The 57,671-nt window shown below is 36.9% G+C and carries 47 protein-coding genes, 3 tRNA genes and 2 pseudogenes (1 of these 52 running past the window's edge); 43 read left to right on the top strand and 9 right to left on the bottom strand.

The features are described from left to right. Both bafA and ndk read left to right on the top strand, forming a co-directional pair. A protein-coding gene (gene bafA, locus ACFILZ_RS01525) for a BafA family autotransporter (RefSeq protein WP_375682328.1) crosses the window boundary here: on the top strand, positions 1-239 show its final stretch. Its footprint begins 2,338 nt before the window's first position; the window shows 239 of its 2,577 coding nt (coding positions 2,339-2,577); its start codon lies off the left edge, out of view; it ends in the stop codon at positions 237-239. Between the two features lie 267 nt (positions 240-506). Further along, a complete protein-coding gene (gene ndk, locus ACFILZ_RS01520; RefSeq protein WP_375610175.1) occupies positions 507-929 on the top strand; it encodes a nucleoside-diphosphate kinase in 423 nt (140 codons plus the stop codon). A 317-nt stretch (positions 930-1,246) separates the two neighbouring features. Here ndk and pgsA read toward each other — a convergent pair whose 3' ends face one another. The 3 genes from pgsA to ACFILZ_RS01505 form a co-directional block, all read right to left on the bottom strand. Further along, positions 1,247-1,828, bottom strand: a complete 582-nt coding sequence (pgsA, locus tag ACFILZ_RS01515; RefSeq protein ID WP_273723320.1) for a CDP-diacylglycerol--glycerol-3-phosphate 3-phosphatidyltransferase — start codon at positions 1,826-1,828, stop codon at positions 1,247-1,249. Positions 1,829-1,900: 72 nt separating this feature from the next. Then, on the bottom strand, positions 1,901-3,880 hold the full coding sequence (uvrC, locus tag ACFILZ_RS01510; protein WP_375610176.1) for an excinuclease ABC subunit UvrC: 1,980 nt from the start codon (positions 3,878-3,880) through the stop codon (positions 1,901-1,903). 391 nt (positions 3,881-4,271) lie between these two features. Further along, on the bottom strand, positions 4,272-5,135 hold the full coding sequence (locus ACFILZ_RS01505; RefSeq protein ID WP_375606270.1) for a 23S rRNA (adenine(2030)-N(6))-methyltransferase RlmJ: 864 nt from the start codon (positions 5,133-5,135) through the stop codon (positions 4,272-4,274). 1,641 nt (positions 5,136-6,776) lie between these two features. Between ACFILZ_RS01505 and tatA the strand changes: the two genes are divergently transcribed. The 9 genes from tatA to ACFILZ_RS01460 all read left to right on the top strand — a co-directional run bounded on the left by tatA (position 6,777) and on the right by ACFILZ_RS01460 (position 15,523). Next, entirely contained in the window at positions 6,777-7,079 is a 303-nt protein-coding gene (tatA, locus tag ACFILZ_RS01500; RefSeq protein ID WP_375606269.1) for a twin-arginine translocase TatA/TatE family subunit, read from the top strand. Positions 7,080-7,134: 55 nt separating this feature from the next. Continuing rightward, complete coding sequence (locus ACFILZ_RS01495) at positions 7,135-7,539, top strand: twin-arginine translocase subunit TatB (protein WP_375610177.1); 405 nt, start codon at positions 7,135-7,137, stop codon at positions 7,537-7,539. Beyond that, positions 7,536-8,318, top strand: coding sequence for a twin-arginine translocase subunit TatC (gene tatC, locus ACFILZ_RS01490; protein WP_375606267.1), 783 nt, complete (start codon positions 7,536-7,538; stop codon positions 8,316-8,318). Before ACFILZ_RS01495 ends, tatC begins: the two co-directional genes overlap by 4 nt. A 61-nt stretch (positions 8,319-8,379) precedes the next feature. Next, positions 8,380-9,657, top strand: a complete 1,278-nt coding sequence (gene serS / locus ACFILZ_RS01485; RefSeq protein ID WP_375610178.1) for a serine--tRNA ligase — start codon at positions 8,380-8,382, stop codon at positions 9,655-9,657. A 133-nt stretch (positions 9,658-9,790) separates the two neighbouring features. After that, positions 9,791-10,450, top strand: coding sequence for a protein-L-isoaspartate(D-aspartate) O-methyltransferase (locus ACFILZ_RS01480; protein WP_375606265.1), 660 nt, complete (start codon positions 9,791-9,793; stop codon positions 10,448-10,450). Positions 10,451-10,605: 155 nt separating this feature from the next. Further along, a complete protein-coding gene (locus ACFILZ_RS01475) occupies positions 10,606-11,787 on the top strand; it encodes a peptidoglycan DD-metalloendopeptidase family protein (RefSeq protein WP_375610179.1) in 1,182 nt (393 codons plus the stop codon). Between the two features lie 697 nt (positions 11,788-12,484). Next, on the top strand, positions 12,485-12,937 hold the full coding sequence (yajC, locus tag ACFILZ_RS01470; RefSeq protein WP_375610180.1) for a preprotein translocase subunit YajC: 453 nt from the start codon (positions 12,485-12,487) through the stop codon (positions 12,935-12,937). A gap of 462 nt (positions 12,938-13,399) precedes the next feature. Beyond that, positions 13,400-13,786: an Mth938-like domain-containing protein gene (locus tag ACFILZ_RS01465; RefSeq protein ID WP_375606262.1), complete on the top strand. Its 387-nt coding sequence runs from the start codon at positions 13,400-13,402 to the stop codon at positions 13,784-13,786. Between the two features lie 876 nt (positions 13,787-14,662). Beyond that, a complete protein-coding gene (locus ACFILZ_RS01460; protein ID WP_375610181.1) occupies positions 14,663-15,523 on the top strand; it encodes a phytoene/squalene synthase family protein in 861 nt (286 codons plus the stop codon). Positions 15,524-16,340: 817 nt separating this feature from the next. Here ACFILZ_RS01460 and ACFILZ_RS01455 read toward each other — a convergent pair. After that, positions 16,341-18,230, bottom strand: a complete 1,890-nt coding sequence (locus ACFILZ_RS01455) for a peptidyl-prolyl cis-trans isomerase (protein ID WP_375610182.1) — start codon at positions 18,228-18,230, stop codon at positions 16,341-16,343. A gap of 154 nt (positions 18,231-18,384) precedes the next feature. Here ACFILZ_RS01455 and tpiA point away from each other — a divergent pair, with 154 nt between their 5' ends. The 15 genes from tpiA to ACFILZ_RS01380 all read left to right on the top strand — a co-directional run bounded on the left by tpiA (position 18,385) and on the right by ACFILZ_RS01380 (position 33,389). Next, positions 18,385-19,149: a triose-phosphate isomerase gene (gene tpiA, locus ACFILZ_RS01450; RefSeq protein WP_375610183.1), complete on the top strand. Its 765-nt coding sequence runs from the start codon at positions 18,385-18,387 to the stop codon at positions 19,147-19,149. 82 nt (positions 19,150-19,231) lie between these two features. After that, positions 19,232-19,684 (top strand): preprotein translocase subunit SecG, encoded by a 453-nt coding sequence (secG, locus tag ACFILZ_RS01445; protein ID WP_375610184.1) that lies wholly within the window; start codon positions 19,232-19,234, stop codon positions 19,682-19,684. Positions 19,685-19,811: 127 nt separating this feature from the next. After that, positions 19,812-21,440, top strand: coding sequence for a CTP synthase (locus ACFILZ_RS01440; RefSeq protein WP_375610185.1), 1,629 nt, complete (start codon positions 19,812-19,814; stop codon positions 21,438-21,440). 36 nt (positions 21,441-21,476) lie between these two features. Then, positions 21,477-22,313 (top strand): 3-deoxy-8-phosphooctulonate synthase, encoded by an 837-nt coding sequence (gene kdsA, locus ACFILZ_RS01435; RefSeq protein WP_375610186.1) that lies wholly within the window; start codon positions 21,477-21,479, stop codon positions 22,311-22,313. Positions 22,314-22,382: 69 nt separating this feature from the next. Beyond that, positions 22,383-23,654, top strand: a complete 1,272-nt coding sequence (gene eno / locus ACFILZ_RS01430) for a phosphopyruvate hydratase (protein ID WP_375610187.1) — start codon at positions 22,383-22,385, stop codon at positions 23,652-23,654. 112 nt (positions 23,655-23,766) lie between these two features. Further along, positions 23,767-24,174 carry an NINE protein gene (locus tag ACFILZ_RS01425; protein WP_375610188.1) on the top strand — a complete coding sequence of 136 codons (408 nt, stop codon included), beginning with the start codon at positions 23,767-23,769 and terminating at the stop codon, positions 24,172-24,174. A 381-nt stretch (positions 24,175-24,555) separates the two neighbouring features. Continuing rightward, positions 24,556-24,966, top strand: coding sequence for a TM2 domain-containing protein (locus ACFILZ_RS01420; RefSeq protein ID WP_375610189.1), 411 nt, complete (start codon positions 24,556-24,558; stop codon positions 24,964-24,966). A gap of 377 nt (positions 24,967-25,343) precedes the next feature. After that, the gene (locus ACFILZ_RS01415; RefSeq protein ID WP_375606252.1) at positions 25,344-25,796 is read left to right on the top strand and encodes a TM2 domain-containing protein; all 453 of its coding nucleotides are present in this window, start codon (positions 25,344-25,346) and stop codon (positions 25,794-25,796) included. Between the two features lie 184 nt (positions 25,797-25,980). Then, entirely contained in the window at positions 25,981-26,292 is a 312-nt protein-coding gene (locus tag ACFILZ_RS01410) for a septum formation initiator family protein (RefSeq protein WP_012754998.1), read from the top strand. Positions 26,293-26,428: 136 nt separating this feature from the next. Then, positions 26,429-27,469 (top strand): pyruvate dehydrogenase (acetyl-transferring) E1 component subunit alpha, encoded by a 1,041-nt coding sequence (pdhA, locus tag ACFILZ_RS01405; protein WP_375606251.1) that lies wholly within the window; start codon positions 26,429-26,431, stop codon positions 27,467-27,469. 16 nt (positions 27,470-27,485) lie between these two features. After that, complete coding sequence (locus ACFILZ_RS01400; protein WP_375610190.1) at positions 27,486-28,853, top strand: pyruvate dehydrogenase complex E1 component subunit beta; 1,368 nt, start codon at positions 27,486-27,488, stop codon at positions 28,851-28,853. 14 nt (positions 28,854-28,867) lie between these two features. Next, on the top strand, positions 28,868-30,211 hold the full coding sequence (locus ACFILZ_RS01395; RefSeq protein WP_375606249.1) for a pyruvate dehydrogenase complex dihydrolipoamide acetyltransferase: 1,344 nt from the start codon (positions 28,868-28,870) through the stop codon (positions 30,209-30,211). A 223-nt stretch (positions 30,212-30,434) separates the two neighbouring features. After that, positions 30,435-31,895: a dihydrolipoyl dehydrogenase gene (lpdA, locus tag ACFILZ_RS01390; RefSeq protein WP_375610191.1), complete on the top strand. Its 1,461-nt coding sequence runs from the start codon at positions 30,435-30,437 to the stop codon at positions 31,893-31,895. Positions 31,896-31,962: 67 nt separating this feature from the next. Further along, positions 31,963-32,925 (top strand): lipoyl synthase, encoded by a 963-nt coding sequence (lipA, locus tag ACFILZ_RS01385; protein WP_375606247.1) that lies wholly within the window; start codon positions 31,963-31,965, stop codon positions 32,923-32,925. Positions 32,926-32,927: 2 nt separating this feature from the next. After that, positions 32,928-33,389, top strand: coding sequence for a type II toxin-antitoxin system RatA family toxin (locus tag ACFILZ_RS01380; RefSeq protein WP_273791149.1), 462 nt, complete (start codon positions 32,928-32,930; stop codon positions 33,387-33,389). Positions 33,390-33,988: 599 nt separating this feature from the next. Here ACFILZ_RS01380 and ACFILZ_RS01375 read toward each other — a convergent pair. Genes ACFILZ_RS01375 through rirA form a run of 3 tightly spaced genes read right to left on the bottom strand, consistent with a single transcriptional unit; the run spans position 33,989 to position 36,132 of the window. Next, positions 33,989-34,477 (bottom strand): CinA family protein, encoded by a 489-nt coding sequence (locus ACFILZ_RS01375; RefSeq protein WP_375610192.1) that lies wholly within the window; start codon positions 34,475-34,477, stop codon positions 33,989-33,991. After that, the gene (locus ACFILZ_RS01370) at positions 34,474-35,664 is read right to left on the bottom strand and encodes a bifunctional 2-C-methyl-D-erythritol 4-phosphate cytidylyltransferase/2-C-methyl-D-erythritol 2,4-cyclodiphosphate synthase (protein ID WP_375610203.1); all 1,191 of its coding nucleotides are present in this window, start codon (positions 35,662-35,664) and stop codon (positions 34,474-34,476) included. The genes ACFILZ_RS01375 and ACFILZ_RS01370 overlap by 4 nt, the downstream gene beginning before the upstream one ends. Before the next feature lie 24 nt (positions 35,665-35,688). Continuing rightward, positions 35,689-36,132 carry an iron-responsive transcriptional regulator RirA gene (gene rirA, locus ACFILZ_RS01365; RefSeq protein ID WP_375606245.1) on the bottom strand — a complete coding sequence of 148 codons (444 nt, stop codon included), beginning with the start codon at positions 36,130-36,132 and terminating at the stop codon, positions 35,689-35,691. Between the two features lie 173 nt (positions 36,133-36,305). Between rirA and ACFILZ_RS01360 the strand changes: the two genes are divergently transcribed. From ACFILZ_RS01360 to ACFILZ_RS01325, 8 genes and pseudogenes are all read left to right on the top strand, one after another. Next, entirely contained in the window at positions 36,306-38,573 is a 2,268-nt protein-coding gene (locus ACFILZ_RS01360) for an ATP-binding protein (protein WP_375610193.1), read from the top strand. Position 38,574: 1 nt separating this feature from the next. Beyond that, a complete protein-coding gene (locus ACFILZ_RS01355) occupies positions 38,575-39,933 on the top strand; it encodes a sigma-54-dependent transcriptional regulator (RefSeq protein WP_375606243.1) in 1,359 nt (452 codons plus the stop codon). 4 nt (positions 39,934-39,937) lie between these two features. Then, a complete protein-coding gene (gene trkA, locus ACFILZ_RS01350) occupies positions 39,938-41,314 on the top strand; it encodes a Trk system potassium transporter TrkA (protein ID WP_375606242.1) in 1,377 nt (458 codons plus the stop codon). 10 nt (positions 41,315-41,324) lie between these two features. Further along, positions 41,325-42,133: pseudogene (locus ACFILZ_RS01345) on the top strand (hypothetical protein). Positions 42,134-42,279: 146 nt separating this feature from the next. Further along, entirely contained in the window at positions 42,280-42,912 is a 633-nt protein-coding gene (gene clpP, locus ACFILZ_RS01340; protein WP_375606241.1) for an ATP-dependent Clp endopeptidase proteolytic subunit ClpP, read from the top strand. Positions 42,913-43,095: 183 nt separating this feature from the next. Then, the gene (gene clpX, locus ACFILZ_RS01335; protein ID WP_375606240.1) at positions 43,096-44,370 is read left to right on the top strand and encodes an ATP-dependent Clp protease ATP-binding subunit ClpX; all 1,275 of its coding nucleotides are present in this window, start codon (positions 43,096-43,098) and stop codon (positions 44,368-44,370) included. Positions 44,371-44,553: 183 nt separating this feature from the next. Next, positions 44,554-46,980 carry an endopeptidase La gene (lon, locus tag ACFILZ_RS01330; RefSeq protein WP_375606239.1) on the top strand — a complete coding sequence of 809 codons (2,427 nt, stop codon included), beginning with the start codon at positions 44,554-44,556 and terminating at the stop codon, positions 46,978-46,980. A gap of 231 nt (positions 46,981-47,211) precedes the next feature. Beyond that, positions 47,212-47,490: an HU family DNA-binding protein gene (locus ACFILZ_RS01325; RefSeq protein WP_273791158.1), complete on the top strand. Its 279-nt coding sequence runs from the start codon at positions 47,212-47,214 to the stop codon at positions 47,488-47,490. Positions 47,491-48,674: 1,184 nt separating this feature from the next. On the opposite strand, the gene trmFO is transcribed toward ACFILZ_RS01325, so the two are convergent. Beyond that, entirely contained in the window at positions 48,675-50,087 is a 1,413-nt protein-coding gene (gene trmFO / locus ACFILZ_RS01320) for a methylenetetrahydrofolate--tRNA-(uracil(54)-C(5))-methyltransferase (FADH(2)-oxidizing) TrmFO (protein ID WP_375610194.1), read from the bottom strand. Between the two features lie 133 nt (positions 50,088-50,220). On the opposite strand from trmFO, the gene ACFILZ_RS01315 reads away from it, so the two are divergent. The 6 genes from ACFILZ_RS01315 (at position 50,221) to ACFILZ_RS01290 (ending at position 56,193) form a co-directional block, all read left to right on the top strand. Then, positions 50,221-50,303, top strand: a tRNA-Leu gene (locus tag ACFILZ_RS01315). 134 nt (positions 50,304-50,437) lie between these two features. Further along, a complete protein-coding gene (gene tig, locus ACFILZ_RS01310) occupies positions 50,438-51,865 on the top strand; it encodes a trigger factor (protein ID WP_375610195.1) in 1,428 nt (475 codons plus the stop codon). A gap of 127 nt (positions 51,866-51,992) precedes the next feature. Next, on the top strand, positions 51,993-53,492 hold the full coding sequence (gene gatB / locus ACFILZ_RS01305) for an Asp-tRNA(Asn)/Glu-tRNA(Gln) amidotransferase subunit GatB (protein ID WP_375610196.1): 1,500 nt from the start codon (positions 51,993-51,995) through the stop codon (positions 53,490-53,492). 181 nt (positions 53,493-53,673) lie between these two features. After that, positions 53,674-54,072, top strand: a complete 399-nt coding sequence (locus ACFILZ_RS01300) for an NADH:ubiquinone oxidoreductase subunit NDUFA12 (protein WP_375606235.1) — start codon at positions 53,674-53,676, stop codon at positions 54,070-54,072. Between the two features lie 91 nt (positions 54,073-54,163). Beyond that, entirely contained in the window at positions 54,164-54,589 is a 426-nt protein-coding gene (locus tag ACFILZ_RS01295; RefSeq protein ID WP_375610204.1) for a DUF2155 domain-containing protein, read from the top strand. 872 nt (positions 54,590-55,461) lie between these two features. Next, positions 55,462-56,193, top strand: coding sequence for a rhomboid family intramembrane serine protease (locus ACFILZ_RS01290; protein ID WP_375606234.1), 732 nt, complete (start codon positions 55,462-55,464; stop codon positions 56,191-56,193). Here ACFILZ_RS01290 and ACFILZ_RS01285 read toward each other — a convergent pair. Further along, positions 56,190-57,020 carry a TrmH family RNA methyltransferase gene (locus ACFILZ_RS01285; protein ID WP_375610197.1) on the bottom strand — a complete coding sequence of 277 codons (831 nt, stop codon included), beginning with the start codon at positions 57,018-57,020 and terminating at the stop codon, positions 56,190-56,192. The genes ACFILZ_RS01290 and ACFILZ_RS01285 overlap by 4 nt on opposite strands. Positions 57,021-57,225: 205 nt before the next feature. Between ACFILZ_RS01285 and ACFILZ_RS01280 the strand changes: the two genes are divergently transcribed. The 3 genes and pseudogenes from ACFILZ_RS01280 to ACFILZ_RS01270 all read left to right on the top strand — a co-directional run. Continuing rightward, positions 57,226-57,309: transfer RNA gene (locus ACFILZ_RS01280), tRNA-Tyr, on the top strand. A gap of 31 nt (positions 57,310-57,340) precedes the next feature. Then, positions 57,341-57,414 (top strand) — tRNA-Gly (locus ACFILZ_RS01275). Positions 57,415-57,595: 181 nt separating this feature from the next. Further along, positions 57,596-57,671, top strand: a pseudogene (locus ACFILZ_RS01270) (elongation factor Tu); the annotation flags it as partial.

Genomic DNA, 57,671 nt, shown 5'->3' with positions numbered 1-57,671 from the left:
CATCGCTTGCGTATATTACAGCAGCATGGTTGCGTGAGAATAAAAATGATAATCAAACGTTAATTAATCAACGCCATCCATTTACCACTGACTTATCGGGCAATGCGGGTAAGTTAGGGATAGGTTTAAGCAGTTTGGTGAGTGAGAAGTTAAAGTTATATGGTGAGGCCCATTATATTAAAGGGCGTAAAACAAAACAGTCCTTTCAGGGTATTTTAGGTGTACGCTATAGTTTCTAACGACATGGTTATTTTTTGATTGATTTCAATGATAATTTTGATAGGAAGCATTTAAGATTATGAAAGAAGATTCAATATTTATTAAGAGTCGGTAGCGCATTTTTATGATGGGATGAGCAATTGCAGGATTTTTATTAGAGTTTTCTTTATAATTTATTCTATATTTTTGAGAATTTGTGTAGATTTTTGCAGAGCCACTTGGCAAAGGGTTCCTTGCTCGCTATAGGAGTGGCTAGAGAATATTATCAATGAAATAAAGGTGGTTAAATGGCTTTAGAGCGTACTTTTTCGATGATTAAACCAGACGCAACCCGTCGTAATTTGACTGGCGCAATTACTAAAATGCTTGAGGATGCGGAGCTACGTGTTATTGCGTCTAAACGTGTCTGGATGAGCAGACGTGAGGCTGAAAAATTTTATGCTGTTCATAAAGAACGTCCTTTTTTTAGTGAATTGGTTGAATTTATGTCTTCTGGTCCAACCGTTGTACAAGTTTTGGAAGGTGAAAATGCAATAGCTAAAAACCGTGAAGTAATGGGGACTACGAATCCTAGTGATGCAGAAGAAGGGACAATTCGTAAGGTTCATGCTTTATCGATTGGCGAAAATTCTGTCCATGGATCCGATAGTGCTGAAACGGCAAAAACAGAAATCGCCTTTTGGTTTCCTGAGGTAGAAATTGTTGGTTAATAAAGCGTATATAAGAAGCAAAAATCCGAAACACTATATTTCGGTTTTTTGCTTATGAGGTTATAGATTTTTTTGAAAGCATATGGAGCCATTAATCATTTTTTTAGCTTTTAATATTGCAGCTGCTTTTACGAAAATATAAAGCCTATTTACTCTTTTCTGAAGAGTTTTTATCTACACGCTACCCTTACTTGTAATGTGCAAAAAAGTGTTTTATTGATTTATCATTAATAGATTTAAAATAAATCAATCTTATGCTATTCTCATCTCTTATTTAAGTACAAAAAGATAAATCATTTTATAAAATTCCATACTATTCATAGGATAACGTGTTTTAAACCTGCACGAAAATAATCCCACCCTGTCCACAATGTAAGGAGGGCAGAAATCCACAGCATAGTAATACCAAACTCTACTGTGTAAGGGAAAATTTTATTACCGGCTGGTCCAGCTAAAAGAAATACAATAGCGATCATCTGTACAAAAGTTTTCCATTTTGCAAGACGAGAGACAGGAACACTAACTTTTAACTCAGCCAAATATTCACGTAATCCTGACACAAGAATTTCTCTGCAAAGAATGATAATAGCTGCCCATAGAGTCCATCCAGCGATGGTACTGTCTGCGGCAAGCAAGAGCAAACAAGCAGAGACGAGAAGTTTATCGGCAATTGGATCTAACATGCGACCAATATTGGATGTTTGTTCCCAAATACGAGCAAGGTAACCGTCAAGAAAGTCAGTAATGGATGCAACGATAAAAATGGAAACAGCAATCCAGCGGGTGATATCACTTGATTGTAGCCGCCCTTCTAAAAAAAAGCATGCAACAACCATTGGGACTGCAACAATTCGTGCATAAGTTAAAATATTTGGAAAAGAAAAAGTATGATTTTTCATGGAGCCATTTTTAATTCTTGTGAAAGAGAATATATTTCCTAAACGTAACAAGGCGAAGGTTATGAAACAAGCTTATTTTTCATGAAAATGGTTATGAATTTTTTGTGCAATTGTCATAGAGATTCCCGTAACTTTTTTTAAATCTTCAAATGAGGCACTAGCAACAGCTTTGGCACTTCCAAAATGATGAAGCAACGCACGCTTTCTTGTCGGACCGATATTTTCGATTTCATCAAGTGGGTTTTTGAATGTTGCTTTTTTTCGTTTTATCCTATGAGTTCCAATCGCAAAACGGTGTGCTTCATCACGCAGACGTTGCAAAAAATAGAGGATAGGATCACGTGGAGGAAGTGTAAAGGGCGGAATACCTTTTATAAAAAATCGTTCACGTCCCGCATGACGGTCAACACCTTTGGCGATTCCAACAACTGTGAAGAGATCATTTAATTGTAATTCAGCAAGTATTGCATGTACGCTGTTGATTTGTCCTTCACCACCATCGATTAAGATAAGGTCAGGCCAAATGGGAAAAAGATCATCATCTTTTATGTTATGACTTCTATTTGGCAGATCATGCTCTTTGATAAGGCGTGAAAATCTTCGTTTAATCACTTCTTTCATCATACCAAAATCATCGCCAGGCGTGATATCTGTTGAGCGAATGTTAAATTTTCGATATTGATTTTTAATAAATCCCATTTGACCAGCAACAATCATAGCCCCTACAGCATTTGTTCCCATGATATGAGAATTGTCATAGACTTCTATCCGGCGTGGAGGAAAAGGTAGTTGGAATGTTTTAGCAAGACCTTGAAGCAATTTTGTATGGGTGGCTGTTTCAGAAAGCTTATGTTCAAGTGCTTCATGAGCATTGAGATAGGCACGATTAACAAGAGTTTTCCGTTCACCTTGTTTGGGTAAAGAGAGGGATACTTTGTGGTTTGCTTTGAGACTAAATGCTTCTGTAAGAAGTGCCTTTTCTTCAATTTCTTCAGATAAAAGGATGCTTTTGGGAAGTGGTTTATCATCGTAAAATTGGGCAAGAAAACTCGCTAAAATTTCAGTGCGGGAAAAAGAGGGATCTGCTTTAGGAAAATAAGCACGGTTTCCCCAATTTTGCCCCATGCGAAAAAAGAACACTTGAATACAGGTCATTCCTTCTTTTTGCGCAATTGCAAATACATCCGCTTCTTTTATCGTTTGAGGATTAATACCTTGATGGCTTTGTATGTGAGAAAGGGCTGATAGGCGGTCACGATAGGAAGCTGCTTGTTCAAAATCAAGATTTTCTGCGGCTTTATGCATAGCTTGAACCATATCGCTTTTAATAGATTGATCTTTTCCCGAAAGGAACGCTTTTGCTCCTTTCACCAGTTCTTTATAATCACTGTCACTAATTTCATGAGTACAAGGTGCAGAACATCGCTTAATTTGATAAAGCAAACAGGGGCGTGTACGGTTTTCAAAAACTGAATCAGTACAAGTTCGTAATAAAAAGGCGCGTTGTAAAACATGAACTGTTTGTGTCACTGCACCAGCAGAAGCAAAAGGACCAAAATAGTGAGCTTTTCGTATTCGAGCACCACGATGTTTGTAAAGTGCAGGCACTCGATGGTCATCTGTAATCATAATATAAGGAAAACTTTTATCATCACGCAGGAGTACATTAAAATGTGGATGCAATCTTTTGATGAGATTGGCTTCTAAAAGGAGTGCTTCTGTTTCTGTATGGGTGACGATAAATTCCATATGATATGTTGCACGAATCATGCGGGTAATACGATTATTGTGTCCTTGTTCACGTGTATAGTTTGAAACACGTTTTTTGAGATTACGGGCTTTGCCAACATAGAGAATATCACCATTTTCACCAATCATCCGGTAAACCCCTGGCTTATGCGGAAGGTGTCTAACAAACTCTTGTATGAACTTGATACCTTGGAACTGATTTTTCTCATTGCTTTGATTGGCATTATGCCATGTAACATTAGAGAGAAAAGAAAGTTTTTCCCGTTCATTTTGCGGACAATTTGTATTATTTTTCAGGACCATTCCGTTTATTACGAATATGTTGTTTGTTTAATATATGAAATATTCTTTTTTATTAAATAATGATTATTTATGTCTTTATAATTTTTTTTATAAATATATCTTATAGCATAAGAGTATGATTTTAGAGAGCCGATCTTTCATAAAAAAATATGAGAGTTGTTATTCTAAGACAGCTTTATGAATTTGGCCAATTTATCCATTAAAATGATTGAAATAAGAAATCCATGATGATTAAGAGGATAGGCTTTCTAAAAAAATAATTCACGCTGATCGTTATTAGCTTATCATTATAATATGTTGATATTATCCAAAGAATCAAAGAACTTTATCATTTAATGCATTTGTATTTTACAACATGATATTTGATTTAGGAAAGATATCAGAAAAAGATCTAAAATAATAGATGTTCTTTTTGAAGCCACTTATGCGTTATTTTGGCATTTTCATCTTGTCCAAGACGGTTGATAAGAAAGGGGCTGAGTTTTTTCATTTCTTCTTCCAAAAGGTAGGGAGGGTTAATAATAATCATACCGCTTCCATTCATTGTAGGTGATGTTGATTTTTTTCGGATACGCATTTCAAGCTGGAGAATTTTAGGAATTCCTGTTTGATAAAGCGCGTGAAGAAAACTTTCAATTTCTTTGTCATATTTAACAGGATACCATAAAGCGTAGATTCCTCCAGAAAAGCGACGATAGGCTTTCGTTAATCCCTCAATAAGGCGGGAAAACTCTCCAGCTTTTTCAAAGGGAGGGTCAACAAGGATAAATCCACGTTTTTCTTTTGGTGGTACATGAGCATTTAAGGAAAGCCAACCATCTAAATGCAGAACTTTTGTCTGATAATCTCCTGCAAAGTTTTTTGCTAAAATATGATAATCTTCATTGTGCAATTCTATTGCGGTGAGGCGATCTTGTTTCCGTAATAATTGACGAATAAGAACAGGAGATCCAGGATAAAATATAATTTCTTTTTCCCCTTTATTGAGGGCATCAATGATGTCACACCATGGACAAAGGAGTGTTCTTAAATCTTCTGGGATAGGAGTTGAAAAAAGTCGTTGGACACCTTCGCGCCACTCTCCTGTTTTATGTGCTTCTAAAGAAGAAAGGTCATAAATACCGATTCCAGCATGTGTATCTATAACGCGAAAAGCTTTTTCTTTGCGTTTGAGATATTCTACAATGCGAGTGACAATAATGTGTTTAAAAACATCAGCAAAATTGCCAGCATGATAAATATGCCGATAATTCATGGAGTAAACTCTATCATATGTGTAACTGTACCGGATTATTAGCATAGAATAATAGAATTGATATCCATAAAAATACTCTTGTAGAAATCAAACAATGCCTTCACTTCCAAATTATAAACTACAGAAAAAATATTAATGTCATGGGAGCATTTATTCACAGGGCTATTTTTATATTATGAGCTTAATCGTTAAAATTTTAAATTTTTTATATGAGAGATAGACAAGAAGAGATCAAACATCTCAATAGAGATATTTATGTTGTAAGAGAATTTTTTTATGATCGCGGTCTCTTCCAGGAATACTATAAAAAACCTCAATTAACGAGAATATTAGTGAAGTTTGTTGAAAAATTGAAGAGTACCTTTCAAATTCATTCATAAATTTTCTTGTTTAAAGATTAAAGAATTTCAAATACTTGATAAAAACATTGTTACATTTATAAGTTTTTTAGCAAGCGTAAAATTATGGATAGAGCAATAAAGTGCTGGTGTTATAGTGATAGGTTTTTATAAAAGTATGAATGAATCTCATTGCTTTAAGCGGAGCCAAAGCTTTACATTATACACGCTAAATGGCTAGGTTATTGTGTATGATGCTAAAATAAAACTTTTGAAAATTGATATGTGCTCTGCAAGCTATCTCAATCAAAATGAGGAATTTTAAACTAAAGCAAATAGGTTTATCTATCTCTAACACTGTATTATCGAGCGGCTTTATAAGGTAATCTTATAAAAAAGGCTAGGATAAGAAATTCTTTTTACATGGATTATGCTTCGATGCCATGCTTTTGATTGGATGTAATTTTCTATTAATGCCCATTCTGGTTTCAATACTGAGATAGGTTAAACACATGATATTATGAGAACGCATGCCCAGAATCCAGAGACTTGTAATAGTTAGAGCATGCCGTGGCTTAGAGAGCTGGTTATATGGAGGTATTTTACTGAATAAAGGCACAAGCTGGTACCTTTTTTATTTTTTAGCAGTATTGCCATACCTTTTGGCACTTGCGTTGGTTCATAAAGTACATTTTTACTCTTTCCGCTAATAGTTTTTATTTACACAACAGATATTTAATTGAATACGATGATGGCTCATATTCGTATTGTGTATGGAATAATGGATAATAAAATTCCCCCCCCAACGCAAAGAATAAATGTTGTGCGTAAGATGATCATTTTTGAAGAGACTGATGATGTGTTAAGAAAGTTTTTTAGAGATTTTTCTTTCTGATTTTTTTAATTGAATACGTAAAATGTTTTACAGCATTATGATTTTTATCAGTAACGGATAATTTGGCGGAAATATTTGTAATGATACGTACAACATTGTTTAAAAGGAAAGACGTTGGCTATAGTCTTTACAGGAAGATGAGTAACCTAAGAGATCAGATGAAGTTATTTTAGAAAAGTTTTTAAGTGTTTTGAATTTTGTATGAAGCGGTTTATCATTGTTGAATGGTTTGTGTTATAGTACGCTAAAAAGCGATAAGAGGATAAAAAGCTCTTTTTGCAATAAAAGCGTGTAATTGCTTTTAAGTTAAGAAGAAAATATATAAGTAAGATATTATATTTGATACATTCTTCAGAGGAAGCATGAATAAATGAAATCAAATTTAAAAGCATAAAGTTAGAGAGAATAATGGGTAATATTTTTTCACCAACGCATTTAATTATAATTTTATTGATTATCTTTGTGCTTTTCGGTCGCGGTAAAATTTCTGAATTAATGGGCGATGTTGCTAAAGGAATTAAAGCCTTCAAAAAAAATATGAAGGAAGAAGATGATAGCATTGAGGATAAAGTTGAAATGGCTCCTACTTCCCAAATGATTGATGTAGAATCTCAACAATCTCAGCCGTTATCGGTAAAACATGCAACAGTGCGCAGAAAGGTTTCTTCTGCTTCTAAAAAACGCAAAACATCTGTTGCTAAAAAACAGTAACAAAAACGCAATCATCATTGTGCAATATTTTTTGATGAGAAAGTCGAATTAAGAGATGTTTGGGATTGACGGACCAGAGTTTATCGTAATCTTACTTGTTCTCATCATTGTCGTTGGACCAAAAGACTTACCTAAAATATTAAAGACAGTAGCAAAGATAAGAGCGTATGTGTATTCAACAGCAAATGAACTTCGTCATCAGTTTGATAATTTAATAAAACAAATCGAGCGCGATGATTTGCAAAAAGTATGTTCGGATATTAGCGATTCAAGTAAGAAGTTGGCAGAAACTTTTGATCCCACTCAAAATATATTAGAGGATATCCACGATAATTGGGATGTTAAGGAAACACACTATAAATCAAAAAAAGATAAAGAAATTTTGGAATGCGATCAAAACGTAACCAATAAAGATACGACAGTATCTATCGCTTCTAAAGATAAAGAAGATATGTCATGAATGTTAAGAAAGATGAAGTTGATGCCCATATGGCACCACTTTTAGAACATTTAATTGAACTTCGTCAGCGAATTATTGCTGCCTTGGTTGCATTTATGATCGCTTTTATGATGTGTTTTCTTGTTAAAGATTATATCTTAAATTTTTTACTATGGCCATATCAGTGGGCAATGAAAATAGCAGGGGGTAATCCTGAGGGAATTCGTTTGCAATCAACGCAAGTATGGGAAACTTTTTTAACGAAGATGAAGCTTTCTGCTTTTGGGGGAATTATTTTATCTTTTCCCTATACGGCTTTTCAGTTTTATAGTTTTATTGCACCAGGGCTTTATAAAAATGAGCGGATGGCTTTTTTACCATTTCTCATTGGGGGGCCTATTTTATTTTGTATTGGGGGAGCGTTTGTTTATGGTCTATTCGCGCCAATAATACTATGGTTTAGCCTTTCTCAACAATTTCTTCCAGATGTTCATTTAAAAATAGAGTTTATAGTGCGTATTTCTGATTATTTGGGCTTTATGACATCATTTATCCTAATTTTTGGTTTGATTTTTCAATTACCTCTTGTCATCAGTCTTTTAACAAAAATTGGATTTTTAACATCTCATGATTTGGCGTCTAAACGAAAATGGGCTATTTTGCTCTCTTTTATCATTGCGGCAATCATAACGCCGTCGGATTTTTTTACGATGTTTGCAGTGGCTTTACCAACGATAGCACTTTACGAGATTTCAATTTTAATTGCTTACAGTATAGAAAAGAGAAGAAAATCCGCTTAAGAAAAGTGTATAATCTTATGCGATAAGGAATGAATAAAAACAATATAAATGAGGAATTTTTATGCTTGATATTAAGTGGATTCGTGACAATCCTGAGAAATTAGATAAAGCACTCGTAAGTAGAGGTCTTGAGCCACAAGCTAAAAGGTTAATACAACTTGATCTTGCACGTCGGTCGCATATTGCTAAGGTGCAATTGGCGCAGGAACGTCGCAATGCTGTTTCAAAGGAAATAGGACAGGCTTTGGCTGTATCTGATCAGCAAATGGCTGAACGTCTTAGAGCTGAAGTTGAAGAGATTAAAGCTTTTCTTTCCTCTGCAACAGTGGAAGAAAAGCAACTGACGGAGAGTCTTGAGAAACTTCTTTCAGCACTTCCAAATATTCCATTAGATGATGTTCCAGAAGGTAAAGATGAAAGTGATAATGTCGTCATTCGACATTTTGGTACACCTCCAACATTTAATTTTACACCAAAGGAACATTTTGATCTTGGTCAAGATCTCAAACAAATGAACTTTGAGCGAGCTAGTCGTTTGTCTGGAACACGTTTTACAGTGCTTTCAGGGGCGTTAGCACGGCTAGAACGAGCATTAGGACAATTTATGCTTGATGTGCATGTGAATGAGCATGGTTATACAGAAGTCTCAGTACCTCTTCTTGTTCGTGATGAGATTGTTTACGGAGCAGCACAATTGCCGAAGTTTGCAGAGGATCTTTTTCAGACAACAGATGGTCGATGGCTTATTTCTACTGCAGAAGTACCATTAACTAATTTGGTTAACGATGAAATTCTTGAAATATCAGATTTACCACTGCGATTTTCTTCTTTATCTCCTTGTTTTCGTTCAGAGGCTGGAGCAGCCGGTCGTGATACGCGCGGTATGTTGCGTCAGCATCAATTTTGGAAAGTTGAAATGGTCTCGATTACCAGTGAAGAGCAGTCTTTAATTGAATTGGAACGTATGACTGAATGTGCAGAAGATATATTAAAACGGCTTGATTTGCCTTTTCGCACAGTGGTTCTTTCTACGGGTGATATGGGGTTTGCAGCGCGTAAAACCTATGACATCGAGGTTTGGCTTCCTGGTCAAGAATGTTATCGTGAAATTTCTAGCTGTTCAGTTTGTGGAGATTTTCAAGGTCGTCGTATGAATGCGCGCTATCGTAAAGACGGCGATAAAAAATTGCATTTTGTTCATAGCCTTAATGGTTCTGGTACGGCTGTTGGACGTTGTCTTATTGCCGTACTTGAAAATTATCAACAGGCTGATGGATCAATTATTATTCCAGATGTTTTACAACCTTATATGGGAGGCATGCGCTGTATTACTGCTTAATTTTACGAAAGGAGAGACAATATGCGTTTATTGCCAAGAGGTGATGATACACAGGCGCAAGTTTTTGCCATTTTAAAAGAAGCAGTTTGTCAGTATGATAAAAGTGCACCTTCATTGGAGATTGAATGATACTATGGGGCAAAAGGGTATTTTACAATTTCGTGAGGAGTTAGCCGCTCTTGTACTGAAAATGCGTAGCAAAGGCATTGATGACGTGCGATTTTTTTCTGCATTAGAGAAAATTCCGCGTCAACAGTTTGTTGCTGCTCCTTGGTTCAATAGTGCTTATGATAATAAAGTTATTCCCCTTGAGTGTGGTGAATATATGGAACGTTTGGAAGAACAACTCTTAATTCTTTCGGCATTATCGTTGAAAAAAAGGCATCGTGTCTTAGAAATTGGTACAGGATCTGGTTTTTGTACTGCTCTTATAGCATGTCTGAGTGACCGTGTGACAACGATTGATCGTTATAAAACGCTTGTTGATTTAGCACGACAAAAATTTCAAACTTTAGGAATTGAAAATATTGTTATACGGCAAATTGATGGAAGTCATAGTGTGACAGGCTTAGGATCATTTGATCGCATTCTTATTTGGCCATCACGTTTTGATGAACCCAAGGAATTTTTAGAACTTTTAGCTGAAAATGGAATTCTCATTCAGGCGATAGGACCTGACGAAGGGGTACAAACGGTGACGCGCTATACAAAAATCGGTAGTCGATTTGAGTGTTTAGAACTGTTCCAAGTGCGTTACCAACCTTTTATTAAAGGCATTGCAGAGATACTTTAATTTTTAAAAGCTAAGAAATTTCTGCAAATTGCCTACGTTAAATTCATTTTGATCTTATATAAAGATATTTATGAATAAAACATCTCATTTTAACTCTTCGGTAATTTAAAAAAGCTTTAATGGAGTAAGTTGATTATTGATGAGTGAGCAAAACGATGTGTCTAAAAGCTTTGGATAATATTTTCCAGCATAATTTTCAGAGAATAACTTTGTTAGCGGTGGTAACTATTGTTGCTGGTTGTAGTTCTGGTACACAGCGTTTTTCCAATACGTTCTCTCATCGTACGGTATCATCTCAATCAAATATATCAAGTACTATGTATACAGATCCGCGAATGCTATCATACGGTAGTGGTATGATACAAAGCACTGAATTGCCACCTGTGGAATCAAGCGATGATTCGTGGGGAGATGATAATTCCCCCTATAATTTTCCACATCAAGGTAGGATAACTTCTTCTGATGGTCGCGTTATGGGCGCCCCTCCACGTAATCTTGGAACACTTTCTCGTTCAGAAATGGATAAATCTTCTATTTTTCGGCGGAATTCTTATATTGTTCAGAGTGGAGATACACTGCTCAGTATTGCACGACAAGTAGGGGTTAGTGTTGAGGCATTAAAATTAGCAAATGGTATAAACGGCAATTCCATTTATATCGGTCAGGTCCTTGTTGTTCCAAGCAGGCGTACATTAGCAGCTTCAAATGCACACAATAATAACGATTGGGCAGTGTCAACAACAGAATCTGCATCCCAATCTCAAGTGATGTCCTCTATAAAAAACAAGAAGTCCTCTCCTATATATAAAGCTCCTGTAACAACGCCACTCTCTGCAAAGATGAACAAATCAAGTTCTGAGAAAAAAATTTCTAAACAGATGATGCAATTGAAACATGAGACTGGTTTGTCAAGTACTGTTACGAATACAGATAATATGATGACTCCGCAAGCCACAGGAATTTCTAAGATGCGTTGGCCAGTACGAGGGCGTTTATTAAGCCAGTTCGGTCAAAAAAAGGGAACAGTAATGAATCGAGGAATAGATATTGCAGTGCCTGAAGGGTCTTCGGTAAAGGCGGCAGAAAATGGTGTGGTTATTTATGCGGGAGATGGACTAAAAGAGCTTGGTAATGTTGTGATGATTCGACATGAAAATGATATTATCACTATTTATGGATGTAATAGTAAGCTTGTTGTTAACAAAGGACAAAGGATAAGGCGCGGTGATGAGATTGCTAAATCTGGTGTTTCAGGAAATGTTAAAACGCCACGTGTCTATTTTGAGATGCGTAAGAATTCATTACCTGTTGATCCCCTTAAATATTTAGAAAACTAATTTATTGATGACTTTTACATTTGAATAGTCTTACAGTTTATAGAAAATTCATGAAAAATAATTGATTTTCTTAAATCAATAACATTGCAGCAAAAAATCATTGGTTTCAGGAAAGTAGTTCGTTGGGGTCGTTAGGTATTACCATCTTTGTATTTATGAAAGTGTAAGACAATAATATCATACTATTTGTCAGCTTTGAGTGTTCCAATTTCTCTTGCATTTGAGAGAAGCATGAAAAAAATATTTCACGCCTTTCTTAAAAAGTTTTTATCTACAGGCTCATTTCATATGTGTGACTCATATGTGTGACGTCAAGAAAATCGTTTTGATTAATTCAGAAGATTTGAAATGAGAGCATTTTATTGTATTTAGATCTGTCGTTCGATATCAAAAACGATAAATTATCTATATAAATTAAAGTTTGTTCATTAGAAAAATTATCTTGTATAATTTATTGAGTTAGTGAAAAGATTTATATTGTAGGATATACAATAGGGGAAAGTGAATCTATTTTTTAAGATTTTTCTCATTGTATTTTGGTATTCTGCCTCTTAAGGATTTATTGTATTTTTGTAAAGCTGTGATTAGATTATGTAGTTATTGCTTTTTATGATAAATTCTTTAGGAATTTTTTCTGTATCGGAATTTCATTTTAATAGAGTGGGAAATACCTGAGGTTTAACTATAGGAGATAAAAATGTTTATTACGAACGCTTATGCTCAAGTTGCAGGCGATGTTTCCGGTGGAATTTCATTTGCTAACGCTGTCCCATTCATTTTAATTTTTGCAATTATGTATTTTTTTATGATTCGTCCACAGCGTGCCCAAATGAAAAAACGCCAAGAAATGCTTAATGCAGTACGTCGTGGTGATACAGTTATAACGGGTGGTGGTATTATCGGCAAGGTTACGAAGGTTCACGACGAGAGTGATGAATTAGAGGTTGAAATTGGTGAGAGTATGAATATTCGTGTTATTCGCTCAACATTAGCTGATGTGCGCATTAAAGGTGAGCCGATTGCAGAAAAAAAATCAAAACTTAATGCTAAAGCAAAAAGACCACAAAAGTCTAAATCTAAAACGGCAACGAAGGAAGATATGAGTATCTCTAAAGAGAAAAAAGCTATATCAAAGGAAAATGCATCTTAAGGTGTAATGGCAGTTTATTACATTTTTTAAGCATTTTTATAAAAAGCTTGGCAAGATCAAGACAATTTCATTGAAAAATGGGCTTTTATAGTGGCTACAGAAAATGGAGTTTTTGTTTTCTTTAGATTATTAAAATAGTTGTTTTATTTATAGAATATTACGCAATTTTTTTCTGTTTTTTAAACAAGATCATTGTTTTTATAAAAAGAGATTTGTGAGTAAATAAGCTGAGGAAACTTTTTAAAAAATAGATTTATTTAAGCAGGTATAGCATTTTACTGCGGTTTATTCCCAAATTTTCATATATTTGTTGTATGATAAGATTAGGGTATTATATAACAATTTTCACTTCAATACTAGGCTATGTTTAACATATCAATGTTTATATCAGCCTTACTTTAATTTTTATGGTGAGAAGTAGCAAAGACAATTGGATTATTCAAAAATAAAAGGTGCATATTCATGTTCGATGCAATTCAAATTCGTGAAGCACATTTTCCAAGTCGCGCACCTATTGATGCTTATGGAAATGGTGGGTTTCGTTTTGCTGATATGTCTCATAGAGGTTCTATTATTTGTGTACCATCAGGCATTTATGGCATTGAGATGGCAGGGCCTGTTCCCACTCAAGGGGATATATCTCGTATTTTAGAAGAAGCTTCTGAAATCGAAGTTTTATTAATAGGTACTGGAATTGAATTATTACGATTACCTGAAGAGTTACGGGTGCTTTTATGGGAAAAACGTATTTCATCAGATACAATGAGTACGGGAGCGGCGGTCCGTACATTTAATGTTTTATTGGCTGAAGATCGCGCTGTTGCGGCGTTATTATTTGCGGTAGAATAGAGTATTGTTTAATAAAAAAAAGGCTCTGGTCTAGCATGAAAGACTTGTGTAATTATTTCCTGCGCTGTAAAATACTGTCGTTTAAGGCGATGATATAAGGGTATAGAATGTACATAACTTAACACATTAAGTGTTTTTAAATACAGCAGCAAGTATTCAGGACAAAGTTTGCTCGTAGTTCCTAATGAATCACATGAGTGATCAGCTCTTGGCACTTGAGACAGTTCATAAGAGGCATTTTAATTCTTTCTTATACAGTTTTTACCTACAAGCCAGTTCCGCTTGTGACGTGCAAGGGAATAGTTTTTATTGATGTAACATGAAATTGGTTTGAAATGAAAGCATATCTACGATATTTGGGATTCTAATTTAACATACAAAACACAAAATTGTCATTATAAATCAATGCATTTATAGTAACAGAAACGCACCGAGAGCAATTGGATTTTTTACAAATTGGTGTTGGTAAGAACCTTTGTCTTTTAGAGTGGGGAGGAGGTCAATGATTTGATGAAGTTTTTGTGATCAGTGCATTTTTTATAAAATAACATTGTCATCTATCCACTGAAAAAGTGTTTTGCGTTGTTTGTTGTTCAAGTTTTACTATGCATGTTACGATTGGTTTTTAGCTTTTTTACTGCAAATGAAAACTTGAAGTCCGATAAGATAAGTTTTATCAGAAAAATTATTTATTTAATTTTTTCTTTCTAAAACGAAAAGGGACTAGAAAAGAAATTTTAATTCATAATACAGTTAAGAGACGCATTTAAAAATCTTATTTTCTGAACTGTATTTGCCTATCTTTCATTTTTTAATATGAATAAAAAGAGGGTATTAATTTAATTGCTAAAAAAGGGACGTTAATAGGTTCATAGAATGATAGGCTCTCTTCCTTATTGTCTTGATATTTTACGTACCATAGATCGTGATCGCTATATATCGGTTTTATTTGCGCCTAAAAAAAAGCGCCAAGCATTGGCTGCTCTTTATGTATTTAATGCTGAAGTTTCTCGTATCCGCGAAAGTGTACATGATCCACTTATAGGAGAAATACGGTTACGTTGGTGGTATGACGCTATTGCTCATGGTGAAATGCAAACGAGTGGAAACAATCCGATTTTGAATGATTTATTAAAAGCAATGACTCTTTTTAATTTACCTAAGACAGCTTTTTTACGTTATTGTGATGCGCAAATTTTAGATCTTTATCACAATCCAATAGAAACACTTCATGATCTAGAGCATTATTGTAGTGAGACAGCAGGCATAATTTTACAGCTTTCTTGTCAGATATTAGATCCTGAAACTGCACAAGAGTTTACAGATATCTATGAACACGGAGGGATTTCTCAAGGATTAAGCGGTGTATTGCGTCTTTTATCATTCATGCAATCACGATATCAATATTATTTACCCACTGATATATTAAAAGCTGTAGGAGTGAATAGGGAAGATTTGGAATCTCATCGTCTCAGTGATCAACAAAAGAATTGTATTGTTGAAGCTATGGTAGCATTATCGCGCGATCATTATAACCGATTTTACGAGTATTCTTGTACTTTACCGAGAGTTCTTAAGCCAGCTTTTCTTCCATTGGTCATTGTACCGGCTTCTCTTCAAAAAGCTATACAGCTGGGGGCAGCAATTTTTCAAGAGAGCGCAACTTTGCCATTGATGTATCGCTATTGGTTGATAACAAGGGCAGCAATAAGCGGCAATTTTCCAAAGATATTGTAAAAGAATATTACTATGTTGGAATGCGTGACATGTAGACTGATTTTCTCATATGAAGATAAAGGAGCTATTGTGATTCCAAACCATTTTTTTGTTATAAAAAATGTTGATGTTTTGGTTGTTATGAACACAAAAGAATAAGAAATTTTGTGATCTTGAAAATACGGTATATTTCTTAATCAGTAGTATGTTTTATTCAGTGTATTGGATAGGTGAGATGCAGAGAAAGAAAAACATGAAATAAAATTTCTATTTTATGAGACAAGTTATCTTAGCAGTCTATAAGTCTATAAAAAACTCTTATTTTTGAGAAATTATAACATCATAATTGATGACTGTTATGATTTATGAATATATTGATTTATAATGATAATTCGTTTTTTCTCATATTGAATGAGAGTCTTGAATAGAACAAGATTTCTCCATTTTTATAATGAATTTTAAAAATAGTTTTTTTATCTATTATAAGTTGGGTGTGTAAATGAAATCATTTAAGGAAGAAGCAATACGCTCCCTATGAATGAATATTAAGAGTAGCAATATGAGCTATGAATGAATGACGATAGGGATGACATTTATAGCTTAATGGGCGACAACCTTTGGATGGATAATGTTTTTTAATGCATTGCAAAAACGATTCTACATTCCATTGACTATTTTCTCGCAAATCCATACATGCACTGTTTTGCGAGAAAATGAATCATTATAAAAACGCTGATACTAAGATATGCAGACAAGAAACCTGTCTTACCTCTTAAACTATAAACGAAGAGCGATAGACACTTTATCAAATAAGCCCTTTAAATTATGCACACTCTTTTTACTGGAGAGCGTTAAAGATCTGATTATAATTTGTGCTATTAATTTCCAAAGGATGTTCTTTATTGGCAACTTGGAGCATTTCTAGCTTAAGATCTTCTCTTATCATCATATCTATATTGGCGCGGACCTCAGTTGAAAGAGTATGAGACGTGATATCTTTAGGCATTGTTACAGTCTTTATTTGATAAATGATACGGTTTGTTGCAACCGGTCCTTTTATGACACCATAATGACCTTTGGGACCAGAAAACAAGGCTTTAACACCTTCAACACCAAGGACTTCAGATGAATCTTGACGCCGGAGGGCTGGTGTTGTTTGTTTTGTAACACCAAGGGTATGAGCAAGAGCAACAAGACTTTTTCCTTCCGTGAGCTGTTTGAGAGCATTTTTGGCTTTTTCATCAAGAAGACGTTGGATTTCCTCATTTTTCCATTGAGAAAGAACATCTAGCTTAGCTTCTTCAAGTGTCTTATCGCGGGCAGGAATAATTTTATCGACCTTATACCAGAGATACCCACCATTTTGAAAAGAGAGAGGATCAAGATCGATACCTTCGTTTGATTGATAGATGGCATTCAGTAAAATATCTTTTTGAGGTAAATCCGTGAGTATTGCACCTTCAAGCGTTTTCCCCGTTTTATCAATGGTAATTGTGCGCAAAGATAACTTGTATTGGTCAGCTAACTCTTTGAGAGAAGCACCCTCAAAACGAGCATTTTCAATGGCTACATAATTATTACGAATATCATCCGTAGCACGATTTTTGGCAAGTATTTGGCGAATATTTTCTTCTACACTTTCAAAAGGAAGAGAGCTTGAGGGTTCAATATGTGTGATGCGAATGATAACAGGTCCCTGTAAGTCATTGATTACAGCACTGACTTGCCCTTGTTGGAGTTCAAAAATTTCGGATGCTAGATGGCTAGGAAGTTCATTTTCTGCGAGAGGCCCTTTTTGTATGTCATTAAGAGTCTTTTTTTCAGCTTTTACCAGTTCATCAAAACTCAATCCATCGGCTATTTTTTTTGCTGCATTATCGGCTTCTTCGCGTGAGGGGAATCGCAGTTCTTCGAATGTACGCTTTTCAGGGGTTACAAAACGTGAAGCATTTTGGGTATAATAAGCTTTTGCCTCATCTGTTGGGATATCTTTAGGTTTTACGAAATCATTAAGTTCCATAGATAATAAAGAGACAGTGCGGTATTCTGGAGTACGAAATTCATTTTGATGTGTTTCAAACCATTTTTGCAGTGTTTCGTCATCAGGATCAGCTGTTATTTCCTTTTCTTTTAGATCAATCATGAGATAATCTGCGATACGCATTTCTCCTTGATAAAGAGCAAGTGCTTTATAGAAGAGATCTGGTGCTTTCATATCAGAGAATAAAGCTGAAATAATTTGGTTACGCTTTTCTTTTCTGGTGTAATAATTAAGAAAAGCACTTTCACTGATATGTAAATGCTGAAGATAGTTATAAAATAAATTTTTATCAAAAGTGCCATTTATTTGGAACATATTATCAGTTCCAATCATACGCGCTATTGTATCTTTTGAAAGACTTATTTTCATTTTACGGGCTTGTTCATCAAGCAGTGTATTTTGTTGTAATTGATTAAACACAAAAGCGGGAATTTGGTATTGCTGCATTTCATTTGGCGTAAACATTCGTCCAAGATGAGCGGCATGTGCTAAACGTGCGCTTTGATCGGCAAGAGCGAGACGATAATCATCGACAGTTACTGTGGATTTTCCAGAAGTAATAAGGCCTCTTTCATTTTTGGTGTGTAACTGTGGTATCCCCCATAAAAGAATGAAGCATAAGAGTAAAATAGCAAGGAAAATTCTGGCAATCCAAGAATTTGCAGCATTTCTTACGATGTCAAGCATTGTTTAATTCCACTTTTAACATGAGTTATTATCAAAGCAGTAACGGAATTTGCAACAAAGACACGAAAGATGCAAGCTTTAAAGACTTGCTTTCACTTTATAATTTGGTACTTACAGATAAATAATATATTATAATAGCTCTTGAGGTGAAAATATGTCTCCAAATATTCGGCCTTTTCTTGCTGGAAATTGGAAAATGAATGGAACGAGTGAATCGCTTGGAGAGTTGCGTGCTATTGCTACAGGCGTTAGCTCTGATCTAGGTCATTTGTTTGAAGCTTTAATTTGTGTTCCAGCAACGCTTTTATCGCGTGCTTCTGATACGCTGGATGGTGAAAATCTCCTTTTAGGAGGACAAAATTGTCACTTTGATGACTATGGCCCTTATACTGGAGATATTTCAGCTTTTATGCTTAAAGAAGCGGGAGCAAGTCATGTTATTATCGGGCATTCAGAACGTCGTACAGTGTATCAGGAAAATGATGCTATTGTCTGCGCCAAAGTGCAAGCAGCGTGGCGAGCAGGGCTTGTGGCTCTTGTATGTATTGGTGAAACATTGGAAGAACGCAATAATAATAAAGTGCTGGATGTTCTCGCACAGCAGCTTGAGGGATCTTTACCAGATGATGCAACAGCAGAGAATATCATTATCGCTTATGAACCTGTTTGGGCGATAGGCACCGGCAATACAGCAACTGTAGAAGATATTGCAAAAGTGCATCATTTCATTCGTGATGAGATGTGCTCTCGTTTTGGGGAGGAAGGGAATAATATGCGCCTTCTTTATGGTGGATCAGTAAAACCCTCCAATGCATTTGAGCTTTTAAGCATTGCTCATGTTAATGGTGCTTTGATAGGTGGAGCAAGTTTAAAAGCGACTGATTTTTTAACTATTTGCGATGTTTATCGTAAATTATAGCGGAGAAATTTGAGTTACCCCTTGGATTGTGTGTTATTTATGTGTAAATAACCACGAAAGAGTTATTTGAAGAGCAGGGTTTATGCAAACAGTACTTATTGTTATTCATTTTTTGATTGTGATTACTTTGGTTGGTATTATATTAATTCAACCTTCAGAAGGTGGTGGGCTCGGTGTGAGTAATAGCTCAGGGTTGATGAAAACTCGTGGATCTCGAAACCCTTTAACACGTTTGACTGCTATTTTAGCCTGTTGTTTTTTTGTTGTGTCTATTGGACTTACCGTGGTGAGTAATATATCAAATTCTAGTTCTGATATTTTAAAGCGTATACCGGTTAATTCCGAGCAGAATTCTACCGATAAAGGCTCAGGATCAGTCCCATCATCAGATGGTGAGTCTTCCCCTTCTATTCTTGAGCAGCTAGGAGGTTCTTCGAATTCTCCGCAGGAACAGAAACAGTCCACAAATCCTGAAGCAGAAAGCCCAGTTCCACCGGTTCTTGAAAATACAGTTCCGGATAACAGTACAAAATAGTTTTTTAAGAAAATATAGACTTTTTAAAAAGGTGATTTTTTCACCTTTTTTATTTTAGAAGAAAAATTGTTTCTTTTTGCATTTTTTGCTGGAAAAATCATTATAAATTGCTTATCACCATAAGCCCATGGCACGTTATGTTTTTATTACTGGTGGTGTGGTTTCTTCCCTTGGAAAAGGCATCGCAGCAGCGGCGTTAGCAGCGTTATTACAGGCTCGTGGCTATCGCGTACGTCTTCGCAAACTTGATCCTTATTTAAATGTTGATCCAGGTACGATGTCACCTTATCAACATGGTGAAGTATTTGTGACCGATGATGGTGCAGAAACGGATCTTGATCTTGGTCATTATGAGCGTTTTACTGGGCGTTCTGCAAATAGCCAAGATAATATTACAACAGGGCGTATTTATCGCAATATCATTGAACGAGAGCGGCGTGGTGATTATTTGGGGGCAACAGTCCAAGTTATTCCTCATGTTACAGATGAAATTAAGCGATTCATTACGATGGGAAATGAAGAATTTGATTTTGTTTTGTGTGAGATAGGTGGAACGGTTGGTGATATTGAAGCAATGCCTTTTCTAGAAGCGATTCGTCAGCTTCGCAATGAGCTACCGAGACAAAATGTCGTTTATGTCCATCTCACATTAATGCCTTATATTCCTTCGGCAGGTGAATTAAAAACGAAACCAACACAACATTCTGTCAAAGAATTGCAAGCAGTTGGTATTTCTCCTGATATTTTGCTTGTACGTGCAGATCGATCTATTCCAGAAACAGAACGATGCAAATTATCACTTTTTTGCAATGTTCGCTCCAATGCAGTCATTCAGGCATTAGATATGCCAACAATTTATGATGTTCCTATGGCATACCATAAGGAGGGTTTGGACTCTGAAGTTCTTTGCGCTTTTGGAATCGATTCGGCTCCTTCCCCCAAGATGGATCGTTGGGAAGATATTACGCATCGCATTCACCATCCTGAAGGAGAAGTTACGATTGCTGTTGTAGGAAAATATACGGGCTTAAAGGATGCTTATAAATCCCTTATCGAAGCGATTGCGCATGGTGGTTTAGCGAATAAAGTGAAGGTTAATATTGAGTGGATTGATTCGGAACTTTTTGAAAAAGAAGATTCTGTTTCAGCTTTACAAAAAGCCCATGGAATTTTGGTTCCAGGTGCTTTTGGGGCACGAGGGTCTGAAGGGAAGATTCGAGCAATTCAATTTGCACGAGAGCGTAAAGTTCCATTTTTAGGAATTTGTTTTGGAATGCAATTAGCTTGTATAGAAGCTGCACGCAATATTGCACAGATTGAGAATGCTTCATCAAGTGAATTTTGCGAAACAGACAATCCAATTGTAGGTTTAATGACAGAATGGCTTAAAGGAGACGTTCTTGAAAAACGTACAAGAAATGGTGCTCTCGGCGGTTCAATGCGCCTTGGTGCTTTTGCTGCTGAATTAAAGGAAGAGAGTCATATTGCTCAAATTTATGGGATGACCAAGATTGTCGAGCGACATCGTCATCGTTATGAGGTCAATATTGATTATAAGGATAAGTTAGAACAGTGTGGTTTGATTTTTTCTGGGATGTCTCCTGATGGTATTTTACCAGAAACGATAGAATATGTAGATCATCCATGGTTTATTGGTGTTCAATATCATCCAGAATTAAAATCTCGTCCTTTTGATCCACATCCGCTTTTTTCTTCTTTTATTGAAGCCGCTGTAGAACAAAGTCGATTAGTTTAATGCATAAATTTGGTTACTTTGCTTTTGAGGGATAAAATGACTAAACCAAATGCCCGTGTGAAAGTTGGAAATATGATTTTTTCAAATGAAATGCCTCTTTCATTAATTGCAGGGCCGTGTCAGATGGAAAGTCGAGATCATGCTTTTGAAATGGCTGGTCGTATTAAAACAATTACCGATCAGCTTGGTATCAGGTTTGTTTATAAATCAAGTTACGATAAAGCCAACAGAACCTCTTTGAGTGCGGCACGCGGCATTGGTCTTGAAAAAGCAATGGCTATTTTTTCTGATTTAAAAAAAGAGTTTGATTGTCCCATATTAACTGATGTGCATACAGAAGAGCAATGTACAATTGTTTCTTCTACAGTTGATATTTTACAAATACCGGCTTTTTTATGTCGTCAAACAGATCTTTTGGTAGCAGCCGCTAAAACAGAATGTGTTATTAACATTAAAAAAGGTCAGTTTTTAGCGCCGTGGGACATGGAGAATGTTTTAAAAAAGGTTGTTTACAGTGGTAATCCGAATGTTATGCTTTGTGAGCGAGGCACGTCATTTGGTTATAACCGACTTGTTTCTGATATGCGTTCGTTGCCTATTTTACGTTCATTTGGAGCTCCTGTTATTTTTGATGCAACACATTCTGTTCAAGAGCCGGGTGGTCATGGTTCTTCATCTGGTGGACAGCGTCAATTTGTTGAAATTTTAGCGCGTGCGGCTGTTTCTGTTGGGGTCGCAGGTATTTTTTTAGAAACGCATCAAGATCCAGATAATGCGCCTTCTGATGGACCCAATATGATTAAAGTTGATGATTTACAAAGATTGCTTGAGACTTTAATGGAATTTGATTATCTGTCAAAGAAACTGAATTGAGAAGAAAAAGTATTTCATTAATAGGTTGTTAGAAATGAATCGCGACTTTTATCGGATAAGGAAATACATATGACTATAATTGTCGATATCATTGGACGTGAAGTTCTTGATAGCCGTGGTAATCCAACGGTAGAAGTTGATGTTCATTTGGAAAATGGTGCGTTTGGTCGTGCTATGGTTCCTTCGGGAGCTTCAACAGGAGCACACGAGGCTATAGAACTTCGTGATGGTGGTTTGCGCTATCAAGGAAAAGGTGTTGAAAAAGCAGTTGCTGCAGTCAATGGCGAAATTCTTGAAGAACTTGGTGGTCGGGATGCAACAAATCAAATCGCTATTGATCAAGCCATGATTGCTTTGGATGGAACGCCAAACAAAGCCCGTCTTGGTGCCAATGCACTTCTTGGTGTTTCATTAGCTGTTGCAAAAGCAGCTGCGGCTTCATTAAATTTACCTTTGTATCGTTATATTGGGGGTACACAAGCGCATATTCTTCCAACACCTATGATGAACATTATTAATGGTGGCGTTCATGCTGATAACTTGATTGATTTTCAAGAGTTTATGATTATTCCTATAGGAGCGCCTACTGTTCGAGAAGCAATTCGTTATGGTGCTGAAATTTTTCATGCGTTGAAAAAGCGTTTAAAGGGTGCAGGTTATAATACCAATGTTGGTGATGAAGGTGGTTTTGCACCTCAATTTAAAAGCGCTGATCAAGCAATTGATTTTATTATGGAATCTATCATGATATGTGGTTATAAACCAGGTGAACAAATTGCCATTGGTTTAGACTGTGCTTCAACCGAATTTTATAAAAATGGCTCGTATTTTTATAAAGGTGAGGGAAAATGCCGTGACACCCAAGAGCAGGTAGAGTATTTAGCGCAGCTTGTGAAAAATTATCCTATTATTACAATTGAAGATGGAATGGCAGAGGATGATTGGGAAGGTTGGAAGCTACTCACGGATACAATTGGAGAAAGATGTCAGCTTGTTGGTGATGATTTGTTTGTAACGAATTCAGCACGTTTGCGTGATGGTATCAAAATGGGGGTAGGCAATTCTATTCTCATAAAAGTTAATCAAATTGGTACATTGAGTGAAACACTTGATGCTGTAGAAGTAGCACATAAAGCAGGTTATCGTGCCATTATATCTCATCGTTCAGGCGAGACAGAGGATTCTTTCATTGCAGATCTTTCGGTTGCAACGAATTGTGGACAAATTAAAACAGGTTCTCTTGCACGTTCGGATAGATTAGCAAAATACAATCAACTTATTCGTATTGAAGAAATGCTAGGAGCTCAAGCGCATTATGCTGGTGATTTATATCGTGTATAGTTGTGAGCAAAAAATATGAAAGTATAAGATCATTTAGATTATGAAATTGAGATTTCTTATCAAAGGCATATGCATAGTAATTTTATAGGTATTTAAATTTATAGGGATTAAGATGAGAGGTGTGATTATTACTCAAGATCAAGGAATGTATCTCGTTTCTGGTGATGACGGTAAGCGTTATCAGTTTGCGACTTGGGATTGGTTGGGAAAGAAACCACCAAGGATTGGTGATACTGTTGATTTTGTCTATGAAGGCGGTGTGGTCAGTTCTGTTTTTCCGTTGTTGAGATCAAGTACAGAGAACTCAAAGATAATGTTCGCACTTCTTTGTTGGGTTGCAGGTATCTTTGGTGTTCATCGCTTTATGGTTGGGAGAGTTAGGACAGGTGCTTTAATGCTGATTCTATCTTTATCATTTTTTGGATTGATAATTACCGGAATTTGGGCAGTTGTTGATTTTATAGTCATTCTTGGTGGAAGATTTACGGATAAAGATGGGAATCAAATTACAGATTTTTAAAAATCTTATAATAAAAAGGAGGTAATCTAGCCCGCTTTTTATTTTTATCAATATATTAAGTTCATAATAGCTCTGCGTTATTGTATTACATGTATTTAATGTAAAATATTAAAAGGCTATGCACAGTTGAACGAAAATATTGAAAAAACTGTGCTATTTTTATAGGTAAAACAAAAGCGCAAATCAATTACAGCGTAATTTGGGTTGCTGTTTATAGAAGCGGGAAATATTAGATTATTGGGGGCCTAACTATTTCAATTATACATTTATCATGTTTTTTATGCGTTTTATTTATACCGTGAGGTTAATCTGCATATTATCGAATTAGAAATAATCTCTTTATGAATAACACATGAGGAGCAGCTTTATAGGTGGGCAAGGATGAAGGGTAAAATTATTGGTCAAGATCAAGGAGATTATTTCGTTTCAGGAGCTGACGGTAAGCGCTATCAATTTACGAGTTGGGATTGGTTAGGAAAAAAAACACCAAAGGTAGGGGATACCGTTGATTTTGTATATGAAGATAATGTTGTTAAATCTGTTCTCCCTCTTTTGAGTAAATCGCAGTCAGAAAAATCAAGATTGGCGATAGCACTTGTTTGTTGGTTTTTTGGTTTATTGGGAATTCATCGCTTTATGGCTGGTAAAGTTGGGACAGGCATTGTAATGCTTCTTATAACGATAACAGGTGTAGGATTGCTCGTTACTATACCGTGGTCATTCATTGATTTTATAGTTATTTTATCCGGATATTTTAGGGATGAAAATGGGGATAAAATTATAAATTGGTAGAAATTTTAGAATAATATAAAATGTAAAGAGCTAGAAACTTTCTTTACTTTTAATGTTGTCAATATATTAATTTAATAATGTAAATTATTTTAGGCTATGTCTTTAAATGTGAAATATTAAAGAAAATTATGAATATTTAAATAAAACTATTGAAAAAGACTATACTATTTCATATGAAAAAAGCAAAAGTGCAAATCGAACAGCGTACTTACCACTTATAATTGCGGGAATTTTAAGTTGTTGGGGGATTTTAAGCTTTTTAAATTGTCATATATCACGGTGAATACAGACTGTATTCATGCTGTGAGGTTTATTCAACATATTATCATATTAGAAGAAAAGCTTCTTTATGAATAACAATTTTATAGGTGGTGAAGATGAAAGGTAAGATTATTGGTCATGATCAAGGAGATTATTTCATTTCAGGGGCTGATGGTAAGCGCTATCAGTTTGCGAATTGGGATTGGTCAGGAAAAACGCCGCCGAAAATTGGTGACGTCGTTGATTTTGTGTGTGAAGGGGATACCATTAAATCTATTTTCCCTATCTTGACTGAAGGTCAGTCACAGCAATCAAAAGTGACGTTAGCGGTCGTTTGTTTTTTTCTAGGTGGACTAGGAATTCATCGTTTTATGGTTGGTAAAGTTGGAACTGGCATTGCAATACTTCTTATAAATATAATAAGTGTAATAAGTATAATAAGTGTAATATTTATGCCGGTAGGGCTTATAGGAATTTTTTTGATAATTACACCTTGGGTATTGATTGATTTTATAGTCATTTTAACAGGAAGTTTTAAGGACAAAGATGGGTGTAAAATCACAACTTAGAGGATATCCAATATTTATAATATAAAAAGTGGGTTATTCAGCTTACTTTAATTGTTTTGAGGGGGGGTAAATTGGTGATAAAAAATTGTTTACGTTTCTAGATTGAGTAATGAGGTGTTAATCAAAATCGTGCATAGTTGAGCTGAGTATTGAGGAATTTGTGCTGTAAAGACTGTGCTATTTTATGTGGACAAAGCAGAAACGTCGATCAATCAAAGTACGCTTTGTACTACCTCTTATGACGGTGGGAGTCTTAAGCTATTTCAGTTATCACATTTATCATGGTGAGTATGGATTGTATTCACGCAGTGAAGTTAATCAGCATATTAGTGAATTAGAAAAGGAGCTTCATAAAATAGAAGCTGAGCGGATATTCATGGAAAAGCGTATTTCTCTTTTACGCAACGGGCATATAGAAAAAGATATGTTGGATGAGTATGTCCGAAAGAATTTGAACTTCTCTAAGCCAAATGAACTGACAATCTTAATACCTTGAAATTGATACTAAAGGTAAATGAAAAATCGCTTAATTTAGACAACAATCAGCAATGATATTGTTTAAGCCGGTTGATAAGGCTTGTAACTTTTGTTCGTAAAGGTTATTCCTAGATAATCATAAAAGGGAGTTTAATATGGCAGAACGACTTAAAAAAAATTCTGCGTCGGTAGCGCACACTGTATTATCAAGCACTACAAAGAAAGCACCAATAGCCTCTTTTACAAAAGAGGAAGAAATTGTTGCCTATCGTGAAATGCTTTTAATTCGCCGTTTTGAAGAAAAAGCAGGACAACTTTACGGTATGGGGCTTATTGGGGGGTTTTGTCATCTTTATATTGGACAGGAAGCCGTTGTTGTTGGAACATTGAAAGCGGCAAAAGAAGGTGATCAGGTTATTACGTCTTACCGTGATCATGGACATATGTTAGCGGTTGGGATGAGTCCGCGTGGTGTTATGGCAGAATTAACGGGGCGCCAAGGGGGCTTTTCCAAAGGGAAAGGTGGCTCGATGCATATGTTCTCTAAAGAAAAAAACTTTTATGGGGGACATGGTATTGTTGGGGCACAGGTTCCCATTGGTTCAGGCTTGGCATTTTCGAATCAATATCTTGATAAAGATAATGTGACATTGGTTTATTTTGGTGATGGTGCTGCAAATCAGGGGCAGGTTTACGAGAGTTTTAATATGGCTTCACTTTGGAAGCTGCCTGTTGTTTATATTATTGAAAATAATCAGTATGCTATGGGAACGTCCGTTTCACGTGCATCTGCAGAAACTGATTTTTCCCGTCGTGGTCTTTCTTTTGAAATTCCAGGTATTGTTGTTGACGGTATGGATGTTCGATCCGTAAAAGGAGCTGCTGATGAAGCAATTTCTTGGGCACGCTCAGGTAAAGGGCCGATCATTCTTGATATGCAAACCTATCGCTATCGTGGTCATTCCATGTCTGATCCAGCGAAATATCGTTCAAAGGAAGAAGTCCAAAAAATAAAAGAGGAACACGATCCGATTGATCAAGTAAAAAGTCGGATTCTTAAAAAAAATTGGGCGAGCGAGGACGATTTAAAATCTATTGAGAAAGAGGTCCGTGCAATTGTTGCTGATGCGGTAGATTTTGCACAAAGTGATCAAGAGCCAGATGCTTCTGAGCTCTATACTGATATTTTAGTTTGATGCGAGGGAAGCAAGTATGTCTATTGATATTTTGATGCCGGCGCTTTCACCAACTATGGAAGAAGGTAAACTGTCTAAATGGCTCAAGAAAGAAGGTGATAAGGTTAGCTCTGGCGATGTTATTGCTGAAATTGAAACGGATAAGGCTACAATGGAAGTAGAGTCCGTTGATGAAGGTACTCTTGGTAAAATTTTTGTGCCTGAAGGTTCAGAAGGCGTAAGGGTTAACACTGTTATCGCAATTTTGTTAGAAGAAGGTGAGCGTGCTGAGGATATTTCGCAACCTACTGATACAGCACAAAAACCTAAGGAATCTTCTCTTTCTCTGCCTTTATCAGTTCCGCAGGCTGCTCCTACTTTTGATACATCTCTTAATTTTGATATTCCAGCGGGAACACAAATGGTTACAATGACAGTTCGTGAAGCGCTTAATCAGGCTTTGGCTGAAGAAATGCGGCGTGATGAAACAGTTTTTCTTATGGGGGAAGAAGTTGCGCAATATCAAGGTGCCTATAAGGTTAGTCAAGGTTTGTTAGAAGAATTCGGAGAACGCCGAGTTATTGATACCCCAATTACAGAGCACGGCTTTGCTGGGCTGGCTGTCGGGGCTGCTTTTGGTGGGTTACGTCCTATTGTCGAGTTTATGACCTTTAATTTTGCGATGCAGGCGATGGACCAAATTATTAACTCAGCAGCCAAAACACGTTATATGTCTGGTGGACAAATGACCGCTCCTATGGTTTTCCGAGGTCCCAATGGCGCGGCTGCCCGTGTTGGTGCTCAACATTCTCAATGTTATGCTGCATGGTATAGTCATGTACCCGGTCTGAAAGTTGTCATGCCTTATAGTGCTGCAGATGCAAAAGGTTTGCTGAAATCTGCTATTCGTGATGATAATCCTGTTATTTTCCTTGAAAATGAGATTTTGTATGGGCATCAATTTGATGTTCCTCAACTGGATGATTTTCTTTTGCCTATTGGTAAGGCACGTATTCATAAGTCTGGACAAGATGTGACGATTGTTGCATGTGGAATTGGGATGCATTATGCTGTTCAAGCGTTACCAGAAATTGAAAAACTTGGTATTGATGTTGAATTGATTGATTTACGAACCATTCGCCCGATGGATCTTCCAACAATTCTTTCGTCAGTTAAAAAAACAGGTCGTTTGGTAACAATTGAAGAGGGATTTCCTCAGTCATCTGTGGGAACTGAAATAGCAACCCGTGTTATGCAGCAGGCTTTTGACTATCTTGATGCGCCAATTGCTACGATTTCTGGTAAAGATGTTCCGATGCCTTATGCCGCTAATCTTGAGAAGTTGGCTTTGCCTAATACTGCTGAAATTATTGAGGCCGTTAAGGCTGTGACATACAGAGCATAACGGAGGAAAGCATAATGCCCATTAAAATTACAATGCCAGCGCTTTCCCCTACGATGGAAGAGGGAAATTTAACAAAATGGAATATTAAGGAGGGAGATAAGGTTTCCTCTGGTGATGTTATTGCTGAGATTGAGACGGATAAAGCGACGATGGAAGTCGAAGCTGTTGATGAAGGTAGGGTTGCTAAAATTGTTGTTCCTGCTGGAACACAAGGCGTTAAAGTAAATGCTTTAATTGTTGTTTTAGCAGAAGAAGGTGAAGATTTAGCTGAAGCTGCAAAAGTTACAGAAGAAATCTCTTCTTCTACAAGACAAAAACTAGAGGGTATCAAACAGACAGATTCTCTGAAACAGACGGACTCAAAGGGAATAAAAATGTCTCATGAATCATCAACTGGGCAATTAATACAGCAAGATAAAAAGGGAGCTCGTCTTTTTGCTTCTCCCTTAGCGCGGCGATTAGCATCTCAGGCAGGTCTTGATTTATCCCTTATTTCTGGGAGTGGGCCGCATGGGCGTATTATTAAGCGTGATGTAGAAAAAGTTATGAGCGGTGATATTTCTAAGATTTCTTATTCGTCACAGACAGGAGAGCCAGTAGCCGCAGGTGCTTCTGAGAAACAGATATTGAAACTCTTCAAAGAGGATGAATATGTCTTCACACCCCATAATAATATGCGTAAAACAATCGCGACACGTTTGGTGGAATCAAAACAGAAAGTCCCACATTTTTATGTAACGGTAGATTGTGAACTTGATGCGCTATTAGCGCTGCGTACACAATTGAATGTTGCTGCACCAATGGTTAAGATGCAGGAAGAAGCTAAGCCTACTTATAAGATTTCTGTTAATGATATGGTGATCAAAGCTGTTGCACTTTCTTTGAAAGCGGTTCCTGATGCGAATGTCTCTTGGCTTGAAGGTGGAATGCTTCATCATAAACATTGTGATGTTGGGGTTGCTGTTTCTATTCCCAATGGATTAATTACGCCGATTATTCGCCATGCAGAGGAAAAGCCGTTATCGCTTATTTCCAAAGAGATGAAGGATTTTGCAAAGCGTGCGCGTGAGGGCAAGTTAAAAATGGAAGAATATCAGGGTGGAACAACAGCTGTATCCAATATGGGGATGTATGGTGTGAAAAGTTTTTCTGCTATTCTTAATCCACCGCATGCGACAATTTTTGCGATTGGTGCAGGGGAGCAACGTGCTGTTGTTAAAAATGGTGCTTTAGCCATTGCGACAGTTATGTCAGTTACAATTTCTGCGGATCATCGTGCTGTCGATGGTGCTTTAGCAGCAGAGCTCGCGCGGACTTTTAAGAAGATGATTGAAAATCCATTAGCAATGTTGGTTTGAACTGTTTAACAGTTCTTCACGTAAATTGTGAGAGAGTGTATTTAAGAGAATAAAAACAAATTTAAAGAGTTTGAAGAGCAGAGGTATTGCTGTTTCTAGTTTGGGTAAAGCATTTATAGAAAGCTTAGAGTATAAAGACATAAGATAATTCTGTTATGTTCATTTTCATTTTTAAGTTCAAAAAATGCATATCCATTTTATATATATCCATGGAGGAATTACTGTGGCAAATCTTTATGATGTAATTGTGATTGGATCAGGTCCAGGCGGATATGTAACCGCAATTCGTGCAGCGCAATGTGGCTTTAAGACTGCGATTGTTGAACGTGAACATTTGGGAGGGATTTGTTTAAATTGGGGATGTATTCCAACAAAGGCTCTTTTACGTTCAGCGGAAATGAAACATTTTGCTGAACATGCAAAAGATTATGGACTAAAAATTAATGGTTCAATTGAGGCAAACATCAAAAATGTTGTGGCACGTTCACGCGGTGTTTCAGCACGTTTAAATGCTGGTGTTGCTTTTTTAATGAAAAAAAATAAAATTGATATTATCTGGGGTGAAGCAAAGCTTACTAAAGAAGCAAAGGGAAGCCAGCTTGCGGAAATTATGGTTTCTTCATCCTCCAAACCGGTTATGCAACCACAAAATCCAGTCCCTAAAGGGACCTTGGGAGAGGGAACTTACCAAGCAAAGCATATCATTATTGCAACGGGTGCACGTCCTCGTGTCCTTCCTGGTATTGAGCCAGATGGAAATCTCATTTGGACTTATTTTGAAGCTATGATACCGCCAGAAATGCCAAAATCGCTTTTGGTCATAGGGTCTGGGGCTATAGGCATTGAATTTGCCTCTTTTTATCATGATATGGGAGCGACAGTCACTGTTGTTGAAATAATGCCCCACATCATGCCTGCTGAAGATATTGAAATTTCAACATTTGCTTGTAAACAATTAGAGAAAAAAGGTTTACGTGTTCTTCGTCAAGCAAAAGTAACAAGGGTTGAAAAATCTTCCGATTCTGTAACTGTACATATTGATATTCAAGGTAAAAATGAGACAATGACTGTTGATCGGTTGATTTCTGCTGTTGGGGTGCAGGGTAATATTGAGAATCTTGGATTAGAAGCTTTGGGAATAAAAACCGATCGTGGGTGTATTGTAACTGATGAATGGAGTTGGACAGGAGTTTCGGGTATTTATGCTATCGGTGATGTGGCAGGTCCTCCTATGTTAGCCCATAAAGCAGAAGAAGAAGGCGTAATATGTATTGAACATCTTGCTGGTTTAAAGAATGTTCATCCGCTTGATAAGAAAAAAATTCCAGGATGCACCTATTGCACACCGCAAGTTGCTTCTGTAGGGCTTTCAGAAGCGACAGCAAAAGAAGCAGGGTATGATATACGTATTGGTCGTTATTCTTTTTCCGCGAATGGCAAAGCGATTGCTCTGGGTGAAGATCAAGGGTTAGTAAAAACAATTTTTGATAAAAAAACAGGACAGCTTCTTGGGGCCCATATGGTAGGAGCTGAGGTAACAGAATTAATACAGGGGTTTGTCATTGCCATGAATCTTGAAACAACAGAGGAAGAATTAATGCATACTGTTTTTCCACATCCGACTTTATCGGAAATGATGAAAGAAAGTGTATTGGATGCTTATGATCAAGTTTTAAACGCTTGATGATTAGATTGTATGAAAGATTTTAAATTTTTCATTGCTCCTTCGTATTTATAAGGCAAAGGCTTAAATGGTTACGGTTGTTGATAGAGTTACGAATAGACGTTTGCGCCATCCTGAAAAGGCGCATCGTCCGGATACAAGCGTTCAAAAAAAGCCGGATTGGATTCGTGTAAAAGCGCCAACATCACCAATTTATAAGGAAACACATGGTATTGTACGTACGCATAAGTTAGTGACTGTATGTGAAGAAGCTGGTTGCCCTAATATTGGCGAATGTTGGAGCCAGAGGCATGCTAGCTTTATGATTTTAGGTGAAATATGTACGCGTGCTTGTGCTTTTTGTAACGTTGCAACAGGTATTCCACTTGCCGTTGATCATAATGAGCCAGAACGTGTTGCTGATGCTGTTGCACGGATGGAATTAAAACATGTTGTCATTACATCTGTTGATCGTGATGATCTTGCTGATGGTGGTGCTGAGCATTTTGCAAAAGTTATTTATGCGATTCGTCAAAAAACTCCTAAAACAACAATTGAAGTTCTTACACCTGATTTTCGTCATAAGGATGGCGCTTTAGAAGTTGTTGTTGCTGCTAAGCCTGATGTTTTTAATCATAACTTAGAAACAGTTCCTTCTAAATATTTGAAAGTCCGTCCAGGGGCACGTTATTTTCATTCAATTCGTTTATTACAACGTGTTAAAGAACTTGATCCAACAATTTTTACAAAATCGGGAATTATGGTTGGCCTTGGGGAGGAGCGAAATGAAGTTTTGCAATTGATGGATGATTTGCGCGCTGCTGATGTTGACTTTATGACAATTGGACAATATTTGCAGCCTACACGAAAACATCATCCAGTTGTTCGTTTTGTGCCTCCTGAAGAATTTGAGTCTTTTGCCAAGATTGGTAAAGTAAAAGGATTTTTACATATGGCCTCCAATCCTCTAACGCGTTCATCTCATCATGCAGGAGATGATTTTGCCATTTTGCAAAAAGCGCGTGATGAAAAATTTTCCTTACAGAGATAATTATGCCGATTTTTACAATACATCGGCAGATCACCCATAGTGCCAGTGAAATGTTTGATCTGGTTTCAGATATTGAGCGTTATCCTGAATTTTTACCAATGTGTGAGTCTTTAATAATACGTTCTCGAAAAGAATATGGAAAAAAAATATTGCTTCTTGCGGATATGACCGTTGGTTATAAGATTATTCGTGAAACTTTTACGACTCAAGTATTTCTTCAGCCGGAAAAAAGTCTTATAGAAGTTAAATATATTGATGGTCCATTCAAATATCTTGAAAATCGTTGGGCTTTTCATGATATTGAAAATACCAATGCATGTAATGTAGAGTTTTTTATTGATTATGAATTTAAAAGTAAAACGCTTGGATTAGTGATGGGCTCAATGTTTGATATTGCGTTTCGTAAATTTACCGAGGCTTTTGAGAAGCGTGCGCATCAGATTTATGGCTCTACGGTAACATAGTCTATTCTGTTATTTTTTAACAATACGTATTGCTTAAACAGCGTGAAGGTGAAAACGGGTTTCCATCTTTACTATTTGTTTTTAATTCAGCTTTCAAAAGCATATTGAAGGAATATCATTTTAAATGATGAAGATGATGCACAGCTTCATGCTTTTGTTTTTCTCTTTTTTAATGGATGCACACTCGTTAAACGAAACGCCCAAATAGAACATGCTTGCGTCATACCCATTTCATAATAGTGCTCATAATAAATAGTATAGATTCTCGTAAAAGTATATAAAATCTACATCTGTACACTTATGAAGAAGTCCTCCTGCATCATTTATTTGCTATCTCTCAAGATGTTGCGCGCCAGCTCTTAGCACTTGAGAGAAGTACAAGTGTCTCTTTCTTTAATTATTTTATTTATATAGTTTTTTCTCTTGTGGCGTGTAAGTGAATAAATTTGATTAATTCAACCTACACAGGACTAAAGTGAGATAACTTTACGCTATTGAGATCTTTCATTTTCAAGTTGTGATACAATAAAATTTTTTCAAGATATTGACGATTATAGACTCGATGGCGAATAAAGAATTTTGAAATTAATATGGGGAATTCAGTGAAGCAATTCCAGAATCATTTTAAAAGCATTTTCAACAGTTGCATGGCGGATAGCATTGCGATTAAGATGAGAAAAGTGCATTTCTTTGTGCAGGGGGGAGTGGTTTTTATAAGCTACTGCGCAATGCACAAGTCCTACAGGTTTATCAAAACTTGCACCTCCTGGACCAGCAATTCCTGTTACAGAAACTGCAATGTCAGCTTGTGAATGTTTTAATCCGCCTTCAGCCATTGCAAGAGCAACTTCTTTTGAAACGGCACCATAGGTTCTTATAAGTTCAGCACAAACGCCAACAAGGCGTGTTTTGGATTCATTTGAATAAACAACAAATCCACAATCGAGAACATCTGACGATCCTGCAATATTTGTGAGGCTTGCAGCAATGAGTCCTCCTGTACAAGACTCTACAGTTGTTAACAGCAAACCTTTTTGGCGAAAGGTATTAAGGACTTCATGTGCGTGTTTTTCACAAAGATATGTCATTGGGGAATTTCTCCTGAATAAAGGACGCTCGCTGTTGCAAGAGCAGCAATTCCCTCACCACGACCAATAAATCCAAGTCGTTCATTTGTTGTTGCTTTGATAGAGATTCGATCAGGTGTTATTGCAAGTATTGTCATAAGATTTTCTGTCATGGCATGACGATAGGGACCAATTTTAGGATTTTCAGCGATAATTGTGATATCAACATTGGCAATACGACCACCTGCTTGTTTTATAATATCAAGAGCATGACGGAGAAAAATTTCTGATGATACATTTTTCCATTGAGGATCAGAGGGAGGAAAATGTGTACCGATATCTCCAGCACCTTGAGTTGCAAGAAGGGCATCTGTTAATGCATGAAGAGCAACATCCGCATCGGAGTGTCCATTTAATTTTTTATGAAAAGGAATTTTTATACCACATAATATAAGAAAATCACCATCCTCAAAAGAGTGAACATCATAACCATTGCCGGTACGAATATCAGGAAATATTTGCATTTTCTTTTGGAGATATAAATGTGCAGTATTAAAATCTTCATGCCATGTAATTTTTATGTTGTTAGGATCCCCAGGAATGGTACGCATAGGAATTCCAAACCATTCGGCAATTGCAGAATCGTCAGTGAATTCTTGTTTGCAAGCTTGTTTTGCTTGTTTATGAGCCGCTAAGATATGTTCAAAGGGAAAACACTGTGGAGTTTGTGCTCTATAAAGATGGGTACGGGGAATTGTTTCTAAAACATGCTGATTATTTATACGTTTAAGGGTATCAGAGATGGGCAGAACAGGAAGAACACCTTCTTGAGGTGTGATAGTGTTGTGAATGTTATTAAGAAGCTTGTTTTCTATAAAAGGGCGTGCACCATCATGAATATGCACATATTGGGGGGCAAATTTTTTGAGTGCCTGAAGTCCATATAAGGTAGAGATTTGACGTGTATTGCCTCCTTCAACGATAATAAGGCGCTCTTTAAAATCGTCAATAGCTTGTTCACAGATTTGACGATCTTCTGGATGAATAACAAGAATAATTGTTGTGATAGCTGGATGCTGCAAAAAACAACGCAAGGTATGATAAATAATTGGCTTTTGTCCTAGAAGCCGATATTGTTTTGGAATTTTATGGGGAGATCCTGCTCTTTCACCGCGTCCAGCGGCTAATATTATTGCTGCAATAGAAATACTTAATCTCCTTGTATTATAATCTTAGTTTGCTTTTTTGTCATTAATTTTAAAATGATTTTGAAAGGGTGATCGTTGTAGATCAGCCAAGGATATCACTGATAATACCTCAAAAAAAGCATTTAATGCTTTTTGAAGTGCGGTATTTAAACCACAAAAATCAAACAAGGGGCAAGTTGGTTCTGCAGTATCGAAACATTCTGCGAGGGAAAAGTTGTCTTCTGTTACTTTCACAACATCCGCGACTGAAATCTCTGCTGCGGGTTTAGCCAATCTAACTCCACCATTGCGTCCACGCACTGTTTGGATAAAACCTGCTTGAACAAGCAGCTGAAGGATTTTAAATAAAAAAAGCTCTGAAACGGCATATGCTTTAGCAATTTCTGGAACACGACTGAGAGTTCCCTGATTATCTGCACAATACATGAGCATTCGAAGAGCATAATTTGTTTGTTTTGTTAATCGCATCTCATTTCCTTCGTAAAGTATTGTCGAACACAGTCTATTTTAAAGATATTTTGCAAAATGTAGAAGTTTTTTCTCGTTGACTATATTTGCCCTATTGTAAATGTAGTATTAGTATTGTCAATTTTTGCTACAAAAGGTTATATGATAATAATGAGATAAGGGTATGTAAGCTCATGACGAATATAACATCTGTGACGAATCTTCAAGACATAGATAAAAATACTTATAACGATGAGTTGTATCGTTTAAGTAAGGTATATATTTTTTTAGGGATTACAATTATTGTATTGGCTTTACTTACGGCCTCTGTTTCGTTCATTATTCTTATTGGCTTAACTCCTGTTGTTCCCAGTAGAACAGTAACCCTTATTCTTATAGGAATTAATAGTTTTTGGGTTTTAGGGCTTATTGTCATCGTTTTTTATGAGATGATTCCGATCATTCGTGCTTGGCGTTCAAGGCGAGCAGGCTCACGTCTTCATGTCCGCCTTATTTCATTGTTTGCACTTGTTGCAACAATGCCAGCTGTTGCTGTAGCTCTTGTGTCAGGGCCAGCACTGAATTTGGGACTTGATCGATGGTTTGATACAACAACGCGGCAAATTGTGGGCTCTTCTATTGATTTAGCAAATGCTTATGCAGATGAAATGCTTCAAAATTTAAAAAATTTATCCTACGCGATGGCATTTGCACTTGATAACAAAAAACTCTTAGAACGTAATCCAGCTGAATATAGGATGCAATTGACGCGTCATGCTCTAGGACGCAATTTGCGTGGTGCATTTTTGTTAAGTTCTAGCGGAGCTATTTTTGTATCGAGTGCTCTTGGTGATGAAGATAAACTGCCAATTCCTCCTTCTCATCTTATTGAACGTGCAACCAATGCGAGACCTTTTTCTTTTCAACCAGGCGTTCATGATTATTTTGGTATTATTTTAAAGTTTACCAATATTCCAAACACATTTTTATATTTGGTGCGTGACGTTGATAAAGGTGTTTTATCTGCTTTGCGTTTGACAGAAGTTAATACAGATCGTTATCGTGATTTAAATGAAAATCGCCTGCTGACACAGATTGCATTTGGTATGCTTTATTTGTGTCTTTTTTTTAGTTTATTCTTATCAGCCATTTGGGCTGCTATTGCTGTTGCTGATCGCTTAGTACGTCCTATTCGTCTTCTCATTAGTGCTGCCGATGATGTTGCTTCTGGAAATATGGAAATTTTCGTGCCAGTACGAGCAAAAGACGGCGATATTGGGCAATTATCCAAAACTTTTAATTACATGGTCAGTGAATTGAAAAGTCGGCGTAATGAATTGATTGCAGTGCGTGATCAAATTGATGAAAGACGGCGTTTTTCTGAAGCTGTATTATCAGGTGTAACAGCGGGAGTAGCAGGGATAGATGATAATGGTGATATCACCATTATCAATCGGTCTATTGAAGCGATGTTTGATATTCGCTCTGAGCACGTTGTTGGAAAAAGTCTTTTATCTTTAAGTGCTGAAATTTGGCAGGTTTTTCAGTTTGTGCGTTCATTGGATCGGAAAAACCATCGTGAGCAGGTCACTTTAAACGTTGCAGGAAAAGAGCGTGTCTGTAATGTTCAAGTTACGATGGAGGAGGATGATGGACAGGGGCAATCTTGGGTTCTAACAATTGATGATATTACAGACCTTGTTGCAGCGCAACGTACAGCGGCGTGGGCGGATATTGCGCGACGTATTGCACACGAAATTAAAAATCCTCTTACACCTATTCAGTTATCCGCTGAACGTATTCGTAAACGTTATAACAAAGCTATTACACAAGATAGAGAGGTCTTTGAGCGGTGTATTGACACAATTATTCGGCAGGTTGGAGATATTGGGCGTATGGTTGATGAGTTTTCCTCTTTTGCACGTATGCCCAAACCCAAAATGCATATTTTAGATATACGAGAATTGTTGCGCGAAGCATGTTTCTTGATAGAAGTGACGCGACATGATATTCATTTTGAGCAAGATTTAGGAACTCTACCACTTATGGGTGCATTTGATAACCGTCTCATTGTACAGGCTTTTTGCAATGTGATCAAAAACGCGAGCGAATCCATAGATTCAGTTATGCGAGAGGAAAATATTCACGGTCATATTCTTGTCCGTTCTTATCATCAAGAAGAATGGGTGGTTGTGGATGTTGTTGATAACGGAAAAGGACTTCCTAAAGAGCAAAGACAAAAGTTATTAGAACCTTATATAACAACACGGGAGAAAGGAACAGGACTCGGGCTGGCCATTGTGCGCAAAGTTATTGAAGATCACGGTGGTTCCATGGAGCTTCATGATGCACCGGAGAGTTTTTATGAAGGTCGTGGTGCGATGATCCGTTTGATGTTTCCGACGGTTGGGGGTAAGCAGGGTAGTATTATACAAGCTATAAATCATAAGATAGGGGAATAGTATGGTATCAGATATCTTGATTGTTGATGATGAAGCGGATATTCGTGAACTTGTTGCTGGTATTTTGGATGATGAAGGCTATGAAACGCGTGTTGCTTGTAACTCTGATGAAGCATTAGCTCAAATTAGTGAACGTATTCCAAAGCTCATTTTTTTAGATATTTGGTTACAGGGGAGTCGCCTCGATGGTTTAGCACTGCTTGATGAAATTAAAACACACTATCCAGCTCTTCCGGTCGTTATGATCTCTGGTCATGGTAATATTGAGACGGCTGTTTCCGCTATAAAGCGAGGGGCCTATGATTTCATTGAAAAACCTTTTAAAGCTGATAGACTTGTATTGGTTGCAGAGAGAACACTTGAAAATTCAAATTTAAAACGTGAGCTTTTAGAATTGCGAAAACGTTCGAACGAGACATTAGAGTTGCTCGGAAAATCGACAGTTATAAAAAATTTGCGTCAAATCATAGAAAAAGTAGCACCAACCAATAGTCGCATCATGATAACAGGTCCTTCAGGGGCAGGAAAAGAGACTGTTGCACGAACTATTCATGCGCTCTCCACGCGTTCGAATGGGCCATTTGTTACAATAAATGCTGCAACGATTACTCCGGAAAGAATGGAAATAGAGCTGTTTGGCAGCGAAATGGAGGGAAGAGAGCGTAAAATCGGTGCCTTAGAGGAAGCCCATGGCGGAATACTTTATCTTGATGAAATTGCTGATATGCCACGTGAGACTCAAGGTAAGATTCTTAGGGTGTTAACGGGGCAAACATTTGAGAGAGTTGGCGGTACAAAACGTGTTAAAGTAGATGTTCGTATCATTTCTTCGACAGCGCAAAATCTTGAAAACCTCATTTCTGACGGGCGCTTTAGAGAAGATCTTTTCCACCGTCTTTCCGTTGTTCCCATTACTGTTCCGCCCCTTTCTGCTCGTCGTGAAGATATTCCAGAACTTGTCCATCATTTTGTAAAAACAATATCACAGCAGGTTGGGATTAAGCCACGTGAAATCAGTGATGATGTGATTGCTATTTTGCAAACGCATGCTTGGCCGGGTAATGTAAGACAATTACGTAATAATATTGAGCGTCTTCTTATTCTTGTGCGGGATGGGGATGGTCCTATAACAGCGGATTTTCTTCCCAGTGAAGTGAATGATTCTTTGCCACGTCTTCAAATGGATTCGGATGAGAGTATAATGGATTTACCGTTGCGTGAAGCACGAGAATTGTTTGAAAAGAGATATTTAGTGGCGCAGATTGGACGTTTGGGTGGAAATATATCGCGTACTGCTGAATTTATAGGCATGGAGCGTTCAGCTTTGCACCGTAAACTTAAAGCGCTTGGAGTTTCTTAAAGCGATGCGTATTATTATTTGTGGAGCAGGACAGGTTGGTTATGGGATAGCAGAGCGTCTTGCTGCTGAAAATCACGATGTTACTGTTATTGATATTGAAACAAGATTAATTGAAAAGATTCGCGATACATTGGATGTGAGAGGTTTTGTTGGTCACGGTTCACGGCCTGAAGTTCTTTTGGCTGCAGATGCAGACAAAGCTGATATGTTGATTGCTGTCACTTTGTTTGATGAAGTTAATATGGTAGCTTGCCAAGTAGCACATTCATTATTTAATGTGCCCACAAAAATTGCTCGTATTCGCTCACAATCTTATTTAGAACCACGTTATAAGACGCTTTTTTCTAGAGAAAATATTCCTATTGATGTGGTTATTTCGCCAGAAGTTGAAGTTGGGGAAATGGTTTTGCGTCGTATTGCTTTACCTGGTGCAATAGATGTTCTTTATTTTTGTAATGATGATATTGTTGCGTTAGCCTTGGAATGCATGGAAGATTGTCCCGTTATTAATACACCTTTGCGTCAATTAACAGAGCTTTTTCCAGATCTTCAAACAACGGTTACCGCTATTAAACGTGGCTCGGAATTATTGATTGCACATTCAGAAACGCAATTACGTGTCGGTGATATAACCTATCTTGTTGTTGCTCGTGAACAGATGCGTCGTGCTGTTGGGCTTTTTGGTCATAAAGAACAAGATGCCCACCGCATGATTATTGCAGGGGGTGGTCACATTGGCCTTTATGTTGCACAGGCTATTGAAAAGCGTTTCCATAAATTAAAATTGAAGATTATAGAAGCGCATAGAGAAAGAGCCCTCACAATTGCTGATCAGCTTGAAAAAACAACAGTTTTATACGGTAATGTGTTAGATCCAGTGATTCTTCAAGATGCGGGAATTGATCAGTCCGATTTAATGATTACATTAACCAATCAAGATCAGGTTAATCTCTTAAGCGCTATTATTGCTAAAAGATTGGGCTGCAAAGCCAATATGGTATTGATTAATAATGTTGCCTATCAAGAATTTAGTCGTGCTGTTGGTGTGGATGCATATCTTAATCCCCATAGCGTTACAATATCGAGAATTTTGCAACAAATGCGCCGTGGGCGTATTCGTTCTGTTCATTCAGTTTTTAATGGCCGAGCAGAAATTATTGAAGCTGAAGTGATGCAAACATCTTCATTGGTTGGTAAGTCATTATCAGAGCTCAATTTATCAGATGGTTTGAGAATTGGTGCAATTTATCGCAATAAGACAATAATACAGCTTTCGGCAGATACGCGTATTTTATCTGGTGATAGAATAGTGATTTTTGCTCTTGCTGAGTTCGTTCGTGATGTTGAACAACTCTTTCGCGTAAGTTTAGAATATTTTTGATATATTATCTATGGATATTTGTACTTTTTGGTATAGTGGACAATTAAGATTGGTGGATAGGCTTTGTTTGTCCTCAATGGTTAAAACTGGACAGCGCGTTAAGCTTTTTAGTTATGATAAAAAATAGATAATCTGCCTGCTGGTGTTGAGCTGCATGAAGCCGAATCAATTTTACCACGCTCAGCAATTTATCGCCTTGACCCCGATTTTTCTGATGATAAACTATGGTGTACAATTGTTCAGTTCTCGGATTTTTTTCGTGTTATGCTGATGAAATATCAACAAGGTGTCTGGTTAGATACAGATGTTTACCTTGTTAAACAATTTCAGCCAGATACGGAGAAGGTTTGGTTGGCAAGAGAAAATAATATAAGAGTGGGCGTTTCTGCACTTTATTTTCCGCCCGATAACCCTATTACAAAAGTATTTGAGGATTATTGGGCAGGCGCAGAAATTATTCCTCATTGGCTTGGGTTTAAGCGTCGTGTTTGGAGACCGTTCTGGTTAAAGAGGAAAAAAATGCCGATTTTACCAGGAAATCTTGGCATTACGATATTTGGTAATGATGGTATTTCACGATTAGCAAAACGATATGGTTTTTTTCATGAAGCAAAGGAAAAGGAAACTTTTTATTATTGGACTGGGCGAAAGTCTGAATATATCTTTGAACCAGCTTTTGGCGTAAAACCGCTCACCGATTCACGCTTGATAGGATTTCATATTCACAGAAAGACAAAGACGACGCAAAAACCTCAGGAAGGAAGTTTTTACCATTGGGTGGTATCTCGCATTCCTGATATTCATGATTTTTTTAGGTAGAGTTATTATTGCTATTTTAATAATTGGGATTTTAATCTATCCTAAACAGCTTTTGATTGTAGCTTGCACAAGAGAGTAATGTTAACAAATGGATAAAAACATTGAATGTGTAAAGAGCGATTGTTATATGAACGGAAAGTAAAAATATGAGTGATCTAATGAAAACGACATTAAGCCTTGTTCCTATGGTTATTGAACAAACCAATCGTGGTGAACGGGCGTATGATATTTTTTCCCGTCTTTTAAAGGAGCGGATTATTTTTATTAATGGTCCTGTTGAAGATGGTATGGCAATGCTTGTTTGTGCACAATTGCTTTTCTTGGAAGCGGAAAATCCTAAAAAAGAAATTAGTCTTTATATTAATTCTCCAGGTGGTGTTGTGACATCTGGTATGGCTATTTATGATACTATGCAGTTTATTCGTCCTCCTGTTTCTACGCTGTGCATGGGGCAGGCGGCATCTATGGGGTCTTTATTGTTAACAGCTGGAGCAAAGGGGCATCGTTTTACATTGCCAAATGCGCGTATTATGGTGCATCAGCCATCTGGTGGTTTTCAAGGCCAGGCTTCAGATATTGAGCGACATGCACAAGATATTATAAAGATGAAACGGCGCTTAAATGAAATTTATGTTCAACATACAGGTCAAGATTATGAGGTCATTGAAAAAACTCTCGATCGCGATCATTTTATGACAGCAGAAGAAGCTAAAGCGTTTGGCTTAGTTGATGATGTTATACAATATCGTGCAGAAACTGAAAAAGAAGAAAAAGATTAAGAATTTTTATAGAAAAAATAGCTACTTTAAAATAAAGAGTTTTATAAAAATATCGCAAAGTTTAGAGAAACACCTAAAAATATTGAGACATGCATGGTTTTCTATATGTCTTTTAGTTTTCATGATGAAAAGCTTCCTTTGAAAAGGCGAAGTGTTCATATATCGTGGTGAAAGGAAAGAAAAATGAGCAAAATTAGCAATAGCGGGAACGAATCAAAAAATACTCTCTATTGCTCGTTCTGCGGCAAGAGTCAGCATGAGGTGCGTAAGCTCATTGCGGGGCCTACTGTATTTATCTGTGATGAATGTGTAGAGCTTTGCATGGATATTATTCGGGAAGAAAATAAGTCTTCTGGGGTTAAGGTGCGTGATGGTGTTCCTACGCCACAGGAAATTATAACAGTTCTTGATGATTATGTTATTGGTCAGCAGCATGCAAAGCGTGTTCTTTCTGTTGCTGTTCATAATCATTATAAACGGTTGGCGCATCAGTCTAAAAGCAATGATATTGAGTTAACTAAATCAAATATTCTTCTTGTTGGTCCAACGGGTTGTGGTAAAACTTATCTTGCACAAACATTAGCACGTATTATTGATGTGCCTTTTACGATGGCGGATGCGACCACTTTGACTGAAGCGGGTTATGTGGGAGAAGATGTTGAAAATATTATTTTGAAGCTTCTTCAAGCAGCAGATTATAATGTTGAACGTGCGCAGCGTGGTATTGTTTATATTGATGAGGTTGATAAGATTTCTCGTAAAGCAGATAATCCTTCTATTACAAGAGATGTTTCGGGAGAAGGAGTTCAGCAAGCGTTATTAAAGATTATGGAAGGAACGATTGCTTCTGTTCCTCCACAAGGTGGACGTAAACATCCGCAACAAGAGTTTCTTCAGGTTGATACCACAAACATCTTATTCATTTGTGGGGGAGCTTTTGCAGGTTTAGAACGGATTATTTCAGGGCGTGGTGAAAAAACTTCTATTGGTTTTTCTGCGACTGTTAAGGCTCCGGATGAGCGTTGTGTCGGTGAAATTTTTCGTGATTTGGAGCCTGAAGATCTTATAAAATTTGGTTTAATACCAGAGTTTATTGGGCGGCTTCCTATAGTCGCCACCTTAGAGGATTTAGATGTTAACGCCCTCATGCAAATTTTATCCCAACCTAAAAATGCGTTAGTAAAGCAATATCAGCGTCTTTTTGAAATGGAGAATGTTGAGTTAGCATTTCATGAAGATGCTTTACGTGTTATTGCAAAGAAAGCAATTGAACGTAAAACTGGTGCTCGTGGTTTACGTTCTATTATGGAGAAGATCCTTCTTGAGACGATGTTTGAGCTACCGGCTCTTGAAGGCGTTCAAAAAGTGGTTATTTCGAGTGATGTCGTTGATGGGAAAGCGCGTCCTCTTTATATTTACTCAGAACGTGCAGAAGATAAAGAAAATGTATCAGCATGACATTGTGCGATGCGCAATATAAAAGGTGGTAATGAACGGTATTTGATAGGTATTTCTAATAATATCATTATAATGCTTGATTTATGTATGAGTAATTACCACTTCATGTACAGTGAAGAGCTGAGATTTTCTACAGGTGGGCTAATTGTTGTAGATAGCTCATAGGCTCCAGAAAGGAGAGTTATGCAATATATTGATGAAAAGACAGATGAAGTAAGAGATGGGGTTTATGCTGTTTTACCTCTTCGTGATATTGTTGTCTTCCCCCATATGATTGTTCCACTTTTTGTGGGTCGCGAAAAATCAATTCGTGCTCTTGAAGAAACGATGGCGGTTGATAAGCAAATACTCTTGGTGACACAAAAAAATGCTTCTGATGACGATCCAAAATCAGAGGATATTTATCATATTGGTACATTTGCTAATATTCTTCAACTTTTAAAGCTTCCTGATGGTACTGTAAAGGTTTTGGTTGAAGGAACTGCACGTGCAAAAATTAGTCAATTTGCTTTAAGTGAAGGTTATCATCAGGCTTTTGCGACTGTTACAGAAGAACCTAGAGAGAGTGATGTTGAGATTGAAGCTCTTTCAAGGTCAGTGATTGCTTATTTTGAAAACTATGTAAAGCTTAATAAAAAAATCTCTCCTGAAGTTGTGAATGCGATTGGCCAGCTTGATAATCCTTCTAAGCTTGCCGATACGATTGCTTCTCATTTGATGATTAAACTTGCAGAAAAACAGGAGATATTAGAGCTCTTACCTGTGCGGGCCCGTCTTGAACGTGTTTTGTCCTTCATGGAAGGAGAAATTTCTGTTTTGCAGGTTGAAAAACGTATTCGTTCGCATGTTAAACGGCAAATGGAAAAAAACCAACGAGAATATTATCTCAATGAGCAGATGAAGGCTATTCAAAAAGAGTTAGGAGCAGGTGATGATAGCCGAGATGAACTCTCTGAATTAGAAGAACGTATCAAGAATACAAAACTATCCAAGGAAGCACAGGAAAAAGCTGGAGCAGAATTGAGAAAATTACGGAATATGTCTCCTATGTCTGCAGAAGCGACAGTTGTACGTAATTATCTTGATTGGTTATTAGCAATGCCTTGGGGTAAAAAATCTAAGATTAAAAACAATTTAGATTTTGCTGAAAAGGTCATGAATAATGAACATTTCGGTCTTGAAAAAGTTAAAGAGCGAATTATTGAGTATTTGGCTGTACAAAGTCGCGCATCAAAGATAAAAGGTCCCATTATTTGTTTGTTAGGTCCTCCTGGTGTGGGGAAAACATCATTAGCGCGCTCTATTGCAAAGGCAACGGGACGTGAGTATGTTCGTATCTCATTGGGAGGTGTCCGAGATGAAGCAGAAATTCGTGGACATCGCCGAACATATATTGGATCGATGCCTGGAAAAATTATCCAGTCTATGAAAAAAGCAAAAAAATCTAATCCACTTTTCTTGCTTGATGAAATTGATAAGATGGGCCAAGATTTTCGTGGCGATCCTTCATCCGCTTTATTAGAAGTTCTTGATCCTGAACAAAATGGTACATTCATTGATCATTATTTGGAAGTTGAATATGATCTTTCTGATGTCATGTTTATCACGACGGCAAATACGCTTAATATTCCAGGTCCATTAATGGATCGAATGGAAATTATTCGTATTGCGGGTTATACTGAATGTGAGAAAATGGAAATTGTTAAACAGCATCTTTTACCAAAGGCACTAAAAGATCACTGTTTGTCTAAAAAAGAGCTCAGCATTTCTGATGGAGCGCTCAGGTCGATTATTCAGTTTTACACACGTGAAGCAGGAGTTCGTAACCTTGAGCGTGAACTCATGAAAGTTGCCCGTAAATCTGTTACAAAAATTCTCAAAACAAATCAAAAATCTGTAAAAGTTACAGAAAATAATATCAATGATTTTTTGGGTGTTAAACGTTACCACTATAATCAGATTGAAGGAGAAAATCAAATTGGTGTTGTGACAGGCCTTGCGTGGACAGAAGTTGGTGGAGAGTTATTGACCATTGAAGGGGTCATGATGCCTGGAAAAGGCAAGATGACTGTAACTGGAAATTTACGTGACATTATGAAAGAGTCCATTTCAGCAGCAGCATCTTATGTACGTTCTCGTGCTGTTGATTTTGGTATTGAACCTCCACTTTTTGAAAAACGCGATATCCATGTTCATGTTCCAGAGGGGGCGACACCCAAAGATGGCCCATCTGCTGGGATTGCAATGGTGACAGCAATTGTTTCTGTACTTACAGGGATAGCGGTGCATAAAGATATTGCAATGACTGGTGAAATTACTTTACGTGGACGTGTTTTACCAATTGGTGGATTAAAAGAAAAACTCTTAGCAGCTCTTCGAGGAGGGATAAAAAAAGTCCTTATTCCTGAAGAAAACGCAAAAGATTTGGTTGACATTCCTGATGATGTCAAAAATAACATGGAAATTATTCCGGTAAGTCATGTGAGTGAAGTTTTGAAGCACGCTTTGGTTCATTTTCCTGATACTATTGAATGGAAGGAGCCTTCTGCAGTGGCTGTCCCCATCAGATCAGAGGGCAGCGATAGTGAAGGAATACAGATTGCACACTGATTCACTTATCTCATTTATAACGGCATTTTTTAGGTGGTAGAAGGTGTTTTTGAGGTTATTATTCTGTTTTTTGTTGGAAAAAGTGAAAAATTCCGTGAATAACTATGATTATTGCTAAAAAAACAATGTTTTGGATAAAAATAAGACTTCTGTTTGCTGTACTTTTCAATAAACTGAGCAATAACATGATTAAGTCATGTTGTCAGGTAATATAGGGAAAGGAAATATTTTATGAATAAAAGTGAATTGGTTAGCTCCGTTGCTGAAAAGGCAGGTGTTTCGAAAGCGCAAGCTGGTGCTGTTGTGGATGCTTTTATGGCTTCTGTAACAGAAGCTTTAGCTTCAGGGGGAGATGTTCGTCTTCCAGGTTTTGGCACTTTTGAAGTTTCTCATCGTGCGGCAACAAAGGGGCGTAATCCTTCAACGGGTGCTGAAATCGATATTCCAGCACGTTCTGTACCCAAGTTTTCTGCAGGAAAAAGCCTTAAAGAAGCAGTTAATAAAAAATAATTTAGGCTACATTAAAAAAACCCGATTTATTTATAAGCGGGTTTTTTTTAACACATGTGTTATGCTCGTTTTTCATATAAAAATTCTGAATCTTTGCGGTATTTTTCTTATTTATATATTTTGGTATTTTTAAATGATTTTAAATATTGCGTAAAATACCGTAGATTTGGAGTGGGTTGTTTTTAGCCATTTTTAATGGAATAGAGTACTGTATCGTTTATAAAATGTGATGGGAGCTTTTATTATACCTTAAAGTGCTTGATCTTTATTTAAAAATAAAGACCTGTAAATAGTGTAAGACGAAAAGCTCTATGAAGTGTATAAAAGCTATTATATAGCACCATTTTTACGCTTAATAAAAGAGTAAGGGGGGTGTTGTCATGCTATTTTCAGTTCCTATACTGTTGTGACGAGCTTTCAGTATTTGAGATGGATTCACAAGGAGTAGTTTTATTCATTTTTTCATAGTTCTTTATTTACACACTAGCTTCGCTTGCGAAGCACCAAGCGGATGATTTTCATTGTTTTACTATAAGATGAGTTTGAAATAAAAGAATTTTACGATATTCAGGTTTTTCATGCAATATAGAAAGATACAAATTATTATTATAAATCAATTCATTGTAAATTAATAAAGTAGCATCATCATTCTTTTTCTTTTTTAATATTGTGATTTTTCTTGGTGCTTGAAATGAAAGAGAGATTGGGCTCTGTCTTAAAATATTTTTTCTTCCTGTCTTTATTTTACTTGTGATATGCAGGCGAGCGTTTTTTTTCATCATACAAGAGTTAAAATGAGAGAATATCACAAATTTTGAGGGAGGAAGTTACAAAACAGAAAAATGACTCTTATAAAATAATATACATTACATAATATAAAAACTATTAGTAAAGATAATACAGTATTAATTGTGTATTTTTCATCTATTTATTTTTTTGATTATTCATAATATATTTATATGATTATTTTGTTTTTAGTCATTAAATCATATTAAATTGTTGATAGCAGTAAAGTTTTTTTATAGCAAAAAGTTATTTTACAGCACCTGCAAAATTGAATAAATGATGAAACGTAGGGTAGTATTTATTGATTGGGGGAGGTAGTCTTTAAAAGGCTTTAGAATGATTTTTTCACGAGAGTCATAAAGATCTATTCAGTAGGTGAGAGGCGAATCGTATGTTTTTTATAAACAGGAGCTCTTTGATTCTTTATCTGCTAACCATTGAGTACAATCATTGAGAGCTCTCGCTGTTATGGCTTGTTTTTTTACTAATTTTTTTTCTTTACTTGGCAAGCGTTTTTCTGAATGTTTAATAGAAGTAACAGGGGGAAAGAGTCCGAAATTGATATTCATTGGCTGAAAGGATTGTCTTTCTGTTTCTTCTATTACAATATGCCCCCCCGTAATATGATGCAATAGGGCTCCGAATGCTGTAGTTTGTGGGGGTAGGCAAGGACAGTTATGATGATATTCGGCAGCAGCAAAACGTCCAGCAAGAAGCCCTATTGCCGCTGATTCTACATAACCTTCACATCCGGTAATTTGCCCTGCAAAGCGTAGTCGTTTTTTTTGTTTTAAACGAAGGGTTTGATCAAGAATGATTGGCGAGTTGAGGTAGGTATTGCGGTGAAGACCACCAAGACGCGCAAACTCTGCTTTTTCAAGACCGGGAATCGTTCTAAAAATGCGAATTTGTTCACCATATTTCAGTTTTGTTTGAAAGCCGACCATATTATAAAGCGTTCCAAGTTTATTATCTTGGCGTAATTGAACAACAGCATAAGGTTTAACTGTAGGGTTATGGGCATTGGTTAAGCCCATAGGTTTCATAGGTCCATGTCTTAAAGTTTCAAGTCCGCGTTCAGCCATAATTTCAATGGGTAGGCACCCATCAAAATAGGGTGTTTTTTCAAAGTCACGAAACTCTGTTTTGTCGGCATTTTTTAACGCTTGAACGAATGTTTCATACTGTTCTTTATTTAAGGGACAATTAAGGTAATCTTTTCCTGTTCCTTCAGGACCAATTTTATCATAGCGAGATTGATACCAACAAATATTCATATCAATACTATCGGTATGGATAATAGGTGCAATAGCATCAAAAAAAGAGAGCGATTCTGTTCCGGTTATTGCTTGTAATTCTTGAGCAAGTGCAGATGAGGTAAGGGGACCTGTTGCGATGATAACATGTTTCCAAGCTTTAGGAATTTTTTGAACTTCTTCACGTTTGATTGTTATAAGAGGGTTGTTTTCTAGTGCTGTTGTGACGGTTTTTGAAAATCCATCACGGTCAACGGCAAGAGCACTCCCTGCAGGGACTTTATTGGTATCAGCAGCTTTCATAATTAATGATTTCGCTAATCGCATTTCAGCATGGAGAAGTCCTACGGCATTTGTTGATGAATCATCGCAACGAAATGAATTTGAACAAACTAGTTCTGCTAAATGATCGGTTTTATGGGCATCTGATTTTTTTAGGGGTCGCATTTCATGCAAAATAACAGAAATTCCTGACTGAGCGATTTGCCAGCTTGCTTCACACCCTGCAAGGCCGCCACCTATGATATGGATTGGAGTATCAAATGTTTTTAACATAATCGACTTTTAGCGTAAGCAACCGTGTATGAAAAGCGTAGATTTTGTTTTTTTTAATATATTTGTTTGCTTTTTTTCTGTAATTAATGGTATAGAGACGCCGCTTGTATAAGGTTATTAGCTTGTCAGTTTGGCGGATGTGGCGAAATTGGTAGACGCACCAGATTTAGGTTCTGGCGGGAGACCGTGGGGGTTCGAGTCCCTCCATCCGCACCAAAGCAATCCCTTAAGTGCTACGGATTTCTACGTGTCTGGAATTCCGCTTCATGGTAATGTAACACTCGAAGTGTTAGAATGTAATGATTATTAGAGTGGGCATATCCCTCTCCTTAGAAAAATGAAGGTGTTTAATGCAGGTTACCGAGACGCTTAATGAAGGACTGAAGCGCGAAATTAAGATCGTGGTTCCAGCGAAAGATTTAGAAGAAAAGTTGAATGAACGGTTGGATGATACCAAGGGAAAAATCAAGCTTAATGGTTTTCGTCCGGGTAAAGTGCCTAGTGGGCATTTGCGAAAAATGTATGGTAAATCCTTTATGGCGGAGATTCTCAATGAGATACTCAGTGAGGCGCCTCGTTCTATTTTAGCGGACCGTAATGAACGTGCAGCGATGCAGCCAAAAATTGACATAGATGAAGATGAAAAAATTCTAGATGGCAAGGCTGATTTTACTTTTAGTTTAAAGTATGAAGTTTTACCAAAAATTGACATTAAAGATTTTAAACATATTGAAGTTATCCGTGAAATTGCAACTATCCCTGAACAGGAGATTGATGATCAAGTCAAACGCGTCCTTTCTTCTACACGTAATTATTCACTAAAAGAGGGGGCTTCTGAAGAAGGTGATCGTATTACCATAGATTATCAAGGTAAGCTTGAAGGCGTTCCATTTGAAGGTGGGACAGATAGTGATTCACAACTGATTCTTGGGTCAAAACAATTTATTCCTGGCTTTGAAGAGCAATTGGTCGGTGTGAAGGCTGGGGATGCAAAAACGATTTCTGTTAAATTTCCTGATAATTACAGTGCGGCACATTTGGCGGGAAGAGAAGCAGAGTTTGATATTACTGTTAAAGCTGTTTTTAAACCAGATGAATTAAAAGTTGATGATGAAGCAGCGCAAAAAGTTGGTTTAGAATCTCTAGATCGTTTACGTGAGGTCATTCGTGAACAGATTGAAAGCCAATATGGTTCAATGACACGTCAAAAAATTAAGCGTCAAATTCTTGATGCTTTAGATGCTGATTATAATTTTGAGATTCCTGAAGAGCTTTTAGAAATTGAGTTTAGCAATATATGGGCTCAGGTTAATGATGATTTGAAAAAGGCTGGGCGCAGTTTTGAAGATGAAGGTATTACAGAAGAAAAGGCAAGGGAGGAATATCGTGTCCTTGCACAGCGTCGTGTTCGACTTGGTTTAGTGCTTTCTGAAATTGGAGTAAAGGTTGGTGTTAAAGTTAGTGAGGATGAGCTAAAGGCAGCTGTTTTTGATCAGGTTCGCCAGTATCCTGGACAAGAGAAAGAAATTATGGATTTTTTCCGTAAGACGCCAGAAGCTGTTGAAAATCTGCGTGCTCCAATTTTTGAAGAAAAGGTCATTGATCATTTATTGGCACAGATAAAAGTCACGGATAAAGAAGTGACGGTTGAAGAGTTGATGAAAGAATATGACGAATCAGATGTTATTGAAAAAAAGCCAGCAAAGAAAAAATCTGCAGTGAAGGAAAAGTCCGCAGAGAAAGCATCAGTTAAGAAAAAGGCTCCTAAAAAAGCTTAATATTTATGCAAACAACACAAGCCCGATAAAATCGGGCTTGTGTTGTAAGATTTATATCCTAGGATTGCACTGAGAATGGTTTTAGATAAGCCATGAGTGAATTTTAAATATTGGTAATGGATTGGCAATGAGCATCATTGATACGCGTATTCCTGATTCTAAGCGTTTTATTTCTGGAGTTACAGGTGATTGGGAAGTCATAATTGGCATGGAGGTTCATGCGCAAATCATATCAAATTCGAAACTTTTTTCAGGAGCATCCACCAAATTTGGAGCAGAGCCAAACAATCATGTATCCCTTATTGATGCAGCTATGCCAGGTATGTTGCCTGTTCTTAATCAAGAGTGTGTTCGTCAAGCGATTCGAACGGGGTTAGGATTAAAGGCGCGTATTAATTTAAAATCTGTTTTTGATCGCAAAAATTATTTTTATCCAGATTTACCGCAGGGATATCAGATTTCTCAGTTTCACTTTCCCATTGTAGGAGAGGGGAAGATTATCATATCTGTTGGTCCAGATTCGAATGGCCAATTTGAGGATATAGAAGTGGGAATTGAGAGGTTGCATCTTGAACAGGATGCTGGAAAATCGATGCACGACCAACATCCAACGATGTCTTTTGTGGATCTTAATCGTTCTGGTGTTGCTCTTATGGAAATTGTTTCCAAGCCTGATATGCGCTCATCAGATGAAGCCAAAGCCTATATGACAAAATTGCGTACAATTGTTCGTTATTTGGGCACCTGCGATGGTAATATGGATGAAGGTTCTATGCGTGCGGATGTCAATGTATCCGTTCGTCGTCCTGGTGAAAAGTTTGGAACGCGTTGTGAAATCAAGAATGTTAATTCTATTCGCTTTATTGGCCAAGCAATTGAGTATGAAGCGCGTCGTCAGATCGCAATTTTAGAAGATGGAGGCGTCATAGATCAAGAGACTCGGCTTTTTGATGCCGCTAAAGGTGAAACGCGCTCTATGCGCTCAAAGGAAGAAGCACATGACTATCGTTATTTTCCTGATCCTGATCTTTTACCATTAGAATTTGATCAAGCATTTGTGGATGCTTTGGCAGCAGACTTACCAGAGTTGCCTGACGCTATAAAAGCACGTTTTGTTAAGGAAATGGGATTGACAGTGTATGATGCTTCCATTCTTGTGACAGAAAAGGCTATTGCTGATTATTTTGAAGAAGTAGCGCGTGGGCGTGATGGAAAAATAGTTGCCAATTGGGTGATTAACGACCTTTTAGGGGCTTTAAATAAAGATAATCGTGAGATTGAAGAGTCACCAGTATCGCCAAATCAATTGGGAAACATTATTGATCTTATAAAAGAAGGAGTTATTTCTGGAAAAATTGCCAAAGATCTTTTTGAGATTATTTGGAATGAGGGGGGAGATGCACGCCAAATTGTAGAAGAGCGAAATATGAAGCAGGTAACGGATACAATGGCTATTGAAAGAGCTGTTGATGAGATCGTTGCCAATAATTCTGATAAAGTTGCGCAAGCAAAGCACAAACCTGCTTTAGCTAGTTGGTTTGTTGGACAGGTAATGAAAGCAACAGGTGGTAAGGCAAATCCCCAAGCTGTTAATGAATTGGTTAAGATGAAACTTGGCATAGATTAAATTTTATGGGGTGGAGAAGAAGCCATACATATGATATCTTCTTGAAATTAAAGGATAGCACGTTAACCTATCAATTGGAATTGTAGTTGAATTTACTAGTAACTTTTTCGATAATTTCAATCGTTAATAATTTTATTCAAACGATTAATTTCATGAGTGCACTAAATGAATGGAATAGCAGATGGCTCGTTTTTTAAAGCAAATATTCACATGGTGGAATGGCAATACCATTGGTACGCGTTTTTTCACATGGCGCAAAGGTAAGCGGATAGGGGAAGATCAGTTTGGAAATATATATTATGAAGGAGGACTTCATAAGGATGGTTATCCGCATCGTTGGGTTATCTATAAAGACTATTCTGAGGCCTCTACTATTCCACCAGGTTGGCACGGCTGGATTCATCATCGCTGTGAGTGTCCACCAACACAAGAGGATTATCATCCTTATGAATGGGAAAAGCCTCATGTTGCAAATATGACAGGAACAAGTGAGGGCTATCGACCAAAGGGGGCTATCACTTTCAATGGAGAGCATTCTTGTGTGCATGAAGATTATGATGCTTGGTCACCTAAAAAATAACATGTTTTTTAATGTACGTGTGTATTTTTGTCTTATTTGACTCTATGTTATGAAAAGAATTATTTTTTAAGGTGCGATTGATTTTGATATGATGAGATTTTTTTTATTGTTAGGGGTGAGGCATTTTATATATATTTTTTTTATGGGAATTTTAGTGTTTTTATCCTTAAATAATGGAGTGCGGGCTGAGCGTATTAGCAATGGAATTGCTGTTTTTGCAGGTCTTGACAAAATCACGGGACGGACCACACGTTTTGAAGTTACTCTTGGTAAAATTTATCAGTACGGCGCATTACAGGTAACACCACGTGCATGTTATACGAGTTCTAAAGATGAACCCACGCGTACAACTGGTTTTGTTGAAGTCAATGAAGTAACATTAGATAAAAAAATACGGCGTATTTTTACAGGATGGATGTTTGCAGATAGTCCTGGTTTGAACGCTGTTGAGCATCCTATTTATGATGTGTGGTTAAAGGATTGCAAGCAGAGTTCTCAAGATCGTTCTCTTCAATAATTAGTGTGTTATCTATTTATAATACATTGATTTATAATAGTCCTTTATCATTTTACAACTTAATAGCAAATTCCTATGATTACCTCATTTAATTTTTTATATTAAATAATCCAAACTATTTTCTTGCGCGTTACAAGTGGCGGATGTGTCAATAAGACTGTCTGAGAAAGGAATAAAAAATTCCGTCATGAACTGTTTAAATTCAAAGATGCATCATTAGAATCAACATATTTTTTCAGTGTTTCATAAGAGATAGTTCTTGAATTATATCTGTTAAAGGTTGAAATGAAAGGCTTGTTTATATTTGTTAAAGAGATGAACTGACGCTTTTGCATGTATGAGGGAAACAGACTATCAAGTAAGTAATTCATCATGAAACACCAATTATTATATCTAGAGAACGCTGTATTGGTATTTTTTCTCATAGAGATGTCGTTTTTCGTTCAAAGCGTAGAAGCAATGCAGGCCATATTAATGGAAAAATTGAGATTTAAGATTCTGTAAAGTTTATCAATCGAGGTATAGCTTGTTTAAGAAATGCAATAATCAATATATTTCTAGTAAGAAAAGAATGTTTATATATTTTTATTATACACCACCTCATAAGTGAGTTTGTCTATTCGTAAGTTCTTGTATATTGCATGGTAATTTCACATTTAAGTAAGCAGGATACCACTAAGTTTGTAAATCATATTCTTGATATCCATACTTTTTAAAATCTTTTGTATAAAATACACGTGTTTTCATGTAGAGCTATTGAAAATTTAAAAAGGGGCTTCGGAGGCGTTGAGAAGATTCTGCATCACTGGGAATGGTATATTTATTTTGTATAAAGAATAACCCATTTTCTAAAAAATACGAGATTTTATACAATGAAAGTTTCTAGTCACCAACATAATGATGTTTCCCGATTGCCGAAACAACCTAAAGAACCCTTATTGAATGTTCCATTTATTATAGTTGTTTTGATAGCATTTTGTTTTTGTCTTTATTGCATTTCTCAGTATTTTTTTTCTCATCATGTTTATGTTGAAAGCCTTGAGTTTTTTTCATTTATACCAGCATTGTTTAAGAGGCATCCTGTAGCATTTTGTTATACCATGGTAAGTTATTCATTTATGCATAGTAGTTTTAAACATGTTGCTCTTAATATGGTTTGGCTTTTGGTTTTCGGCTCTCCTTTAGCAAGGCATTTTGGTGTTTTACGTTTTTTAATTTTTTGGGTGTTAACGGCAGTTATTTCTGTTTTGACTTATTTTACATTTCATCAAGAAAGTACCATATCACTTATTGGGGCGTCAGGTGCCGTATCTGGAATGATGGGTGCTATTGCACGTTACGGTTTTCCTAGTGGTAATCTAGCTGTCAATGCGCAGAACGAAAAACTTTTGGGACCTTTATTGTCTGTCAAAAAAGCTCTGTGTTCTAAGGGGGTTCTTGTTTATATGAGTGTATGGCTGACGACTGATTTTATCATAGGTATTTCTTCTATTTTGTTTGAAGAAAATGGCATCTCAATAGCATGGGAAGCTCATATTGGCGGATTTCTTGCGGGTTTTTTGTTGGTTGGTTTTTTTGATGTTTCACAAAAAATTAAAAACTAGAATCTAAGATATTGATGTGCCACATAAAGAGCTATTGTTGCTGCATTTGAAACATTTAATGATTTAATATGTCCAGGCATATCAAGGCGTGTTAAAGCGCAAACGGTTTCGCGTGTTTTTTTACGCAAGCCTTTACCTTCTGCTCCTAAAACAAGAGCAATTTTATTTCCTTTTAATGCTATTTCTAGAGGTTGTTCACCTTCTGAATCGAGACCAAAGCTTGTGAAACCTGTTTGATGAAGTTCTTGAAGAGCTTCAGCAAGGTTTCGTACGGTAATATAATGAATCATTTCCAGAGCTCCAGATGCTGCTTTCGCAAGAACACCGCTTTCGTGGGGAGAGTGACGGCAAGTTGTAATAAGTGCTTTAGCTTTCAATGCGACTGCAGAGCGCATAATAGCGCCAACATTATGTGGATCGGTAATTTGATCCATGACAATGACCAGATCAGTATTGGTTAGTTCCGACAGTTTGCATGGTTTGAGGGGGAGAGTTTCCAACACAACACCTTGATGAACAGCCTCACTTCCAACAAGCGAATCAAGATATTTGGGCGTGCATAATGTAACAGAGAAAGGATAATCTGATTCGGATATATTTAATCGTTTTAAGGCATTTTGTGTAACGTAAAGACATTTTAAAATTCTTTTTGGGTTTTCTAAAGCAGCCTGAACAGAATGAATGCCATAAAGATGGATGATCTCTTGCTGTAAAGAAGCAGCTTTCTTCTTTGGGTGTGTAAAAGATCGAGAAAGAGAGCCTTTTGTATCGCGATATCGGCGACGCAAACGAGCATAATGAGAATTTTGTGATGTTTTTTCTTTCATAGCTTCTTTATAACGTGTTAATAAGAAAAATAGAGAGAAAAAATCTATGATTTAAAATTATGAGCAGGAAATTTGTACAGAATTGTATTTATTCTGTTGACAGATACGATAGTAATCGTCATAACCACTTCGCAATCAGATTGAATTGAATGGGTATTCAAGATGGTTGTCGTGATGTCTCATTGCGCGACTTTATCGGTGTAATGGAGGGGTGCCCGAGTGGTTAAAGGGGGCGGACTGTAAATCCGTTGCGTATGCTACGTTGGTTCGAATCCAACCCCCTCCACCATTCATCGAAGGAGAGTTAGTACGTGGGTCATGCGGGTATAGCTCAATGGTAGAGCAGCAGCCTTCCAAGCTGAATATGCGGGTTCGATTCCCGCTACCCGCTCCAAATGGTTGTTGATGATTGGGCAAATAGGTATGATGGAGGATATTCCATTTATAGATTTGGTGGGGTTTTCCGTCTAAGAGTTGTGGTGATTGGGCTGTTTACAGTCTGGTCAGACTTAAGTTTTGCAGAACTGTCCCTAGGTGCTAATAAAAATAGGGAATAAAACAAGAGATTAATAGCAATGGCGAAGAGCAAGTTTGAACGAACAAAACCGCATGTTAATATTGGTACGATTGGTCACGTTGATCATGGGAAGA

Source organism: Bartonella sp. AP40SXNS (assembly GCF_042195825.1).
GTDB lineage: Bacteria > Pseudomonadota > Alphaproteobacteria > Rhizobiales > Rhizobiaceae > Bartonella.
The sequence above is the reverse complement of the archived record's forward strand: the minus strand, read 5'-3'. Positions and strand labels throughout refer to the sequence as shown.

Excerpts from the sequence above, each read along its gene's own strand:
- ACFILZ_RS01295 (WP_375610204.1), top strand. The coding sequence starts at position 54,164 with ATGAGATTTTTTTTATTGTTAGGGGTGAGGCATTTTATATATATTTTT.
- ACFILZ_RS01475 (WP_375610179.1), top strand. The coding sequence starts at position 10,606 with ATGTGTCTAAAAGCTTTGGATAATATTTTCCAGCATAATTTTCAGAGA.
- tatC (WP_375606267.1), top strand. The coding sequence starts at position 7,536 with ATGAATGTTAAGAAAGATGAAGTTGATGCCCATATGGCACCACTTTTA.
- pgsA (WP_273723320.1), bottom strand. The coding sequence starts at position 1,828 with ATGAAAAATCATACTTTTTCTTTTCCAAATATTTTAACTTATGCACGA.
- ACFILZ_RS01495 (WP_375610177.1), top strand. The coding sequence starts at position 7,135 with ATGTTTGGGATTGACGGACCAGAGTTTATCGTAATCTTACTTGTTCTC.
- ACFILZ_RS01375 (WP_375610192.1), bottom strand. The coding sequence starts at position 34,477 with ATGACATATCTTTGTGAAAAACACGCACATGAAGTCCTTAATACCTTT.
- trmFO (WP_375610194.1), bottom strand. The coding sequence starts at position 50,087 with ATGTTAAAAACATTTGATACTCCAATCCATATCATAGGTGGCGGCCTT.
- gatB (WP_375610196.1), top strand. The coding sequence starts at position 51,993 with ATGAGCATCATTGATACGCGTATTCCTGATTCTAAGCGTTTTATTTCT.
- eno (WP_375610187.1), top strand. The coding sequence starts at position 22,383 with ATGACTATAATTGTCGATATCATTGGACGTGAAGTTCTTGATAGCCGT.
- ACFILZ_RS01285 (WP_375610197.1), bottom strand. The coding sequence starts at position 57,020 with ATGAAAGAAAAAACATCACAAAATTCTCATTATGCTCGTTTGCGTCGC.
- rirA (WP_375606245.1), bottom strand. The coding sequence starts at position 36,132 with ATGCGATTAACAAAACAAACAAATTATGCTCTTCGAATGCTCATGTAT.
- ACFILZ_RS01400 (WP_375610190.1), top strand. The coding sequence starts at position 27,486 with ATGTCTATTGATATTTTGATGCCGGCGCTTTCACCAACTATGGAAGAA.
- ACFILZ_RS01380 (WP_273791149.1), top strand. The coding sequence starts at position 32,928 with ATGCCGATTTTTACAATACATCGGCAGATCACCCATAGTGCCAGTGAA.
- tpiA (WP_375610183.1), top strand. The coding sequence starts at position 18,385 with ATGTCTCCAAATATTCGGCCTTTTCTTGCTGGAAATTGGAAAATGAAT.
- ACFILZ_RS01300 (WP_375606235.1), top strand. The coding sequence starts at position 53,674 with ATGGCTCGTTTTTTAAAGCAAATATTCACATGGTGGAATGGCAATACC.
- trkA (WP_375606242.1), top strand. The coding sequence starts at position 39,938 with ATGCGTATTATTATTTGTGGAGCAGGACAGGTTGGTTATGGGATAGCA.
- serS (WP_375610178.1), top strand. The coding sequence starts at position 8,380 with ATGCTTGATATTAAGTGGATTCGTGACAATCCTGAGAAATTAGATAAA.
- ACFILZ_RS01290 (WP_375606234.1), top strand. The coding sequence starts at position 55,462 with ATGAAAGTTTCTAGTCACCAACATAATGATGTTTCCCGATTGCCGAAA.
- ACFILZ_RS01440 (WP_375610185.1), top strand. The coding sequence starts at position 19,812 with ATGGCACGTTATGTTTTTATTACTGGTGGTGTGGTTTCTTCCCTTGGA.
- ACFILZ_RS01480 (WP_375606265.1), top strand. The coding sequence starts at position 9,791 with ATGGGGCAAAAGGGTATTTTACAATTTCGTGAGGAGTTAGCCGCTCTT.
- ACFILZ_RS01505 (WP_375606270.1), bottom strand. The coding sequence starts at position 5,135 with ATGAATTATCGGCATATTTATCATGCTGGCAATTTTGCTGATGTTTTT.
- ACFILZ_RS01425 (WP_375610188.1), top strand. The coding sequence starts at position 23,767 with ATGAGAGGTGTGATTATTACTCAAGATCAAGGAATGTATCTCGTTTCT.
- ndk (WP_375610175.1), top strand. The coding sequence starts at position 507 with ATGGCTTTAGAGCGTACTTTTTCGATGATTAAACCAGACGCAACCCGT.
- ACFILZ_RS01355 (WP_375606243.1), top strand. The coding sequence starts at position 38,575 with ATGGTATCAGATATCTTGATTGTTGATGATGAAGCGGATATTCGTGAA.
- clpX (WP_375606240.1), top strand. The coding sequence starts at position 43,096 with ATGAGCAAAATTAGCAATAGCGGGAACGAATCAAAAAATACTCTCTAT.
- tatA (WP_375606269.1), top strand. The coding sequence starts at position 6,777 with ATGGGTAATATTTTTTCACCAACGCATTTAATTATAATTTTATTGATT.
- ACFILZ_RS01420 (WP_375610189.1), top strand. The coding sequence starts at position 24,556 with ATGAAGGGTAAAATTATTGGTCAAGATCAAGGAGATTATTTCGTTTCA.
- ACFILZ_RS01360 (WP_375610193.1), top strand. The coding sequence starts at position 36,306 with ATGACGAATATAACATCTGTGACGAATCTTCAAGACATAGATAAAAAT.
- lipA (WP_375606247.1), top strand. The coding sequence starts at position 31,963 with ATGGTTACGGTTGTTGATAGAGTTACGAATAGACGTTTGCGCCATCCT.
- yajC (WP_375610180.1), top strand. The coding sequence starts at position 12,485 with ATGTTTATTACGAACGCTTATGCTCAAGTTGCAGGCGATGTTTCCGGT.
- ACFILZ_RS01325 (WP_273791158.1), top strand. The coding sequence starts at position 47,212 with ATGAATAAAAGTGAATTGGTTAGCTCCGTTGCTGAAAAGGCAGGTGTT.
- clpP (WP_375606241.1), top strand. The coding sequence starts at position 42,280 with ATGAGTGATCTAATGAAAACGACATTAAGCCTTGTTCCTATGGTTATT.
- ACFILZ_RS01410 (WP_012754998.1), top strand. The coding sequence starts at position 25,981 with ATGTGGACAAAGCAGAAACGTCGATCAATCAAAGTACGCTTTGTACTA.
- ACFILZ_RS01415 (WP_375606252.1), top strand. The coding sequence starts at position 25,344 with ATGAAAGGTAAGATTATTGGTCATGATCAAGGAGATTATTTCATTTCA.
- kdsA (WP_375610186.1), top strand. The coding sequence starts at position 21,477 with ATGACTAAACCAAATGCCCGTGTGAAAGTTGGAAATATGATTTTTTCA.
- ACFILZ_RS01455 (WP_375610182.1), bottom strand. The coding sequence starts at position 18,230 with ATGCTTGACATCGTAAGAAATGCTGCAAATTCTTGGATTGCCAGAATT.
- ACFILZ_RS01465 (WP_375606262.1), top strand. The coding sequence starts at position 13,400 with ATGTTCGATGCAATTCAAATTCGTGAAGCACATTTTCCAAGTCGCGCA.
- ACFILZ_RS01395 (WP_375606249.1), top strand. The coding sequence starts at position 28,868 with ATGCCCATTAAAATTACAATGCCAGCGCTTTCCCCTACGATGGAAGAG.
- lon (WP_375606239.1), top strand. The coding sequence starts at position 44,554 with ATGCAATATATTGATGAAAAGACAGATGAAGTAAGAGATGGGGTTTAT.
- ACFILZ_RS01460 (WP_375610181.1), top strand. The coding sequence starts at position 14,663 with ATGATAGGCTCTCTTCCTTATTGTCTTGATATTTTACGTACCATAGAT.
- secG (WP_375610184.1), top strand. The coding sequence starts at position 19,232 with ATGCAAACAGTACTTATTGTTATTCATTTTTTGATTGTGATTACTTTG.
- pdhA (WP_375606251.1), top strand. The coding sequence starts at position 26,429 with ATGGCAGAACGACTTAAAAAAAATTCTGCGTCGGTAGCGCACACTGTA.
- uvrC (WP_375610176.1), bottom strand. The coding sequence starts at position 3,880 with ATGGTCCTGAAAAATAATACAAATTGTCCGCAAAATGAACGGGAAAAA.
- tig (WP_375610195.1), top strand. The coding sequence starts at position 50,438 with ATGCAGGTTACCGAGACGCTTAATGAAGGACTGAAGCGCGAAATTAAG.